Here is a 57,671-nt window from a genome sequence, read left to right as displayed (position 1 = left end):
CCGGCTGGCTTTTTTCTGTTGGAATCAGGTATTGGAAGCTGAGTGCGGTCAATACTGCATAAACAAATACTGCGGCAATCTGCGACCAGTACTCCATTCGCATCCGGACGGTCGGTCGCGGCTTTATCCGGGAAAAAATCGCCGCCGCATTTTTTGCAGGCTCAGCATGCTGCCCTGCCAGGTCCCATTCTTCCTTAGGCAGCAACTGATCCAGGAGTTCCGGATGTTGCTGAAGGGATTGGTATACCGCTGCTGCTTCTGCAGGAGTACATTGGTTTTGAAGGTATTTTTTTAGCAGCTGCTGATCCATGTTTGTCGTATTGTATAGGGAATACGAAGCAAAACGGACTTACACGGGCTGTTTACAGAAACTTAATCTCCTTAACAATAGGCTAACATGGCCGTTTAGAGGTTACAGGAATAACAGGATGCTGTCGCGAAGTTTCCTGCGTAAAAGTTTAAGCGCTTTTCCAATATGATCCTCCACCGTACGGATAGAGATGGACATGGTTTCTGCAATCTCTTTATGACTATATCCCTCCAGTCTGCTCAGCTCAAATATCTTTTTTCTGGCAGGAGGGAGTTCCGAAAGGGCAGTATGGATGTCCTTGCTGAGCTGGGAGGTTAAGGCTTCGTTACTGCTGCTCCTTTCCTGAAATTGTTCGAAATAAAAGGTCTCCGTTTTTTTAATAGTGGATTGCCGCCTGATTTCATCAATCATTACCGTTCTGCAAATACGGAATAGCTGGACATTTAAGGGGAGTCCGGGATTTAAATTGCCGGCATTTTTCCAAAGCTTGATGAAGCTGAGCTGGAGTAATTCTTCTGCCATCATTACCGATGAAGTACGGCGCAGCAAATAAGTATAGACCTGGGCATGGTAATTACGGTAAACCTCAGCGAAAGCTTTGTCGCTGCCTGAAATTAAATCCTGAATGATCAAGTCATTTTCCCCGCACATATTTGTGTTAATTGAAGCTGCAAAAAGAAGCAAATGATGTTGTGTCAGGGAACGGATTGTATTAATTTTTTATTAACTATCGCCCTGCTTTATGGTTAATCTGGCTGTTTCAGGCCTGTTTAACTTAATGATTCGCTTTTTCAGTATTAAAATTCTGATATTTAGGAATCCCAAATGAAAAGCTTATGTTCAAGAGAGTTGTCTGTTGCTTATCGTTTTTATGTTACTTGTATTGCGCCAATTGCAATACGGTAACTGCTCAAACGAAAGCAAAAGATGGCGGCCGACCGAAAATAGGATTGGCATTGAGTGGGGGTGGCGCCAAAGGAATGGCGCACATTGGTTTGTTAAGGCTGATCGACTCTCTGGGGATCAAAATAGACTACATTTCCGGAACCAGTGCCGGAGGTATCTTCGGCGGTTTATACGCAATGGGTTATCACCCTGATACCCTGAAAAAGATTGCGCTAAGGATCAACTGGCGCAGGGTACTGAGCAATAAAGTCCCTTTAAGGCAAATCAATATTGAGGAAAAAGACGAGTATGATAACTACATGATCGAATTTCCGGTGTTGGGCGGCAGACCCAGGCTACCCAGTGCCATGATAGAAGGGCAGTACATGTCAGAAATCCTGAATACGTTAACCTATTCCGCCAAACACATCAACGATTTTAATAAACTCCCGATACCCATCACGATCACCTCTTCGGATATTGTAAATGGTGGATTGGTTTTACAGCATAAAGGCTCTTTGCCACTGGCGATCAGGGCTACACTGGCCATTCCGGCAGCTTTTGCACCCGTTTACATCGACGGACGTCTATTGGTAGACGGAGGTTTAGAACGCAATTTTCCGGTGCAGGAAGTGAAGGATGTGGGGGCTGATATCGTGATTGGCGGCTATACCGGCTTCCGCCTCTTCAGCGAAAAAGAAATTGAAAACCCAATGAAACTCATCTATCAGACCCATGCGTTCAGGTCGGTAGAAGACTCCAGAAAGCAAGAGGCACTGGCAGATGTGGTGGTCGACTTTACCCAGGCGCTGAGTGATTTCTCTGCTGCGGATTTCTACAGAAACAAGCGCATCATCGAAATCGGCGAGCAGGAAGCAAGGAGATACCTGCCTCAGCTGATCAAAATCGCAGAAGATCAAAAGAAATACCATCTCGACAGCGTTTCCAGAGTCGTAAAAGACCCCAATTTACCCGTTACAAAAATCGTCTATCAGAATGATAAAGGCCAGCCTTTGGACCTGCCGGTGATGGAGCAATTCGCCAATTCCCGCCTCGGATTAAAAACAGGAAGACCCATCAAAGCGAAAGCCCTGAACGAAGGGGTGGCCGATCTTTTCGGAACCCAGTTTTTTGATAAGGTATATTACACTTTTGAAAACAATGCAGATACCGGTCTGACGCTCAATATGAGGCTCAAACAAGGTAAGCCAGGGGTGTTTAAAGCTGCCGTACATTACGATACGGAACAGAGCGCCGGCCTGATCATCAATTATACTTACCGGAATATCTTCTTAAGGAAATCCAGGCTACTGGCCACCGTAGACCTTTCTGAGCGCTTCAAAGCTCGTTTTGACTACTATAAATTCCTCGACGGTAACCGACTGTGGTTTAAAACAGCTTTCAACTACCAGGCACTGCAGAACAATTCCATCCTCTACCGGTTGATTTCTGATGAAAACTACTTCAACAACACCCTGAATACTGAAGTCGCGCTTGGCTATAGTTTCGGGCGTTCCAGTGCAATCTCTCTGAGCCTGAGCAATGAGAATGAAGCCATCAAAAGAGGGCCAAATATTTTCAAACGCTTCTTTGGAGAAGGAAATGATATTCGTACCCTCTATCGCCATAGCAATGAGGCCATCGCGTTGTTGTTCAGGCAAAATACTTTAGATCACCTCTATTTTCCAAAACGGGGGAATATGCTGACTGTTCAGGGAAAATACCTGATCAACAACCGGATCAGTACCAAATTGCCGGATTCAACAGATGAAAAAGGGCAATTGATCTATGATTTCCTCAATCCACCGGAAGGTGGTTTGCCGGGAAATGTGTTCCGGTTTTTCCTGAATGAAAACTATGTAGCAAGGCTGAGCAGGCGGATTTCACTGAATGCCAGCGCCACCTGGGGCTTTAATTATTCGGATAGATATGGCTTTAACTCGAATTACATGTATGAAAACGCGAATTTTTCAATGGGTGGGATAGATCCGCGTCAGGACATCGGGCAAAGTAATTTTATCGGGTTAAAAAGAGGGGAGTTCGGTGTTTCCAATGTGACCAGCTTTGGGCTGGCCCTGCAATACAACCTGCGAGCCAACTTTTATCTGACTCCACAGGTCAATCTGGCCTGGGAAAATCAAGGCCTGAATCCGTTTAAAGTTGCATTCGACAATGATTATCTCTTTGGTTACGGCGCAAAACTAGGCTATATGTCGTTTATTGGGCCGATTAATTTTGCAGTCGCCAAAACCAATGGTTTCGAGCGCAATCCATGGCGAATGTACCTCTCTATCGGATTTAAGTTTTAACGTCAACAGTCATTTCTATAGCCTCTAAAGGCAGATCTTCATGGTATTCTAATAAAGCCAGGACGGAATAACGGCCCTTTTTAAGGTTCGCCGGTAGTTGAAGTGGAATCGTTCTTTTCGCATCCGGAAAGATCGGGAATTCGGTAGCTTCCAGCTTAATTTCCTCACCGGTTTCCATATTGGTGAGTTCCAGGTGGGCATGGCATTGCAGGTTGATGTTGCCGGTATTTTCCATGGTAAAGTTGTACAGGCCTTTCACCAGCTTGTCTTCCCGCAAAGAAATGGCTTTCGCGGCATAATTATGGACCCCCGGAGGAACCTGATAGATGTGAATCCCGAACCTGAAAATCTCATTGATCACGGCATTCACTTTTCCCTTTTTCTTTTTGCCGGGAAGCTGCTCTTTCACACTTTGAATAAACAGCATGGCCCATTTCATCTCGTTCATTTGAGCAGTATCGGCAGGTGCCACCAGGGTAATGCGGATATCTTTTGCGCTGCGGGCTTCCAGTTCAATAAAAGGATTCTCGAGGCTGATCCATGGGGAGCAAGAGCGCTTTAAGGTCCCTGAAGGCATGTATTTATGGTTACCGAGGCTGTCGCGCAGCCAATCACCAATAGAAAGCTGGAACACCTGTTTCTCGTCTGAAACATTGGAAATAGTGAGGGTCTGACTGGCGGTTTCCCCTGCCGCGGCATTGAAATTCAATTGCGTTGGGTTGATGTTGACCCGTTGCGCCTGGCTGATGCCGGCAAAGCTAAACAGGCAAACGATTAAAATAAGCAAGCATCGCATCTGCTTCATAAAGGAGATTTTTGTAGGGTATATATTTCCCGGACTTCTTGCAATAATGATGCTAAAGGATACTGGAAAAAACCGTTGCTGACTTTGGGTCGATTTTTGCAATCCTGCCGCCATATTCTGAGATGGCATTATGAAATGGTATTGTGTTTTTGTCTTTTTTACCGGCCTGGGCTTTTCGACTGTGGCCCGGGCGCAACCAGCTGATCCGGGGACCTGTCTGGAGAAAGGCACTGTCGCCCAAAATAAGGTGGTTATGGTCTCTCAAATAGCTACTGCATTTACGCTGAATGCATTAAATCAATTCGAAACTGCACAGGTTTATAGCAACAATATGCGGGTGAATGTACGGTCACAGGGCGGGAAATACCGCCTTTATGTAGCCGGAGAGCTGACTTTGCCTTCCGGTGTAACCACGCCGATTCCTTTGAATAATTTCACGGTCACGCCAACTGTCATTAGCAGCAACACGCCTAATAATATCACGCTGAGCACACCGGCGCTTTCCGGGGCATATCAGCTATTGACGCAGCGATCGAATGCAACAAATGCCGCCGGCGATGAGTATTTCTTTACGATTGGCCTTTCCGGGATGAACACTTATGCGCAGGCCCCGGGCAACTATACCCTTAAATTTCACTTCAGATTATGCCATTATTGACATGAAACTTTCCAGAATAATCATATATTTTCTATCGATTAGCGTCTTCCTTTCTACGGAAGTAAAGTCGCAACGTTACCTCAGTACCAGCCGTACAATCACGCTTTATAAAGTATTGGATGTCTCCCTGACAAATACCAGTGCTGTTTTTGATTTTTCCGCTTTAACTAATTATGACAATGGGATTTATAAAGCAGGGATGATCACCGCAACAGTTAAGGCAAACGTACCCTGGAAATTAACGTTAACCGTGTCAAATAATACCCTGTCGCCGCAAATTACGCCTACGCCCATGCCGGCAAGTGTAATCGGTATCAAAGCATCCAGCGCCGGAACCTATACCAATGTGCAGAACAATACGCCTTTTTATGTGCAGAATAACCGTGGTTTATACACGGTTCCTTTCGACCTGAGGGCCTTGCCGGGCTTTCAATACGAAACTCAGGAATATGTCGGGGATTTTTATTTCACAATTGCAGAGCAGTAGATTTTAACTCAGAGCTACAATTTTATACTGAGCATTATATTCCCCAAAAATACCCAATATGGGGTGTTCTGATAAGGGAGGTTCCCCGTCTATCGGTTGATTCGTAGGTGTATATACCTGTTTTTGGTGGCATGCCATTTGTCTAGTCCCGGTACAATAAATGTATAACAAACTTATTACATGAAAAGAATTTTACTAAGCATTGCGGTAATTTGCGCAACAGTTGTGACAGTTAATGCTCAGGTAGCGACAGGAACCAACGCAACCCGCACACAAAACATGAAGATCATCATTAAAGAAGTGTTTGACCTGGCGTTAACCCCGGGAACCTTGCAAACCTTCAGTTTCGACGCCTTGTCGAACTATGATGCAGCAGGTGGTATTGAGCTGGCAGCAGCCAACACCATGAGCTATAAATCCAACCATTTATGGAAAGTAACCGCCATTGCAAATGCACCGGAATTCGTTTACGCTGCTACAGCAAACAGTAAAGTGGCTGATCTTTCTCCAATGGCAACTTCTGTATTGCAACTCCGTAAAACCGGCGGTACTTATCAGGCCTTACCTGCAAGTACCGGATCGGCCATTACAGTAGCTTCAGGAACACGTGGTACCGGAAACTTCACCCTGGATTATAAAGCAGTTCCAGGCTATACGTATCAAACCGGTGAATACACAATTGGCGTAGTTTACACCATGACTAACCAATAAGAATTCGTAGGTGACCATCATTTTGTTGATAAAGAAAGCCCTGACTAACAGGGCTTTCTTTATTTTCCTCGTTTTGCACTGCACTGGCTTTGTTACAACAGCCAGTGGCCAATCTGTGAACCTTACTTTCGGGAAAGATACCGTAACACAAAACGGCAATACCTATAGTTTTAACACGGTAGTACTGAGAAATAGCACTGCCAGCACGCGCAAACTTACTATAGCCACGGAAGTCCCGGAAGGATGGCAATTGCTGTTCGACAATAGAAGGGTGTTCGAGCTGGCACCAAATCAAACGCTTAGTTTACCATTAAGACTGGCAGCAGGGATACAATCCGCTTCCGGTGTTTATCCGGTCAGGTTGTTTCTCCAGGTGTCCGGGGATCCGGAAAGGACCACATATCCTTTTATGGCCATTGTGGGCGCTAATTCCAGGTGGCGGGCCTCCCTGCTCAAGCCCAATCTTGTCCTGTCAAAAGCACATAAAGCGCATAGTTTCCAGCTCCTGCTGAGTAATAAAGGCAATTCAGCAGAAGAATTGAATATACTGGTTAATACCTCCCTCAGCCTGGATCAGGGAAAAAACAGGACCGTTAAACTGGCGGCCGGAAAGGATACCTTGCTGACCTACAGCTTTGCCCTTGCCGCGAAAATGCTGGACGATTTCAAGAATCAGGAACTTACCCTGCAGATTACCGATAAAAAGAAAGAAAACCAGCTGCTCCTGCAAAAGGTCTCAACTTTCGGAACCGTATTTAGTGAAAACCCTTCCGGATGGTATAATTTTCCGATGAGCCTGGAGTTTGTGGCGCAAAACGTTACCAATGAACAGAAAAGCCTGTATGTAAACAGCAACGGGAAGCTGGATCTGGGTAAAGGCCGCGATATCAGCTTTAATTACAGAACAGATAACTTCAATTCCCAGGTGGATGGCTCTTCCAGGTACGCCTTTTTAAGCTACCGCAGTAAGCAATGGCTGATTTCAGCAGGCGATCAATCTGATTTTGGTGAATTCCTCATCGACGGGCTCGGCGCACGTCTGGCTTATGATAATGGTAGGGGCTATCGTGCGGAAGTATTAGGCATCAATAGCCGTATCGGCGATGCAAAGATATTAAGTGGCACACAGGCCTTTAATTTCGGAGGAAATCAGCAGCTCGAAAACCAGACCATTGCCAGTTTCGACAAAGAAAACCAGATCAACAGCTTCCTGAATAAGAGTACTTATGAGCTGAACTGGAATAAATACCATCACCTGATATTACGCGCAGGATTAAGTACGGAAGAATTTTATAGTCGGGCGCAGCAATCAGCCCTGCAACAATCCTTTGCACAACAATTCAGAAAAAACGGCAGTAGCTTCGGGGTAAACTATCAGTATTATAGTCCGCGGATTACAGCCAGATTCGGTTTAACGGCTACAGATGTCAATTACCCCGGCATCAACCGCGGTTTACTCCAATCCAATAACGAATTTACCCTTCAATTTAAACAAAGCTCGATCGGAGTTTTGTTCGATTATAACGAGCGCCAATTGAATCCGGCATTAGATACCGGCAGCTTAAAATACCGTATGCTGGGTGGAAGAATTGCCGAATACGGCTTAAAAACAGGCTGGAAATACAAGAGGGGTTATGTTACGCTGATTACCTCAATGGTCAGCCAGATGCATTCTTCTTCTGAACTCCTTCCCATCAACTCTTTTAAGCTGAACTTTAACACCGGAATGGAGATTGGAAAAGGAATCTCTGCCAGCTTTTCCGGTAATATGCTGAGGAACTATGTGTCAAAAACGGACTGGAATGCTTTAAATGAAGGGAATATAGCCTTCAACCAAAGAAATCCGGGCGTTAACCAGGGGAATCCGGTGGTTAGATCCGGGAAATATAGCCTGAATGCTTACGGTACGCTCAGTACTAAAAACTATGGCCTCTTTGCCCGTCTGGACGATGGCCCTTCTTATTATTTCGACTTCATCAACTACCTGAATAACGGATATTCGACGCGGCGACTACAAATCGCCCCTTACTATGAACGCTCTTTTTTTAAAGAACTCTTCCATTTTCGCCTGCAAATGGACTATACCAGCGACAATTCCCTGCCTGCTGCGGAGTTTATGGCCAGGGGAGATCTTAGTCTGAACCTCAACGATCAAGGTCTTTCCTTTCGCGTGTTTGGCGCTAAAAATGTAAGGGCCACCCCTGGGAACCGGTCCGACTACATGAGTCTCAGCATCCGCAAAAGCTTCCGTGTGCCACTACCTGGTATCAGGCGTTTTGTAACCATGAAGGTGCAGCTTTTCAAAGATGGGAATGCCAATGGAATCTATGATACCGGTGATGAGCTGATTCCCGATGCCAGCCTGATGATTGCCTCACAACAGTTGCTGACGAATAAAAAGGGAGAAATCGCCTATAAAAACATCCCTCCGGGCGCTTATACCATAGACCTCAGTCAGGTCAATAATATAAAAGGATGGAGACCTGCAAATGGCTTTCAGCAGACTTTTGAAGTGCGTCAGAACAGCAGTTTCTACCTGCCTTTCCGCCAGAGCCAATACCTTTCCGGAAAGCTGAATGTGCAGAAAGATCCCCATTCTAACCGTGTTTTTCGCCCCGGCAACATCAGGATTATGATCAGTAATTCCAAAGGAGAAAGCTTTAGCACACTAACCACCGAAAATGGCGGGTTCTTCATGAACCTCCCTCAGGATACTTATAAAGTGAGGATCAATACTGACCTGTTTGAAGAGGACTTCCGCCTGCTGGAAGACACTTTTAATGCTGATCTGCTCCATAAAAACTCGGAACATATTGTTTTCGAGCTGCGCGAACGCAAGCGCCAGATCAATATCCGCAAACAAAACTAAGGCTTCCCTGCTCCGGCAAATTACAATCGTTTTATTTTGCTAAAACTATTTATATCTTCGTTTAAGGGCTATAGCCAAGGATTGTGGTTTAGAATCTTTGTAGTATATTGCCTTTTTAAAATAGCATCATTACAACCAAATATTTTCGAAATGAGAAGAAGATCATTTATTCAAAAAGCAGGGCTCCTTGGAGCAGGGTTAATGGCCAGCGACCTGGTTTCTTTTGCAACACCTGCTTCCTCAGGTTTGGCAGCGGATTTTCCGACGGTAAGGGTACCCCTTGCTTCCCGTCATTTCAGCAGTAAAGCCGTAGAAAGCGCGATTACTGAGTTTTCTGCTAAGGTGAAAAACAAAGAAATGGCCTGGTTATTCAATAACTGTTTCCCGAATACTTTAGATACCACCGTAACCTATACAGAAAAAGGAGGTAAGCCTGATACTTATGTGATTACCGGTGATATTGACGCCATGTGGCTTCGCGATAGTACCGCACAGGTATGGCCTTACCTGCCATTCCTTAAAAAAGATAAACCTTTAAAAAACCTGGTCAACGGCGTGATCAACCATCAGGTGAAATGTATCCTGAAAGATCCTTATGCCAATGCGTTTTACAATGACCCGAATAAACAAGGGGAGTGGAAAAACGACGTAACGGACATGAAACCGGGTTTACATGAGCGTAAATGGGAGATCGATTCCCTGTGTTACCCCATCCGTCTGGCCTACCGTTACTGGACAGAAACAAAGGATACCACTCCATTTGATACCGACTGGCAGAATTCAGTAAAACTGACCTTACAGACCTTTAAAGAGCAACAACGTAAAGAAAACGACGGACCTTACTCTTTTCAGCGCCATACTTCATGGGCAACCGATGGAGTTCCGATGATGGGATATGGCTATCCGGTAAAACCGGTAGGACTGATCTGCTCTACCTTCCGTCCGAGTGATGATGCTACTGTTTTCTCTTTCCTTGTCCCTTCTAACTTTTTCGCCGTAGTGAGTTTAAAACAGGCTGCGGAAATCTTTAGAGCAATAAAAGCAGATGAACAAACGGCTAAAGACCTGGATGCACTGGCCAAAGAAGTACAGGACGCACTTCAGAAATATGCCGTATTTAACCATGAAAAATATGGTAAAGTATATGCTTTCGAAGTAAATGGAATGGGCAGTTACAACATGATGGATGATGCCAATATCCCAAGCTTACTGGCATTGCCATACCTGGGGGCTGTTTCTGCAGATGATCCGATCTACCAGAATACCCGCAAAATGATCCATTCGCTGGATGATAACCCATTCTTCTTTAAAGGAACGGCTGCGGAAGGAATCGGTGGCCCGCATATCGGTAAAGACATGATCTGGCCAATGAGTATCATTGCCAGAGGACTAACCAGTTCCGACGACAAAGAAATTAAGTTATGTCTGGATATGTTGCAGAAATGCCATGGTGACACCGGTTTTATGCATGAATCCTTCCATAAAAATGACCCTAAGAAATTTACCAGAGCATGGTTTGCCTGGACAAATACCATATTCGGAGAATTCCTTTGGAAAACGTACAAAGAAAGACCTCATTTATTGGCTTAGGCCTATGATTTCAAACAAAACCGCCTCCGGATTCATATTCCGGAGGCGTTTTTGTTTTAGCCGGAACAGGATTCTAATGGCTGAAAATGAAAATATTTTGATTAAACAATCATCTTTCCGGACCTTTTTCCCGTATCGATTGTTTATTGTAAATGTTATATTTGTTTTAGGGCCTTAGTTCTGGTCCTTATAGATTGCTCATCTCTATGAAAATACCCAGTGTACCAATTGAGGAAAAGGAACGTTTGCTAGCCTTAAAACGCTATCAGATTCTGGACTCTCCTGCCGAATTTGAATTCGACAGGATTACAGAAATGGCGGCTCTGATCTGTGAAGCCCCGGTTTCACTCATCGCCTTACTGGATGAAGACCGACAGTGGTTCAAGTCTAAAAAAGGTATCGACGTAACGGAAACTGCCAAAGAAATCGCCTTTTGCCAATACACCATTCTAAATGAAGCCATCTTTGAAGTAGAAGATGCAAGAAAAGACGACCGTTTTAGCAATAGTATATTGGTGACCGGCTGGCCCCACATCAGGTTTTATGCAGGGCATCCGCTGGTGGATCCTTCCGGATATGCAATCGGTTCCCTCTGCGTATTTGGGCCGGAGCCGAAAGTGCTGACTGAGGTGCAGAAAAAGGCACTTGTTCTGCTGTCAAAGCAAGCCATGACCTTGATTATCAACCGTAGGGAAAAGGCTGAACATCGGTATTTCGACCAGCTTTATGAGTTGTCAAACGACCTGATCTGTATTGCCGGACTAGATGGCTACTTTAAGAAAATCAATCCTGCATTTGAAAAGATGCTGGGTTGGAAACCTGAGCAAATGATGGGCCATAGCTTTCTAAGCCTGGTTCACCCGGATGATCTGGTCAGTAGCTTCGATCAATTGGAAAGTCTTGGTAACGGAAAAAACATAGGCAACTTTGTAAACCGTTTTTTAACTGCCGGAGGAGATTATAAAGTGCTCCAGTGGACCGCCACACCGGAACCCGGAACGGAACACGTATTTGCCATCGCCAGAGACATTAGTGTCGAATCAGAACGTGATGAAAAGATCCGGCTGAGTGAAAATAATATGCGCTCTTTCTTTCAGAATTCTCAGGGATTGATGTGTACACATGATATGAAGGGCGCTTTTATCGCAGTGAACATCGCGGGAGCCTTACTGCTGGGCCATACTGCCAGCGAACTTTCAGGCATGACTTTGTTCGATCTCACCTTTCCGAAACAGCAGCCTTTTGTAGCGGAGTACCTCAGAGAGATTAAGCGTAACGGGAAAGCATCAGGCTTGATGACCATCATGCATAAAGATGGTTCCCCAAAGGTATTGTTCTATAATAACGTGGTCGAACACGACCTTTCCGGGAAAAAGTATGTGATCGTGAATGCGATAGATGTGACCGAAAAACACCGCCTGGAAAGAGAATTGGAAAGGACCACCAAAATGCTGGAACAAACCAATGAACTCGCGCAGATCGGAGGTTGGGATCTTGACCTGATCCACCAAACGTTAAGCTGGACGGAAATCACCAAACAAATCCATGAAGTATCCCCCGCTTATGAACCTGCAATGGATACTACCCTGATGTTTTATAAAGAAGGGGAACACCGCGATAAAATAGCCGCCACGGTAAAGAGGGCCATTGAAACCGGGGAAGCCTGGGATCTGGAGCTCCTCATTCAGACCGGCAAAGGAAAGGAAATCTGGGTAAGGGTGCTGGGGCAGTCCGACTTTGAAAGAGGGGTCTGCAAACGCATTTACGGTACCTGCCAGAATATAGATGAGAAAAAACGGGCGGAAATTGCATTGTCTGAAGAAAAAGCAAGATTGTCTGCTTTTGTGAGTCATGCGCCCGCCGCAGTAGCGATGCTGGACAGCAAGCTCAATTATATTGCGGTCAGTAACCGATGGCTGGAAGAGCATCAGTTGCAGGGAACAGACCTTTACGGGAAAGCACATTTTGATGTGCTGCCAGACCTGAGCCAGCATTGGAGGGATATTCACGACCGCTGCCTTGAAGGAGAAGTGATTAAAAATGAAATTGACATCTGGAGGCCGGAAGGCTGGGATCATGACCAGTACCTGCGTTGGGAATTGCGGCCATGGTATCAGTTTGATGGTAAGATTGGTGGCATCATGATCTTTAGTCAGGACATCACTGAGAGCAGCAGGCAAGGCTTAGAGCTCAACAAGGCTAAGGAACAGGCAGAACATGCCAGTCTGGCGAAATCGGAGTTCCTGGCCAATATGAGCCATGAAATACGCACACCACTCAATGGCGTGATTGGGTTTACAGATCTGGTGTTAAAAACCAAGCTCAACCCGACTCAGGAGCAATACCTGACCATCGTCAATGAATCGGCAAATGCACTGTTGGGAATCATCAGCGATATCCTCGATTTTTCTAAAATTGAATCCGGAAAACTGGAACTGGAAATCGAGAAATGCGACCTCTATGAGATGGGTAACCAGGCCATTGATATCAACATGTATCAGGCGCAGCGGAAAGCTTTGGATATTAAATTGAACATCGACGAAAAGGTACCACGGTTCATCTGGACGGACTGGGTTCGACTCAGACAGGTTTTTATCAACCTCCTCAGTAATGCGGTGAAGTTTACCGATACAGGGGAGATCGCGCTTAAAATCGCCCCGCTATCACCAATAGAAGAAGGTATGATGGCCATTCGCTTCCAGGTTGTCGATACCGGAATCGGGATTAAATCGGATAAACATCATAAAGTGTTCGAAGCCTTCTCCCAGGAAGATGGTTCTACCACTAAAAGATACGGAGGAACAGGCCTGGGGCTAAGCATTTCTAATCAGCTGCTGGGTTTAATGGGTAGCAAACTGGAACTGGTCAGTTGTCCCGGAAAGGGCAGCACCTTTTTCTTCGACATCCTGCTGAAGGTAGAAGAGGCGCAGGAAGAAGAATGGGGCGTGGATCCGGCCATGAATAAACACTTGTTCAGCACAGGAACGGAAAATTCAAGAACAACTATGGAGAGAAGTCAGCAACAGGTTCATGTCCTCATTGCAGAAGATAACCTGATCAATATGTTGCTCGCCAGAACCATCGTGAGAAGGATCGTACCAATGGCGCAGATTCATGAAGCGGCCAATGGACTGGAGTGCCTGGCGCATTGTAAAAAACAACTACCCGACCTCATCCTGATGGATGTTCAGATGCCCGAAATGAATGGTTACGAGGCCACGCAATACATCAGAAACGAACTGGATATGTTAGATGTGCCAATCATTGCGTTAACCGCGGGAAATGTGAAAGGGGAGCGGGAAAAGTGTATCCTTTCCGGAATGAACGACTTCCTGTCGAAACCCGTGCTCGAAGAAGAGATTGCTCAGGTATTCAGAAAATGGCTGAAATAAGGTGCTTGTAAATTTTAAACAGAACGAAGTACAGGCCTCGGAATGAGGAGCCTGTAAGGCAGAGCCGGTAGCACAAAATAAGCCTGAAAATAGAGAAGGCGGTTTAAACCAGATGAATATCACCTTGTTTAAACCGCCTTCAAGCCTTTAAACTGATCAGATCAGCTTTTTATTTAGAATGCGAAACCGATACGAACACCAGTGATAATACTTGGGTTGATCGAAGTGTTGCTTCCTGCTGATTTATGTTTATCAGTAACAGTTACACCACCGGTTGTAGTTGAAATTTCTGATTTACCATCTTTTTCATAAGCGAAACCGAAACCAGCTTCAGCACCTAAGAATAAGCGTTTTGCGATGTAGTAATCAGCACCAATAACGCCACGAAGACCGAAAGAAGTAGTGCTTGCTAATTTGTTAGTAGAGAAGAAATCATTTGCATAAGTTCCTTTTCCAGGGCCAGTTGAAATTGCATTTTCAGTTTCAATTTTTCCAGAAGTTGTACCGAAAATTAAGTCAGCACCAACATATGGAGATAAACGGGCAGTTCCTGCGAAATGCTTCTCAACACCTAAGTTGATCATTACTTCAGTACCTGATTCAGTGATGGTACCTTTGTTACCTAAAAACGGTGCAGTTGTACCATAAACGTTAGTTTTATCATTGTTTGAGCTTACGTTGAAACCTAAACGGAAAGCAAGGTTTTCTTTTTGGAAGTAACGGAAACGTAACATGCCTGCGTTATCATTCAAATTGAAGTTAGTAGCATTGATACCACCAGTTAAACCAAACTCAGTAGTCACGTCACCTGCAACAGGCTTAAGATCTTGTGCTTGTGCTGCCGCTCCGAAAAGCGCAAGTCCTGCGATAAGTAATCCTTTTTTCATAATTGTGTTTTTCTTAAATAGATGTTAATTAACTAAATAATTAGGAGCGCAAAAGTAGTCTTAATAGAATTATTTATGTCAAAAGATTGTCATTACCTCTGTTTTTGAAGCTAACTACTTGAATATCTGTTTTGTATTTTTACACTAAGTAGGGAATAATAACATTGAATACCTGACTAATTGGTTTAATCCGTCAGCTAACACGAATGATTAAGACGCAGAGGGCTGGTAATTTATTTGCCCCAAATTATATGTTTAAACGCTGTTTTTAATTACGGAGGCTCCACAATAATTTCAGATTTGTCACGTTGTCGCTGATGTTTTCTTAAGAAAACAAAAAGAGAATCCCGCGCTTCAAAAAGACCGGTTAAGACACCATGAAGGATTATACAACCGTTTGCGCAAAAGGAGCTTGACGTTAATATCTGATTATCGTTTAGATTAAATGTTTATAAAAGTGTTTTTGATGTCGTTGCATTCTTAGCGCATGCTAAGTGCTCATCGTTAAATAGTTAGCGTATTGTTCTGGAAACAGGGTTTTCATGAAAAAACAAGTATTTGCCGCTAATTTCTTTAGACGGCAATGATCTGCACAACCGTTTGCGTAAACCAAACGCCTTTAAAGTACTTTAAATAGTGATTACTATACGTAACATTGATTCAAATTACTTCTAAACAACCAAATTTTATAATGAAAAAACACCAACTAATTAAAACCACAGGGATCTGGGTTTTAATGGCAGTGATGCTTCTGTTCGTGCAGGATGCTATTGCTGCGGTTAAGCCCCGGGCTCAAAAAAACAACGTGAGGACTAACCGTGCCGATATCGTTGTTAAAGGAACTGTTAAAGACAGTCAAGGCCCATTACCAGGCGTAACAGTAACTTTAAAATCAGCACCTGGACGTGGTACCAGTACAGATGCAAACGGAAACTTCTCCATCAGCGTACCGGAAGACGGTGTGTTGGTATTCAAAATGCTAAGCTACGCGCCGCAGGAAGTTCCGGTAAACAATCAAAAACTAATCAACGTAACTTTAGTAACTGAGTCAAATAACCTGGACGAAGTTGTAGTAGTAGCCTATGGTACACAGAAAAAATCTAGCTTAACTGGTGCTGTGGCCACTATCAGCCCAAAAACATTGGCAAACAGACCGGTAACTTCGGTTCAGAATGCCCTACAAGGTGTAACTCCCGGATTAACAATTTTACAACGCCCTGGCGATGTAGGCCGTTCTGCTGATGGAACCGCAAATGGTACAGGTACAGTTTCTATTCGTGGTAGAAGCAGTTTAAGTGGAGCAAATAATCCTTTGTATATCATTGATGGTATTCCTGCCACTTCACAGGAGTTTGCTACTTTGAATCCTAATGACATTTCTAATATGTCTGTGTTGAAAGATGCAGCTTCTGCTTCTCTTTATGGTTCAAGAGCTGCCAATGGTGTAATCCTGGTGACCACCAAAAGAGGTTCAGGAGAAAAAACAGTGGTGCAGCTGAATGCAAATTACGGATGGCAGTCGGCCGCTTATCTTCCTGAGTTTGTAAACTCTGCAACTTATGCAACCATGTATAATGAAGCCCTGGTGAACGGTGGTGGAAAACCACAGTTTACAGATAGCCAGATTGAATTGTATAAAAATGGCAGTCAGCCTGACCTTTATCCAAATACAGACTGGTTTGATCAGGTGGTTAGAAAAAGTGCACCGCAAAGAGACCTGAGTTTGAATATCAATTCTCCGGGAAAAACTACCAGCTCTTATTTAGGGGCAACTTACATGGATCAGGAATCGTTGGTTCCGGGTAAAAAACAAGATCGTTTTGTAGCCAAATTAAATACAGACAGTAAAATTATCCCTGATTTATTAACCGTTGGAACCAATATCTCCTTAATCAGTCAGAACTATTCCCGCCAGGGAGGAGATTTGTCATGGACAGAGTTGAGTCGTGCGCTACCAATTTCAGTAGCACGCCAGTCTGATGGACAATGGGGATCAATTAGCAATGGAGTGGCTGTTCCAAACATTGCCGGAAATAACCAATTACGTAAATTGGCAGAAGGTGGTCGTTCATGGGATAAAGACAATTACCTGCAAACTGCAGTGAATGCAACTTTAACCCCACTGGAAGGTCTTACGGTTAATGGATTGGCTTCCTTAAAATACTTCAATTCTAATTCATCGTCCTTTACTAATACCATGACACCAGTGAACAATTTTCTAACTGGTGCGCCAATGGCAACGACAGAAGTAAAGATCAATGAAATGAAGGAATACTGGCGCAAGCGTCAGGAGGTATTGCTTCAGGGAACAGTAGATTATCAACGTACTTTTGGAGATCATTTTGGTAAAATTACTGCTGGTGCAAGTCAGGAAAGTAACGTAAGTAGAAATGCTTTTCTGGGTAGAAAAAACTTCCCTAACAATGACATGACTACTGTTGGCAGTGGTTCAACCAATCCGGAAGATATAAGTTCTGATGATGACGGACAAGCAAACCGTAGTTTACAAACAGAATGGGCATTGCGCTCAGTTTTTGGTCGTTTCAACTATGCTTACAAAGATAAATACCTTTTGGAGGCAAACATCAGATTCGATTATTCTTCGAGATTCCGTGAAGACAAGCGTAAGGCTGTTTTTCCTTCCTTCTCAGCGGGTTGGAATGTGAATAAAGAAGATTTCATGAAAGACATCAGCTGGATCAATAATCTTAAACTTCGTGGTTCTTATGGTTCATTAGGAAATCAGGAAGTGGTAGGAGTTGGTAACTACTACAATTTATTGGCAACCGGCTATGCCTATAGTTTTGAAGGGAACCCTCAAACGGGTGTTTATCAAAATAAACTACCTGATCCAAACACAACATGGGAAAGAGTATACATGACCGATTTTGGAATTGATGCAACTTTCTTTGGTGGAAAGCTAGACCTGGTAACAGACTACTACATTAAAGATACCAAAGATCTGTTAATCAGGATTCCCCGTCTTGCCACAATTGGTGTAGAACTTGTCGGTGGGACTACAGGTTTACCATTGTCGAATGGTGCCTCTACCAGAAACAAAGGTTTTGAGATTGGCCTGACTTATAATGATAAGATTGGTGATGACTTCAGGTTCAGTATCGGTGGTAACTTTTCTGTAATTAAAAACACAATTACTTCATTGGGAACCGGGGAAGACTTCCTGGAAGGTAGATTTATTCAAAGAGTAGGCAATTCGATAGGCTCATTCTATGGTTATGAAGCTGATGGTTTATTTGTTGATCAGGCAGATATTGATAGCCATCCTTTCCAAACTGTTAATACTAAACCTGGTGACATCAAGTACAAAGACCTGAATGGCAATGGTGCATGGGATCCGGGCGACCGTACCATTATTGGTAACGATGTGCCATGGTTGAACTATGGCTTTAACTTAAGTGCAAACTATAAAAGCTTCGACTTTAGTGTAATGACCTATGGTGTAGGTAATGTACAAACCTATTTCTCTGAAGAAGCGGCTTATCCTTTCTTCAATGGTGCAGGTGTGAAGACTGCCTGGGAAAATAGATGGACAGCAGAAAATCCTGATGCAAATGCAGATTTCCCACGCATCCTGAATTCTGGTGATGGTAAACATAACTATAATGAAACTTCTTCATTCTGGTTATTTAATGCCTCTTATTTCAGAATCAGAGCGATCACATTGGGTTATACTTTCCCTCAGCTCATGGTGAAAAAATTAGGAATGACTAACCTAAGGGTTTATGGTAGTGCAAACAATCCATTCACTTTTATGGCGGATAAACGCCTGAAGGATTTTGATCCTGAATCGGCTTCACAGAGAGCAACCTATCCTGGTGTTAAAACCTGGTCAATTGGTTTAAGTGCAGCTTTTTAACAGATATATTAAAATTAAAAAAATGAAGAAAAGATCATCAATATATTTACTAACAGGCTTGTTGACGTTAACATCAATCACCGCTTGTCAAAAAGATTTTTTGGAGAGACCTCCATTGAACGAACTCTCTGAAGATACCTTCTGGAAGAGAGAGAATGATGTTTATCAGGCAGTAATGGGTATTTATGCCAAAATGCCAGGTGATGGAATCGTTTACGATGATGGTGCCACAGATAATGCGCATGTGCAAAATGCATGGGAAAGTACTGCAAGTAGTGTTTCTGCGGGAACGATGTCTTCTACCGAAGATGCAGGATGGGATTTCAAAGACATTCGCCGTGTGAACTATTTTCTTGAAAATGCAGACAAAGTAACCGTTATCTCTGCTGATCTGCTGGAAAGATATAAAGCGGAAGTACGTTTCCTGCGTGCTTATTCTTATTTCAGAATGATGAACTCTTTTGGAGATGTACCTCTTGTGACCAAAGTTTTGGCTTTAGGAGAAGAAAATCTTCCAAGAACACCAAAGAAGGAGGTATTGGCTTTTGTATTGTCTGAACTGGAAGCAGTCTCAAAAATACTTCCGGCACAATATGCAGGAGGCAGACCAAATGAAAAAGGTAGGATAACTAAAGGAGCTGCTTTAGCACTGAAAGCCCGTGCTCTTTTATTTGAAGGAGATTACCAACAGGCAGCAGCAACTGCGGCTGAGGTAATGGGCCTGGGGTATGACCTGTTCACAACCACTGAGGTAGAGAAAAATGATCAACTGGATGACTATACCAAATGGGTAGATTTTGCAGATGCAGATGATAAAACGAATTTCCTTAGAGGATTGCGTAATTATGAGCGTCTTTTCTATCAGAAAAGTGAAGGTAATAAGGAGGTGATTTTAGATCGTCAGCACATTCCTCAGATTGATGCCAATTACTTAAACACGTATTTACCTCCTGCAACATTAGGTGGATGGAGTTCTGTAACGCCAACTCAATCCATGGTTGATGCTTATGGCGACTATAAAACAGGTGAAGCGATTGTTCCTGTAGGTCCTGCGCAACGTGCAGACTGGTATGCTAATGATAAAGTTTCCTTTGCTAAGGAATATAAAAACCGTGACCCACGCTTTTATGCAAGTATCTTATTTGATGGTGCAGAATGGAATGGGATAGAAGCTAAGTATGTCTTTAAATGGACCGCTGGAAATAACTTCTCCAGAACAGGCTATAACTTCCGTAAAATGGTAGATCCTGCTTTTTATGATTTGCAGATCGATAACCACGCAAATGTGATCTTAATCCGTTACGCAGAGATTCTGTTGACTTATGCTGAGGCTAAGAATGAGGTTTCTGGTCCGGATAACACGATTTATGAAGCTTTAGATAAAATCAGAACACGTGCAGGAATGCCAGTGGTAAACAGAACAAAATATGCTTCGAAAGAAGCGTTAAGAGAGTTTATCAGAGCAGAACGTAGAGTAGAGCTGGCTTTAGAAGGTCAGCGTTATATGGACATCAGAAGGTGGAAAATTGCACCAACTGTCATGAAAAGTATAGTTGATGTTAAAAACAGCCAGATTCAGCAACGTGTATGGTCAGATAAATTATACCTGATGCCGGTCCCACAGATCGAAATCGATAAGTCAAAAGGGGTACTGGTTCAAACCCCTGGATACTAATCCAAACTTTGTTCCGCAAAAATAAATCAGCTGAAGGCCGTTTCCCCGTAAGGGGTAAACGGCCTTCTAAATTAAGGGCGAAAAATTATTATTACCTTAGCAGCCTACCAAAATGACATACTAAACCATGGGGATTTCAGCAGATTTAACTAAAGCCGAAGCGCTTATAGAAAAAGAAAATAAATATGGTGCGCACAATTACCACCCATTGCCGGTGGTATTGGAAAAAGGAGAAGGGGTTTTCCTTTGGGACGTAGCAGGAAAAAAATATTACGACTTCCTTTCGGCATATTCGGCTGTTAATCAAGGTCATTGTCACCCAAGGATTATTGCCGCTTTAAAAAACCAGGCCGAAAAACTAACCTTAACCTCCCGTGCTTTTTACAACGATAAATTAGGTTCTTTCGAAGAATTCCTTTGCAAGCTGTTCGGTTTCGATAAAGCTTTGATCATGAATTCTGGTGTTGAAGCCGTAGAAACTGCCATGAAACTCTGTAGAAAGTGGGCGTATCAGGTAAAAGGTATCCCTGCCGATCAGGCAACGATAGTTTTTGCCAATGGTAACTTCCACGGCAGAACAATTTCTGTGATTTCTGCCTCTGATGACGATAGCGCCAGAAACAACTTCGGACCATTTGTAGGCGGGATTGCCCGTGTTCCTTATAACGATGTGGATGCTTTTGAAGCGCTGTTAAAGGAAAACAAGAACATTGCAGGATTCATCGTAGAGCCGATTCAGGGGGAAGCTGGTGTGGTGGTACCGGATGCTGATTACCTGTCACGCATCAAAGCTTTGTGTAAGCAGTACAACGTTTTGTTTATTGTGGATGAAATCCAGACAGGGATTGCCCGTACCGGAAGTATGCTAGCCTCTTATGAAGTGAATTCGGAGGATAAAATTAACCAGCCGGACATGATCATCTTAGGTAAAGCAATTTCAGGCGGTGTATTGCCGGTTTCAGCGGTTTTGGCCAATGATGAAATCATGCTGACCATCAAACCGGGTGAACATGGTTCAACATATGGTGGAAATCCACTGGCTTGTGCAGTAGCCCGCGAAGCAATGCAGGTTGTGCTGGACGAGAAGCTGGCTGAAAATGCCGCTAAATTAGGAGAAGTCTTAAGAGCTGGTCTGGAAGATATTGCCAAAAGAATAGGCATCATTGAACTGGTTAGAGGAAAAGGACTGCTGAATGCCATCGTAATCTATTGTCCGGAAGAATCTAATATGGCCTGGGATATCTGTGTTAAATTCCAGGAGCATGGATTATTGGCAAAACCTACCCAGGGCAATAAGATCCGTTTGGCACCTCCATTGGTGATCACCGAAGCACAGATTAAAGAATGTCTGGTCATCATTGAAAAATCACTGCTTGAATTTGCTCAAAAAGCCAGTTAAGCAATGAGAAACGAATATTAACAAAAGTAATTTTGATCAGAAAAAAAGATCAGAAAAAAGCGATTGTCATGTCCTGAAAATAGTCAACCTGGTTTAGGACGCGCCAGCTAAAGAAAAAGGCCTGCTCATTTTAAAATGAGCAGGCCTTTCTGGTATATTGTTGATCGGGAGACCCGAAAATTATTCAGTTAAGAAGCGATTGTTGCTGTTGTTCTCCTCACGGCGTTTTTTTTTACCACAGAAATGATGCCGGCAGTGTCATAACCACACAGTGCCCATAATTCCTGTTGCTCACCATGGTCAATAAACTCATCAGGGATGCCCAAACGTGTTACATTAGCATTGTACTGATGATCGGCCATAAACTCTAACACAGCGCTTCCAAGGCCGCCCTGCAGGCAACCATCTTCTACAGTGATTACATTTTTATAGCGTTTAAATACATCATGCAATAAAGCTTCATCTAAAGGTTTCACAAAACGCATGTCGTAGTGTGCCGGGTGAATGCCTTCGCTGTTTAGCTCTTTACAAGCTTCAACGGCAAAATTACCCACATGACCGATGGTCAGTATCGCCACATCTTCTCCATCACATATTTTGCGGCCTTTACCGATTTCTAAGGCTTTGAAAGGACGTTTCCAGTCGGTTAACACCCCGTTTCCTCTCGGATAACGGATAGAAAACGGACCTTGATTCTCCAATTGTGCAGTATACATCAGATTTCTGAGCTCTTCTTCATTCATTGGCGCAGCAACAGTCATATTTGGAATACAACGCATGTACGCTAAATCGTAAGCACCATGGTGGGTTGCCCCGTCAGAACCTGCAAAACCTGCACGGTCTAAACAGAACACTACATTCAGGTTTTGAATGGCCACATCGTGGATCACCTGATCATAGGCCCTTTGCATAAAGCTGGAATAGATGTTACAGAAAGGCACAAGCCCCTGTGTAGCCAGTCCGGCAGAGAAAGTAACCGCATGTTGTTCTGCAATACCCACATCAAAAGCGCGGTTAGGCATGGCTTTCATCATGATGTTCATCGAAGACCCTGATGGCATTGCAGGCGTAATGCCGACAATCTTTTTATTCTCTTCCGCAAGTTCTACCAGGGTATGTCCGAAAACATCCTGATATTTTGGCGGCTGAGGTTTATCTACCACAGATTTCTTGATTTCACCGGTAATCTTATCGAACAAACCTGGTGCATGCCATTTGGTCTGGTCTTTTTCCGCTAAGGCGAAACCTTTTCCTTTGACCGTTACACAGTGCAACAGTTTAGGGCCCGGAATGTCTTTTAAATCGCGGATCACCTGTGCCAGACGCACCACATCATGGCCGTCTACCGGACCAAAATACCTGAAATTTAAGGATTCAAATAGATTGCTCTGGTTCAATAAAGTGCCTTTAATGCTTTTCTCAATTTTCTTCACAAACTTGTGGGCATTTGGCCCCAGTTCAGAAAGTTTAATTAAAACATTGGAAATGTCATCGCGGAAGCGATTGTATGATTTGGAAGTGGTAATACTCGTTAAATATTCCTTTAGCGCGCCCACATTGGGATCGATCGACATACAGTTGTCGTTCAGGATCACCAACAGGTTAGAGCTCTCAATGCCCGCATGGTTTAAGCCTTCAAAAGCCAGACCGGCGGTCATCGCGCCATCGCCGATAACGGCAACGTGCTGACGGTCGGTTTCTCCTTTATAATGAGAAGCGACAGCCATCCCTAATGCTGCGGAAATAGAAGTGGAAGAGTGGCCAACACCAAAGGTATCGTACTCACTTTCACTGATTTTAGGGAATCCGCTGATCCCGTTAAGGAGGCGGTTGGTATGAAATTTTGATTTTCTTCCGGTCAGGATTTTATGTCCGTAAGCCTGGTGGCCAACGTCCCAGACCAGCTTGTCATAAGGCGTATTTAAAACGTAATGTAAGGCTACAGTGAGTTCCACTACACCCAGACTTGCGCCAAAATGCCCCCCGTTTACACTCACTACATCAATGATGTACTGACGCAATTCCTGACAAATTTGTTCGAGATCTTCTTCTTTATACTGCTTTAAATCAGCAGGATAATTTATGTTTGGTAATAATGGACGGGTGATATCTTCCATGCAGTGTTTTATAGAATACAACTACAAAGTAAGGTATTTTGTTACCAAACTAAGAAGGAAAATCGTTAATTTTACAAATTAATACTTCAATAAATGACTAGAGATACTTTAATTTTTGATTTGATTGACAGGGAATTGGACCGTCAGGAAAATGGGCTGGAGCTGATTGCTTCTGAAAACTTTGTGAGCAAACAAGTAATGGAAGCCGCAGGATCATGTTTAACAAATAAATATGCTGAAGGCCTTCCGGGAAAGAGATACTATGGCGGTTGCCAGGTAGTAGATGAAGTTGAAACCATCGCTATTGAGCGCGCAAAGCAACTTTTTGGAGCAGAATGGGTGAATGTACAACCTCACTCAGGTGCACAGGCAAACGCAGCAGTAATGCTTGCAGTGATCCAGCCGGGAGATAAAATCTTAGGATTTGATCTTTCTCATGGCGGGCACTTAACACACGGTTCTCCGGTTAACTTTTCAGGAAAATTGTATCAGCCATTGTTTTATGGAGTAAAGAAAGAAGATGGTTTAATCGACTATGCTAAACTGGAAGAAATCGCGTTAGCGGAACGTCCTAAGTTGATCATTTGCGGTGCTTCTGCTTACTCAAGAGAGTGGGATTATGCTTTTATCCGTAATGTTGCTGATAAAATCGGTGCATTGGTATTGGCAGATATTTCTCACCCTGCAGGTATGATTGCACGTGGTTTATTAGCTAATCCACTTCCTCATTGCCATATTGTAACGACTACAACCCACAAAACCCTTCGTGGTCCCCGTGGTGGTATGATCATGATGGGAAAAGATTTCGAAAACCCATTCGGATTGAAAACTCCTAAAGGTGAAATCAGAATGATGTCTTCTGTTTTAGATATGGCAGTATTCCCTGGAACTCAGGGTGGACCATTAGAGCACATTATCGCTGCAAAAGCAATCGCTTTCGGTGAAGCTTTAAGCGATGAGTATTTAACTTACATCACACAAGTGAAAGCCAATGCACAGGCAATGGCTAAAGCTTTCGTAGCAAGAGGTTACGGTATTATTTCTGGTGGTACAGACAACCATTTAATGCTGATCGACCTTCGCAATAAAAATATTACTGGTAAAGCCGCGGAGAATGCGCTTGAAAAAGCAGATATTACCGTAAACAAAAACATGGTTCCTTTCGATGATAAGTCGCCTTTTGTAACTTCAGGTATTCGTGTTGGTACAGCTGCCATCACTTCCAGAGGTTTCAAAGAGCAAGAAATGGATATCATTGTTGATCTGATTGATCAGGTAATTACGAATTCTGAGGATGAGAATAATTTAAGCGCGGTAAAAGAAAAAGTAATCAGCCTGGTAAGTCAGTTCCCTTTGTACAAATAATCGGGAATAACTTACTCCATGCTAACGAATAACCAGACTTCATCAACTTATGAAATGGAACGCTTGAAGGCGTTGCAGGATTATGATATATTGGACACTCCTCCGGAAGAGGAATTCGATAATATTACCAAGCTGGCCAGCTTGATCTGCAATACGTCTGTAGCTGTCATTGCCTTAGTTGATGAAGATCGGTTATGGTTTAAATCGGTGTTAGGATTCGATTTTAAGGAGCTGCCCAGAGAGGTATCCTTTGCCGAGCAGGTGATGCAATCGGATGAAGTGTTTGAAGTCTGTGATGCAATGGAGGATGAACGCTTCAGCAATCACCCCTTCGTTACCGGCCAGACTCATTTACGGTATTATGCCGGCGCCCCTTTAATCGATGAAAATGGCTTCCGTTTAGGTACCCTCTGTGTATTCGACCGGATGCCTCAAAAATTGACAGCAGCGCAGAAAGAAGGACTACAGATCCTTGCCAAAGAAGTCATTACCCACATCTCCCTCCGTAAAAAAGCCAGAGAGCTGAACCTTAAAAACCAGCGCTTTGAAGAACTCCTCAATATTTCTACGGTATCCCCCGAAATTCATTGCATCCTGGACGATAAAGGCGAATTGATCTTTGTGAACAATGCTGTTACTACCGTGCTGGAATATGAAGTGGAAGAAGCCATTGGTTTAACTGCCTGGGTTTTCTGCTACCGTGATGACATCGACAGGGTGGTTAATGCGATAGAAGCAGGGCTTGCTGCGGGTACAAAGCAGTTTAATATCGATTGCAGGATTGTCACCAAAAGCGGGTTAATCCGCTGGCTGAGCTGGAATATGGTGTGTAAAAACAGACGCTGGTATGCATATGGAAGAGACATTACGGAGAATAAAAGAGTAGAAAATGAACTGATGAAACTCTCCTTCGTGGCGAGTAAAGTGAACAATGCAGTCGTAATCAATGATTCCGATAACCATGTGACCTGGGTAAATGCCGCATTTGAGAAGATTACCGGATTTACACTGGAAGACATCAAAGGGCAACGCCTCGGCGATATGATCCAGGGACCGGGAACGGATCTGGAGCTGATAGAACAGGCCAGAGAGCTCACCAACAGACACCAGTCTTTCACTGTAGATCTATTGGCCTACCGTAAAGACAAACAGCCCATCTGGCTGTCCATCTACAATACCGTCGTCTTCAATGACGAAGGAAAAGTGGAAATAGAAGTGGAGATCATCCTCGACATTACCGAAAAGAAAAAAGCAGAAGAAGAATTACAACTGCTGTCCTTAGTGGCCAGCAAAACAGATACCGGTGTCAATATTGCCGATGGGGATGGGTATACCACCTGGATTAACCATTCTATGGAGAAACTGACCGGTTATACACTGAACGAGTTGCAAGGCCTCAGGCTGGGAGATATCCTTTCCAAAGATGAAGCACAAAGAGAACTGATTGTGGCTTCCAGACAGAAGGCTAACAACAGGGAGTCTTATTCGATAGAAGTGCAGGCGAAAAAGAAATCAGGAGAACCCATCTGGTTATCCGTTTCCAATACGCCCATCGTAAATGAGAAAGGAAAAGTAGAACGCCAGATTGACCTGATCACCGATATTTCCCAACGGAAACAGGTAGAAAAGGAAATGGTAGAAGCTAAAGAACAGGCCTTACAGCTGAGTGCTGCAAAGGAGATGTTCCTTTCCGTGATGAGCCATGAAATCAGAACACCACTAAATGCGGTGATCGGAATGGCGCACCTGTTGCTCGATAATGACCCTAAAGAATCACAGTTACCGGATTTAAATCTCTTGCGTTTCTCTGCCGAAAACCTGTTGAACATCATCAATGACATCCTGGACCTTACCAAAATGGAAACCGGGAATGTACAGCTGGAAACGCTTCCTTTTAGTATCAAGGCCCTGGCTTCTGATGTGATCAATTCTTTACAGATGAATGTGATGGCCAGAAATAATAAGCTGGAGCTGAGCTGTGAGGAAAGTATCCCTGAATTTGTTAAAGGAGATAAAACCCGCCTGTACCAGGTGATGATGAACCTTCTGGGGAATGCGATTAAGTTTACACAGGACGGTAAGATTACCCTGGAAATCAAAATGCTTTCCGAAGAGAAAGACCGTGTATTGCTTTATTTTGAGGTAAGAGATACCGGAATCGGAATCGCACAGGAAAAACTGGCTTATATTTTCCAACCCTTTATTCAGGCCAGAACAGATATTTCCAGAAAATATGGAGGTACCGGACTGGGACTAACGATCACCAAAAAGATGCTGGAACTGTATGGTGCAGACATCCAGGTGGAAAGTGAAGAAGGGAAAGGAACCGTTTTCCATTTCAGTATATCTTTTGAAAAGGCAAGCAATTATGTGCCTCAGGTAAAACCATTCACAGAACCGGATATGTTTAGTGATAAACGCATTCTTTTAGTGGACGACAATGAGATCAATGCTTTAATTGCCAAACGTATCTTCGGTAAATGGGGACTCAGTCTTGATTTTGCCGCCAGCGGAGAAGAAGCCCTGGAAAAAGTACGCGATAATGTGTACGACCTGATCTTTATGGACATTAAAATGCCGGGAATAGATGGTTTTGAAGCCACTACCCTGATCAGGGCCATGGAAGGCGATTATTATAAAAATGTGCCTATCCTTGCTTTAACCGCCTCTACCTTACACGATGAACACAATAAGTTTGCGGAGTCCGGTATGAACGGACATATCTTAAAGCCCTTTAAACCGGAAGACATGAGAAATGTACTTTCCGACTACCTGAGCTCAACAGGTTAGCCGCATTCGGTTAAAACCACGTTTCCATACGTAATCAACGATTTTCTTAAAATTAAGGGGCTGTAAAAGCGGAATTATTAGAAATGATAAAGGGCCGATATTCCACAGAAGTGAAGGTATCGACCCTTAAATTAACGCTCTCAGGGTCAAAGTAAAGGAATATATTTGAGTAATCAAAATGTTTTTAGATTTATTTGTGAATTTACTTGAGTTAACCGGAAAAAAATTAGAAATGAGCTTTAATGACGTTCCGGGGGCAGAAACCTTGCTTTTGATTTAGACAGTAAGAGGCCGGCAACCTATACCAGGTATGCCGGCCTTTACCATCTTAAATTAACGCTCTCACCTATATAAACGAGCGGAGTAAAGGATTGTTTCATGAACGCTGATTTTTTATTTTACAAAAGCCAGAGCGGCAATGCTGATCTTCTCCGGCATGGCCTGGAGCAGGGTTAGCGCACAGGCTTCCATCGTTGCTCCTGTAGTGAGCACATCGTCTATCAGTAAGATATGGGTGTTTTCGAGTTCTTCTGCATTTTGCAGTTCAAAGGCGGTGGCCATATTTTCAAAGCGAAGGAACCTGCCTTTTCGGGTCTGACTATCGGTTGCAGATTTGCGGAAAAGGTGGCGGTTGCTCAGGGGAACCTCCAATACCTGCGAAATGCCACGGGCAATATAGTCGCTCTGGTTATAGCCACGTTGTGCTGCTCTTTTAAGGTGCAGGGGTACTGGAATCAGGAAATCTATAGCTTGATACTGTGGAGCGCTCAGTAATCGTTCTCCGAGCAGGATACCCAGCTTTAGCCCAAGCTCCGGGTGGTTGCCGTATTTTAAATGGTGGATGAGTTGTCTTGTCGCATTTCCTCTTTTAAAGAAAAGCATAGCCATGGCTGCATTCAGGGGGATTCGTCCCCAGAACTGTTTGGCCACCAGATTTTCCTGGTGAAGGTGGTGGTCGGTAAAGGGCAGGCTTTCCAGGCAGGTGTTGCAAATTTCCGATTCGCCGTTCATTAAAGGCAGCGCACAACCATAACAGGCCATTGGAAACAGCAGCTGTATCAGGTCATGAATTTTCTTAATGGAGAAGGGCATGGGCTAATCTATGTTGATTAGCCATTGCCTGGTTGAAATACGGGATTTAGTTTTGCTCTTTTACGGCAAGCTGTCCGCAGGCAGCATCAATATCCTTACCTCTGCTTCTTCTGATGTTGGTATTTACACCCTGATTTTTCAGGTAGGTAGAGAAAGCATCAATTTTATCACCTTCTGCATTCAGGAAGTCAGCAAACTGAATCGGGTTGTACTCAATTAAGTTTACTTTACAAGGTACGTGTTTACAGAATTTTGCCAGTTCCATCGCATCTTCAATCTCATCATTGAAATTGTTGAATACAATGTATTCGTAAGTAACCGGGTTCTTTGTTTTAGAGAAATAGTATTTTAAAGCTTCTTCCAGCGCTTTCAAGGAGTTTTGCTCATTGATCGGCATGATTTCATTTCTTTTCTTATCATTTGCCGCATGCAGAGAAATGGCCAGGTTAAATTTAACCCCGTCATCGCCTAGTTTCTTGATCATCTTGGCAATACCGGCAGTAGAGACTGTAATGCGTTTGTACGACATGTTCAATCCGTCTGGTGCGGTAATACGATCAATAGACTTTAATACATTGGCGTAGTTTAGCAATGGCTCACCCATGCCCATATAAACGATATTCGTTAAAGGGGCATTGTAGTTTTTCTTCGCCTGCTGATCAATCAAAACCACCTGGTCATAGATCTCATCAGCATTCAGGTTACGTTTGCGGTCCATATATCCTGTAGCACAGAATTTACAGGTTAAACTGCAACCTACCTGTGAACTCACACAGGCGGTCATACGCTCTTCCATAGGAATCAGTACGCCTTCTACAATATTACCATCATAGAGTCTGAACGAACTTTTGATGGTCTGGTCATTACTAAATTGGGAGTTATTTACTTCAACTACATTGATCGCATAGTTTTCATCCAGTTTCTTTCTAAGGTCTTTAGAAAGGTTACTCATTTCCTCAAATGAGCGCGCAGATTTCTCCCATAGCCATTGGTAGACCTGTTTGGCACGGTAAGAAGGTTCCTGCATGTTAATAAAGTGTTGTTGCAGCTGAGGAAGGTCCAGTGAACGTATGTCGGTTTTTTTTGTAGTAAGCATTTGATGCAAAGTTACCTAAAAAAAGAATAAGCCAGCAAAAATTGATTTTGCTGGCTTAAAAAGTATGGATTTACTGCCGGATTATGACAGTCAAATTATGTTTAACGCTTTGGTCCTCTGCTTTTTCCAGGTGCACCCGAGTTTCCTCTTGAAGGTCTTACTGGTCTTTTGCTTGGTCCGTTGCTCTTGTTCCAATCGGTAGTTGAGGAAGCACCACGGTAAGGACTGCCTGATTTTTTATCCGCTCTTGGTTTACCCGAAGCCGATCTTGGTCCGTCAGATTCTGATCTTGGTCCGGCTGATCTTGCTCCGCCAGCTCTTGCTGAGCCTGGTCTTGGTGGGCCACCAGGTCTGCCTGAAGAAAACTTTCTCGGAGCAGGTGCTGCTTCGAATTCTTCTGTTACTGGTTTCTTTGCTTTTTTCGCTGCTGATGCTGCTTCTAAAGAGCTTGATTTCGCCACAAGGTTGAAAATCTCTGTTTGCTCTGCCGGAGTAAGTTCTCTCCATTCGCCAACAGGAATACCTTTTAGCGTTACATTCATGATTCTGGTACGTTCCAGTTTCGTCACCTCAAATCCGAAATGCTCACACATTCTTCTGATCTGACGGTTCAGGCCTTGAACAAGCACAATCTTGAAAGTAAAAGTACTTTCTTTAGTTACTTTACACTTTTTGGTCATCATGCCCAATACAGGAACACCTTTGCCCATGCCAGTGATGAATAACTCTGTAATCGGTTTGTTAACGGTTACAACGTATTCTTTTTCGTGGTTGTTTCCTGCGCGAAGGATCTTGTTTACAATATCTCCGTTATTAGTCAGGAAAATCAAGCCTTGTGAATCTTTGTCCAGACGGCCGATAGGGAAAACCCTTTCGCTGTGGTTTACATGATCCACCATATTGCTTTTTACCCCGGCTTCAGTAGTACTGGTAATGCCGACAGGTTTGTTATAAGCGATTAAGATAGAATTTTCAACTTCTTTTGGCTCAATGGTCTGGCCATTCACCGTAACGATATCCCCGAATAATACCTGGTCGCCTACTTTGGCTTTCCGGCCATTGATAAATACATTTCCTTGTTCTATGTATCTGTCTGCAGCTCTTCTGGAGCACAGACCGCTCTCACTAATGTATTTATTTAATCGGGTGGTAGAATCAGACATGGGTATGGGTATAAATTGTTTCAGTTTACAAAGAAATCAAAATATACCCACATAAACTATCAAAATATTGTAAAGCTATGATATTCTAAAATTTAGGATCGTCAGCACTAGGCCCGTAACTGCCCGGAATCGGGATGTCTAATAACCTCATAAAGACCCCTAGCTGTGCTCTGTGGTGGATAATCTGGGATAAAGTGTGTCGGATCAGACTACCCTTTGTGAACGTAGAATAAATTTGTTCTCCATTTCGTAAAATCCAGGGTTCCGACAGGATTTCTTCTTTTGCTGCGGATAAGTGCGAACGGCCATCTTCCAGAGATTCTTCAAAAAGAGTCATCAGATCAGCATTGGTTTGTAAGTCTTTTGGCTCATAAGGCATGGTCGCAAAGTCCAGCTCATCAGTAGTTACCGCATAGGTAATCCAGGTGGGTAACTCGGCAATATGGCTGGCAAGTGCTTTTACCTTCATGCTTTTTGGGTGTGGCTGCCAGTCGAATTTTTCAGCAGGTATGATGGCCAGCATTTTACGCGTAGTCTGTGCTTCCTGAGCGAGTTCCTCCAGGAACATTTTAATCATTTCCATTTCGTTATGTTTTAAATTGTAGAACAGTTGAGTTTTAGAACTTGTGTGTTGAATGGTAGAACAGTTAAGTTATAAAGCTTGTGTTTGAATTGTAGCACAAAGAAAAGAGGAGCGACTGACAACCCTATGTCAGCCGGTTTTATTTTTTAGCCTGTTTTATAGTTAATTTTGGAGGATCAGCAAGGTGCTGCCGGTAAAATAGTCAGTAAAGGAGGATATATGTTGTGGTTTTTTCTGTCGGAGAATTGAAATAGGTTTGTCGGCTGGGTAATCCGGGCGCAAAAACTGCTGCTGTAAAGTGGTTTGCCTGTTGTTTTATCAATGGCTGATGCTTTAAGGAGTTGATGCGCTGTTGTTGCTGCGCTGGATTTTTTACTTCCTGCAGGTCCCGCGTTATCATGAGTTGTGTTTTCCTTTTCGGTTTTTACCTTTTCAATCAATTCTGTATTATTAACCTCCTTAACGGGGTTTTTGGCGATGGAACCAGCATAAACACTGTCTGAAATCTCTTCGCCGTCAGGCGAAATGAAAGTAATATAGGCTTCCATCTGCTCATCGTAAAGGTTGGGATCGATATAAAGCGTGTCTTTTCCTTCATGCCTTCTTGCGCCACTAAAGATGGAATAAGAAGTTTTTGATTCGGGGAAGTGTATGAGCAACATGGCCCTGTCGTGAATATGTCCGTTTTGCAGATGGGCAGGTACTTCCCATTGAAATACGATGCCTTCAGCGGTAGCTGGCTTTGAAATGATTGGATGGTCTGCCGGACGCAGGCTGCCTTTACTCAGCATCACTTTAGGATAATCGATGCTGATGTTTGGATATTCACCCTTTAAAGCGTGTTTTTTATTATAGGAAAGCGCCTCATTATAGGTGTTTCTATCTGTCCCCAATACTTCATGCTGGAAACCTATTTTGAGGAAACCCTGCATTTTCCGCAGGAACTCATTCACAACGGTCATCTTTTGAAAATTGGCCAGCTTGGGTAAGGTTGGCGGTTTTGTGGTATGTCCGATTACCCTGATCACGTTTTTTCCATTGAGCGTATAGCCTACCAGATTGCCTACGCGGCCATTAAAAGCGCCAAATAAACCATTGTTTAAACTTCCCATAGTTTGATGATTAATGAATTAGCAATCAGTGTATTACTAATATACAGATTGCGTTCGGGATGTGTCCGGTATGGGTTCAGTCTGAGGCTACATTAGCATAATCGTTACATAGGGGGTACATAACCCTTACTCAACCTTTGGAAGGTCCTGAGGATCAAGGAAGGATCATCCAACCATCTTGTAACCATTGTATAATGGTCATCAGGATAGGGGCGCAGCTGGAACGGAGGTAGAACGGATCCCGAAGGAAGGAAGAGATTGGAAAAAATATCTTTCCTTTGTACCTATGATTTCCTATATCTCTGCATCGTATGTTTATCCGGTAAGTTCCGGGCCTTTGAAAGAAGGAGTAATTGCTTTGGATTCCAATGGTTTAATTCTGGAAATCCTGACGGCCGCCGAAGCGCAGTCGAAAGGGATCAGCGATGTTAAATTTTATGAAGGTATCCTGGTTCCCGGATTTGTGAATACCCATTGCCATCTGGAGCTCTCTCACCTGGAGGGAAAAATTGCAAAGCATACCGGACTTCCGGGATTTGTGGAGCAGGTGATCCGACAAAGACAGGCTGATGATGCAGCAGTAATTGATGCCATGGAAACCGCAGATAGAAAGATGTATGCGCAGGGGATTGTGGCGGTTGGGGATATTTCCAATAAACTGATCTCGAAAGAAGTCAAAGAAATCAGCGGAATCTATTACCATACCTTTATAGAAGCAATGGGTTTCAACCCGGAGAAAGCTTCCGATATTATCGAAGCAGCGAAAATCATGAAAAAAGCTTTTCGACCTTTAAATGCTTCGATCGTTCCACATGCGCCTTACTCGGTCTCCGATAATCTTTTTAAGGAAATCAGCAGGGAAGCGGAAGAACATCAGGACCTGGTCAGTATTCATAATCAGGAAACCCCGGAAGAGAACGAGTTCTTCGAACATAAATCCGGAAGTTTTTTGAAACTGTATGAATTCCTCGGTTTAAATATTGACTTTTTCAAAGCAACAGGAGAAACCTCGCTACGCTCTTATTTACCCAAACTCTCTCCCGCACTAAAAACATTATTAGTACACAATACATTTACCAGCAAGTCCGACCTGAACTTTGCAAAAGAAAACCACCGGGGGGTATATTGGTGTTTATGTCCGAATGCAAATTTATACATAGAGAATAAATTGCCGGAGCTTCCCTTGTTTTTAGCAGCCGGTGTAAAGCTCACACTGGGGACGGACAGTCTGGCCAGCAACGATCAGCTGAGTATTGTAGCAGAAATGAAAACATTGCAGGAACATTTCAAAATCTCTTTAGCGGACTTGCTGAACTGGGCAACAATTAACGGTGCTGAGTTTTTAGGGATTGAGGATCGTTTCGGAAGTTTTAGCCCCGGAAAAACTCCTGGTATCAATCTGCTCGAATTTGTGGATAAAGATGGGGAAATGTGGATTACAGGTAAGATTAAAAGATTAGCATAAATGAAAAACAGGATTACGACCTTATTTCAAATCAAATATCCGGTGATTCAGGCCGGAATGGTCTGGTGTAGCGGCTGGCGATTGGCTTCGGCCGTATCCAATGCCGGCGGACTGGGCATCATCGGTGGCGGATCAATGTACCCTGAAGTATTAAAAGAACATATTGTAAAATGTAAACAGGCAACGGATTTGCCTTTCGCAGTCAATGTGCCCTTACTTTATCCCAATGTGGAAGAGGTCATGAGGATCATTGTTGAAGAAGGCGTGAAGATTGTGTTTACCTCTGCCGGAAATCCGGCCATCTGGACGGGCTTCCTGAAAGAAAAAGGAATTACCGTGGTCCATGTGATTGCCAATACCAAATTCGCTTTAAAAGCAGAAGCCTGTGGGGTGGATGCCATCGTGGCGGAAGGTTTTGAGGCCGGCGGACATAACGGGAGAGAAGAGACCACTACGATGTGTTTAATTCCGATGGTCGCAAAGGCAGTGGAAATTCCGGTCATTGCTGCCGGTGGTATCAGTAGCGGAAGCGCGATGCTTGCTGCTTTTGCATTGGGTGCAGAGGCGGTTCAGATTGGATCGGCTTTTGCCGTAGCGGAAGAGTCTTCTGCGCACCCGAATTTTAAATCAGAAATCATTGCCGCTAAAGAAGGAGATACACGGTTGAGTCTGAAAAAAATAGTTCCCGTGAGGTTGCTGAAAAATAGTTTTGCCGAAGCCGTTGCGCAAGCTGAAGCTGAGGGTGCCGATGCGGATGAACTGCGACAACTTTTAGGTCGCGCAAGAGCCAAATCAGGAATGTTTGAAGGTAATATAGCAGAAGGGGAACTGGAAATCGGACAGGTGTCTGCAATGTTAGAAGAAATAAAGCCTGCTGCGGAAATACTGGATGCCATCTGGCAGGAGTTTCTATTGGAAAAGGATAGAATTTCTCAGCTAAAGTTCTGGTAAATTAGATGACAGACTTCTGTGTAGTATTATGGAAGAATTTTTAGCTTTGGAGACGATGATAAAGTAGCGTATGGAGCTGAAAAATATCCTCAGTAATTAGCTGCTTAACCAGCATTGAAAATATACAAAATAATTAAGAATGAAACACATCAATATAAGAGTTACCGGAAAGGTGCAGGGGGTGTCCTTTAGGGAAACCACAAAAGCAATCGCAGATCAAATGGGTGTCCGCGGAATAGTGAAGAATGAGAAAGACGGTACCTTATACCTGGAAGCAGAAGGCGATGATGCCTCTTTAGAAGTTTTTGAAGAATGGTGTAATGAAGGTCCGGATAGAGCAAAGATTGAAACTGTAGAAGTAACTCCCGGAGAATTGAAGGGCTACCGTAATTTCGAAATCATCAAAAAATAACGCGTGTCTGTCATTAAGAAATTCCTCGGTCAGACTGCAATCTATGGTTTAAGTACTGTATTTTCCAGACTGTTTAATTTTATCCTGACCCCGATCTATACCAGCAAGTTTGCTGCGGGGACATATGGTATTTTCACGACAATGTATGCCTATGCTTCGATGATCAATGCAATATTGGCATTTGGGATGGAGAGTACCTATTTCAGGTATCTCAATAAACATGAGGATAGAAAGCAGGAGGTGTACAACAACTCCTTCCTGGTGATCGCTTTCATTTCTACCCTGTTTTTAATTACAGGACTGGTGCTGGCAAATCCGATTGCGGCCTATTTAACAGATGACCCGAAACAACTCACAGATTATAAACATTATGTGCAGTTCTTTATAGGGATCCTGTTTATCGATGCGATTTGTGTGATTCCATTCGCCAAATTAAGGGCAGATGAACGTCCATTAAAGTATAGTCTGATTAAATTTCTGAACATTGGCTGTTTTGTAGGTTTCAACCTGCTGTTTATCTATGTGATTCCATGGATCATTAAACACGACTGGCCAATGGCCGAATGGTTGTCGTCCTGGTACCGTGGCGTTTGGGTGGGTTATGTATTTGTAGCCAATCTAATTGCCAGTGTGGTGACATTTATCTTGTTGCTGCCAGAGTTTTTAAAGCTTCAACTGAAGTTTGACAAGGAGCTTTTCGGGAAAATGTTCTCTTATTCATGGCCGGTATTGATCGCCAACCTTTCGTTTATCGTGAACGAGAATCTGGACAAGATTGTATTGAGCAGGTTATTGCCGGATGAAATCGCAGATTATGAGGTAGGGGTTTACGGAGCAGTCTGTAAGATTGCCATTTTCATCAGTATTTTCGTTACCGCCTTCCGTTTAGGTGCAGAACCTTTCTTTTTTAGTCATGCGAAGAAGGAGAATGCCAGGCAGACTTACGCCATCATTCTGCAGTATTTTGTCATCGCATTGGTGATTTTATTTGTGGGCTTAATTGCCAATATCGAACTTTTGAAACACTTTATCAGCAAACCGGAATATTGGGTGGGACTGCCGGCAGTCCCTTTTTTGCTGTTCGGCTATGTTTGTCTGGGGGTGTATTCGAACCTGTCTATCTGGTATCGTTTGTCAGATCAAACCCGTTTCGGTTTGTACATTTCCCTGATCGGTGCATTCATTACCATTGTATTTAACTTCGTACTGATTCCGAAATTCAGTTATATGGGCTCTGCATGGGTTTCTATGCTGGCGTATTTTGTGATGATGGTGATCTCTTATATATTAGGCCAGAAATATTATCCGATACCGTATGACCTGAAAAGAATTCTGATCTATTTAATCATTTCAGTGGTGCTGGTCGTTTTATCTTTCTGGGTGTTCAACAGGAATATTTATATTGGAAATGTATTGCTGCTTGCTTTTGTCGGCGGAATCGCCTATTTCGAGAAAGACCAGTTGAAACGCATCCTGTTTAAGAAGTAGCAAGGTTGAATAAGATCAGCAGGTTAAATTTAAACCGGTTAAAAGCCGGGAAGCGCTAAAAGGAAAAGTTAACAGGATTAAAAACCTAAGCGGTTAAAAAATTAGAATAAACGGAAGTACTGATCAGTAGACATTTCATTTTCAATACTGAAAATGTAGGTTGATCGCTTCCAGAACAATAAATAAAAACAATTATTACAATGAAGATCAATATCATTAACAACTCCGGACACGCCTTACCTCAATATGAAACTGCTCATGCGGCAGGAATGGACATGCGTGCGTTTGTGGAAACTGAAATCACCATTAAACCTTTGCAACGCATATTGATCCCAACAGGGTTGCACATTGAGTTGCCTGTAGGTTTTGAAGCACAGATTCGTCCTCGTAGCGGATTGGCTTATAAACATGGCATCAGTATTGTAAATTCTCCGGGAACAATCGATGCAGATTACCGCGGAGAGATCAAAGTATTGTTGGTGAACTTATCTGATACAGATTTTGTAGTGAACAATGGTGATCGCATCGCACAAATGGTGATTGCAAAACATGAAACCATTTCATGGGAAGCAGTAGAAGAATTGTCGGATACAGCACGTGGTGCTGGTGGTTACGGCCATACTGGTAAATAAATAAAATAACGATGAAGCAAAGGATTCTTTTACTGTCATTACTTTTTGCAGGCTTGTCGGCTGCGGCACAACAACCTGTAAATCCAAAATTGGATAGTACTGAAGTGAAGACCCTTTTCTTCGCCGGATTGCGGGAGAAGCTGAATGAAAATTACAGCAAGGCGGGAGAGAGTTTCCAGAAGATCCTGGCCATAGATCCGAAAAATGCTGCCGTTTATTATGAAATCGCGAGTCTCAACTACCGCCAGAATAAATTAGCGGAAGCAGAAACGGCCATTAAACGAGCTGTGACGCTGGATGCAAACAACCTTTGGTATTGGAAGATGATGGCCGAGCTGTATAAACGCAAGGGAGATATGGAAGGGCTGGTTGGTGTATTTAATGAACTGATCCGCCTGGCGCCCGACAATGATGCGTTTTATTTTGACAGGGGCAATGCCTATCTGTTAATGGGTAAAACCACGGAAGCGCTAAAAGCTTACGATGACCTGGAAAGGAAATTCGGGGTCTCCAAAGCGCTGCTTCAGGCCAGACAACGGATCGACCTGGGCAACAAAAAAGAGGCTGGTAAAGCTGCTATGGAAGACATGCTTTCCGCAGGAGCGGATGATGTACCGGGTATGCTGGACCTCAGTCAGTCTATGTTAGAAAAAGGGCAACTGGAAAATGCATTAGCATTGCTTAAGAAAGCGAAAAGCATTACTCCGGAAGATTATGAAATTGATCTGGCATTAGCCGATTATTATCAGAATATCAAGAAAAATATGGAAGCCGGACAGGCATTGAGGGAGGCTTTTGCCAACCCGGAAATGCCGACGCAAAGGAAGGGTAAAATCATCCTGATGATTGCCGGAAGTGCTAAAAACTCCCTGCGCTTAGAAGAAGCTTTAGCATTGACCAGGCTGACTTTGCAAGCCTCAGAAAAGGATCCCAATATGCTCGCTTTATATGGCGATTTACTATATCAAAAAGGAGATTTATCCGCTGCTTTACAGCAATATCAGGAGGTATTGAAAATCAGCGGTCAGCTGTATCCGGTATGGGAACGGGTATTAACCATTCAAAATAACTTAGGGAAATATAAAGCTGCCGCGAAAACCGGAGAAGAGGCCCTGGCCATTTTTCCGAATCAGGGGATTCTTTACTATTACCTGGCTTTTGCCTTGCATCGCGATCAGCAGAATGCGGCGGCGATGACCAATATTAAATCAGCAATGCAGCTGGACGGAGATAATCCGGATCTTCAGGCCCTTGTTTTTGCTTTGCAGGGAGAAATCTTTCTGGATGAACAGAAATTTAAGGAAGCAAATACGGCCTTTGATAAGGCTGTGACGCTGGCACCGAATAATTACCTGCTCTTAAACAATTATGCCTTTTATCTCGCGTTGAGTAATCAGGACCTGGAGAAAGCAGAAGCCCTGGTGGCGAAAGCAGCAGCGGCCTTGCCCGGGAATACCTCGGTTGCGGATACGTATGCACTGGTGTTGTTTAAACGTGGCAAGTACGATAAAGCGAAAACCTGGGCAGAACTGGCCATCCAGCATGATGGCGCCGGAAATGGTCTTTATCTGGAACATTATGCTGATATCCTGTTTTTAAACGGAGAACAGGAAGCCGCGTTGATCCAATGGCAGAAAGCAAAGGATGCAGGAAATGATGCTGCCAATTTAAAACGAAAGATCAATGAGAAGAAATATATTAAATAGCCTGCTTTTTGTGGCACTGGTTTCTTTAACCATGGCTTGTAAAACAAAGAAAAAGTTAGTAGTGGTTCCTCCCGTAACGGGTGTTGCTCCGGTAGATGCCAAAAAAATGGAGACGATAAAGATGTTGGAGGAAAAGGATATTTCCTATAGCACTTTGTCATTGAGGGGAAAAGCCCGTATGGACATCAACGGGAACGTCAATAATGTGAGCATGAACATCCGCATTCGTAAGGATGAAGGGATTTGGGTGTCCATTGGCGGTCCGATGGGGATTGAAGTGGGTAGGGCAATACTTACTCCGGATAGCATCAGGGTCCTGAATAAATGGCAGGGGGTGTATCTGGGCAAGCCTTTCAGCTATGTGCATCGTTTTACAAACCCGCAGGTCACCTATAAATTATTGCAGGCCATTTTGTCTGGAAATACCATTCCGGAGTTCATGAATACGGACGCGGATGTATTGGTTAAAAACGGCGTTTGGGAAATCAGTGGCGAGCAGGCAGATCTTGCTTACCTCGCCTTATTCAATACCTTGTTTAAGGTGTCGGAGTACCAGTTAAACGATCTGAAATCTGCGAAAGCACTGAAGGTAGTTTACGGTGATTACCAAAATATGAATGGGACCTTGTTTCCTACCACAATCCAGATCAACTCTATGGCAGGAACGCAAAAAATAGCGCTGAATATTGATTTTTCAAAGGTAGAAAGTAATCTTCCGGTAGACTTCCCCTTTAATGTTCCGGGGAAGTATGAAGTAATAAACTGATTTTTTTTATACTTTTGACGCAATGAAGCTAAATAAAATATTATTCCTCTTCTTATTTTTATTATCAGCCAACTTCGCCGTTGCGCAGAGCAGTTCAGAGCTTAAAAGAAAAAAAGACGCCATACAACGGGAGATAGAACTGCTTCAGAGAAATCTGACGAAGACGGCTAAAAACAAGAAACTTACGCAGAGCCAGATCAATGCCTTAAACACGAAAATCAGTTTAATGCAGGACAAGATTTCGGTGATCAATTCTGAGATTAAGAACCTGGACAACCAGATTCATGAAAATACCAACACAGTAGTCAATTTAAAAGGACAATTGTCGCAGCTTAAAAAAGAGTATGCGGGGATGATTCGTTTTGCACAACGCAACCAGAATGCGTACGACAAGATGATGTTTGTCTTTGCGGCCAGCGATTTCAACCAGGCTTATAAAAGGATAAAATACCTGCAACAGTTCGGTCAGTACCGGAAAAAGCAGGCAGGATATATCCAGGGGACGCAAAAGGACCTGAACTATAAGATTGTGGTGCTGGATAAAAACCTGAAACAAAAAAGCAGTTTGCTGCATGAGCAGGAAAGTGAAAAAGATAAACTGGGTAAAAACAAGAATGAGCAGGCTCAGGTATTGAGCAAATTCAACACCCAGGAAAAGAAATACAAACAGGATATTGTAGCCCGTAAAAAACAACAGGCACAGATTGACAGAAGCATCCGTTCGGCGATTGCCCGCGAGATTGCGATTGCGAAAAAGAAAGCGGAAGCTGAGGCGAGAGCTGCAGCAGAACGTGCCCGACTTGCGGCTGTACGTGCCAAAGCCGAAGCCGATCGCCTTAGAGCGGCTGCGGTTGCTAAAGCAAAAGCCGAAAACAAACCGGTTCCCGCTGCCCCGGCCGCTGCTCCTGTAGCGAAGGAAAAAGCAGCCACCGCAAACAGCAGTAACAATTACCTGACTGCAACTCCGGAAGCGGCAAAACTATCCGCTGCTTTTGAAAGCAACAGAGGTTCTCTACCATGGCCGGTTGCTGCCGGAACAACCACGGAGACTTTCGGTAAACACAAAGAAGGACAAGCCAGCTATGACAATGCCGGTATTACCATACAAACCAACGAAGGCGCTGCGGTAAGGGCCGTATTTAACGGAAAAGTTACTAAAGTAGGAAACGCACTCGGCAGGTATTATGTGCTGATCAAACACGGACAGTTTTTTACCGTGTATCAGAACCTTAAATCTGTTAGCGTAGGGCAGGGAGACGATGTAAGCACCAAGCAAACCATCGGAACTGTCGCTTCCTCAGGCGATATGCCGGAACTTCAATTCCAGATCTACAGAGGTACCGTTGCACAAAATCCTGCGGGTTGGCTGTCTGCAAAATAGAGGATTGCGCGAGAAATGTTTATATTTGTATATTGACTTAAAAAATAGAGCTTAAAATGTATTCAGGAACAGTATTGGAATTCTTAAATATGGGCGGTGGTGAGATTATGCTGATCCTGGCCGTTGTTCTTTTGTTATTTGGAGGTAAAAAACTTCCGGAACTGGCAAGAGGATTAGGAAAAGGAATCCGCGATTTTAAAGATGCCTCAGATGGCGTGAAAAGAGAAATCCATCGCAATATTAATTCCGTAGGTATCGTAGATGATCTTAACGATGTAATCAACGACAATAGCCGTCATCATCCGAAAGAAACTAGTCTGGAGGAACAAATGTACCCTGGTAGCACAAATACGACTACCACTGCTGCGGAAACTACTGCGGAAGGAATTGACTTAGAAAAAAAGGATGTAGTTGCTGCAACAAGTAATGAAAATCCAAAAATTGAAACAGATAAAACACAACTTTAACTAAAATATCATGTTAAACACATTCTTAATAGCTGGCTTAGGTGGCGCGGAAATCGCCATTATCTTGGTAATTGTTTTATTGCTTTTTGGTGGTAAAAAAATTCCGGAACTTATGCGTGGCTTAGGTAAAGGCATTAAAGAATTTAAAGACGGAAAAGACGGGATGGATGATGCTGCTGACAAAGTAGAACAAAACCGCACTAACAAACCACTATAGGTTTTAATCCGATTTTTAAATTTAACCTATTCTTGAAATTTGAAGAAGTATAACTCCTTATCAGAGATACAAACTCTTATTGCTCAAAAAAAACTTAGTTTAACTGAGCTGTTGGATCACTATTTTAAGCAAATAGAAACTCATGAACACCTCAATGCTTTTAATGAGGTGTTTTTTTATTCTGCGGCCGCTCAGGCTAAAGTAGTACAAGAGAAAATAGACAATGGAACTGCCGGCAAGCTGGCAGGAATGGTGATTGGTATTAAAGACAATATTTGTTATAAAGACCACATCGTTACCGCATCTTCCAAAATGCTGGAAGGTTTTGTCTCCCCTTATTCTGCTACCGTAGTAGAGCGTCTGTTGGCCGAAGATGCCATCATCATCGGAAGACTCAATTGTGATGAGTTTGCTATGGGTGGTTCCAATGAAACTTCTTATTATGGCGTAGTAAAAAACGCTGCAGATAAAGCACGTGTTGCCGGAGGCTCTTCAGGAGGTTCGGCAGTAGCGGTACAGGCAGACCTATGCTTATCAGCATTGGGAACCGATACCGGTGGTTCTGTCAGACAGCCCGCTGCTTTTTGCGGTTGTATTGGTATGAAGCCTACTTATGGCCGCATTTCCAGATATGGCGTAATCGCTTATGCCTCTTCTTTTGATCAGGTAGGTACCATCACTTCTTCTGTCTCTGATGCTGCGCTATTGCTGGAAATTCTGGCGGGTGCAGACGATTATGATAGCACCGTTTCTAAACGGGAAGTGCCGGATTATACCACTGGTTTATCAGCAGGAGGTCCGAAAAAGATTGCCGTACTAAAAGAAACACTGGAAAGTGAAGCTTTAGATCCGGAAATTAAAGCATCTATTCTCAGCGCAATCGAGCGTTTTAAAAGTCAGGGGCATACGGTAGAGTATGTATCATTTGATTTGCTGGATTACCTGGTTCCTGCTTATTATGTCTTAACAACTGCCGAAGCTTCGGCTAATTTATCCCGTTATGATGGGGTTCATTATGGCCACCGCAATATGGACGCCGTTACTTTGAACGACTTATACAAGACTTCCAGAGCGGAAGGTTTTGGAGCCGAAGTGAAAAAACGCATCCTGATTGGTACGTTTGTTTTGAGTGCCGGATACTACGATGCGTACTATCAGAAAGCACAACAGGTGAGAAGACTGATCCGCGAAAAGATGGAAGAAATGTTGGTGGATTTTGATGTGATCTTAAGTCCGGTTGCACCAACTCCTGCTTTCAAAATCGGCGAAAATATGGACGATCCACTGGTCATGTACATGGCAGATATTTTTACTGTACTGGCATCGCTGACAGGAATTCCGGCAATCGCAATTCCTTTGGGCAATAATAAAGAAGGATTACCGTTAAGTTTACAGCTTATGGCAAAGCACTTTAAGGAACAGGAACTGTTATCTCTGTCCCATACATTTTTAACCTAGACCCATGTCACCAAACATTGCCTATGAAAATAAATGTACTATTTGCATCCTGTATTTTAGCATTAACCAGCTTTTCAGCAGCAGCTCAGCAACAACGGCAACAACTACAAGCTTTACAAAATGTTGATACGATTGCCGTACCGATTTTAGCAGAAACACCCACCTTTTACAACCATAATTACGTGTTTAAGGCCAGACTGGATTCTATTCAGAAAATGGTTCCACTCAGCTATAATGAACATGTACAGAAGTACATCGACATTTATAGCGGCCGCAAAGACATGATGGGAAAAATGCTCGGCTTGTCCGAATATTATTTCCCCGTTTTTGAAAAAGCACTGAAATACTATAATATTCCCGAAGAAATTAAATACCTGCCCGTTATCGAATCTGCGATGAATGCCCATGCGGTTTCCAGGGTAGGGGCCACAGGTTTATGGCAGTTCATGTTTGCTACGGCAAAAGATTATGGACTGAACATGGACAATTTTGTGGACGAGCGAAAAGATCCGGTTCAGGCCAGTTACGCTGCAGCAGCTTATTTTAAAGATGCTTATCAGGAACTTGGCGACTGGCTCCTGGCCATTGCCGCCTATAACTGCGGAATGGGCAATGTGAAAAGAGCCATCATTAAAGCTGATTCCCACGATTTCTGGGAAATCAGACCTTACCTCCCTTTGGAAACACGTAATTATGTGCCTGCATTTATTGCAGCCCTCTACGTGATGAAGTGCTCAGGACAACACCAGATTACAGCACAACAATCCCCCTTCGTTAAAAATACCGATACGATTCATGTGAACCGCTTCGTGTCACTGGCACAATTGTCGGCTGCTTTAAACATCGAAGAAAATGCCCTGTGCAGCCTCAATCCGGCTTATAAAAAGAAGATTGTGAATGGCACAGAAGATGAGCCTAAACGCATTGTGATTCCTAAAGTGAACATGGCGCAGTTTGCAGAGATCTATGAAGTGCTGAACAATACCGAATTGGAAGTAAACCAGAATGTGTATCTGGCTTCTAATGACGACCGCAGGCGGATGAAGAAGAAAATTGTGGCAAAACCAGCAGCTGCCATCAGCTACCATAAGGTTGCGCCCGGACAAACACTCAGCGCTATTGCCAATAAATACAACGTAGAAGTACAGGACATAAAAGTGTGGAATAGTCTTAAAAGCTCTTCTATTGTACCTGGCCAAAAATTGAAAATCCATAATCCCGAATCCGAAAAACGTAAACTATCCGCCCATAAAGGCTAATCTCTGCTTCCTGATACTGATTCCTTTTTTATTTCAGGGCTAATTAAAAGATTGTAACTTTGGCCCTTTATAAATGACTGATTTATGAGTAAAATTAACAGGAAGCAAGATGCTTTGGATTACCACTCGCAAGGGCGACCGGGAAAAATACAAGTTATACCCACGAAACCAACGAACTCTCAAAGAGATCTGGCGCTGGCGTATTCTCCAGGGGTAGCTGAGCCTTGTTTAAAAATAGCAGAAAACATTGAAGATGTATATAAATATACCGCCAAAGGTAACCTTGTCGCTGTAATCAGTAATGGTACAGCTGTTTTAGGTCTTGGTGATATTGGTCCGGAAGCGGGTAAACCGGTGATGGAAGGTAAAGGTCTTCTTTTTAAGATCTTTGCTGATATCGATGTTTTTGATCTGGAACTGGATACTAAAAACGTTGACGACTTTGTGAAAATCGTAAAAGCCCTTGAGCCAACTTTCGGCGGGGTGAATTTAGAAGATATTAAAGCACCGGAGTGCTTTGAAATTGAGCGTCGTTTGAAAGAGGAAATGAACATCCCTGTCATGCACGACGATCAGCATGGTACCGCCATTATCTCTGCAGCAGCATTAATCAATGCCTGTGAATTGCAGAAAAAGAAAATGGATAAGGTAAAGATTGTGGTTAATGGTGCCGGTGCCGCCGCGATTTCCTGTACCCGTCTTTATGTTACTTTAGGTGCTAAAAAAGAAAACATCGTGATGTGCGACCGTACCGGCGTCATCAGAGCAGACAGAGCAGTTCTTGACAGCATTAAAGCTGAATTTGCAACCACCAGAGATTTGAATACGCTGGAAGAAGCAATGAAAGATTGTGATGTGTTTATCGGTCTTTCTTCTGCGGATTGCGTAACAGTGGATATGTTGAAATCTATGGCTAAGAATCCTATTGTTTTTGCAATGGCGAATCCTAACCCGGAGATTGCTTATGAACTGGCGATCAGCTCCCGTAAAGATTTAATTATGGCTACAGGACGTTCTGATTATCCTAATCAGGTGAATAACGTACTGGGCTTCCCATACATTTTTAGAGGTGCATTAGATGTCAGGGCAACCAGCATCAATGAGGAAATGAAAATTGCCGCTGTGAAAGCTATTGCTGAGCTGGCTAAAAAATCTGTTCCTGAGGCTGTAAACATGGCCTACAACGAGAAAAACATCAAATTTGGTAAGGATTATATCATTCCTAAGCCGGTAGATTTGCGATTGATGACCAATGTTTCTTCGGCAGTAGCCAAAGCAGCAATCGAGTCTGGTGTTGCCCGTAAAATCATCACCGACTGGGATGCTTATACTGAAGAATTGAAAACCAGATTGGGTATGGATGATGCGATTATGCGTGCCATCACCAACAAAGCTAAATCTGATCCGAAACGCGTGGTATTCACCGAGGCGGATAACTATAAAATCCTGAAAGCGGCTCAGATCGTGAAGGATGAAAATATTGCGATTCCGGTTTTATTAGGAAACAGAGCGATTATCGAGCAGATCATTGAAGAAAATGCACTGGAATTAGAAGGTGTAGAGATCATTGATCCAATGTTGGAGCCGGAACGCATGAAGAAATATGCAGAATCTTTGTATCAAAAGAGACAAAGAAGAGGGGTAACCTTGTTCGAAGCCAATAAATTCTTACGCGATAGAAATTACTTCGGTGCTTCTATGGTAGAATTCGGTGAAGCAGATGCCATGATCTCTGGTCTGACTAAAAACTATGTGTCTACCATTAAGCCTGCATTACACGTTATCGGTACGGAGCCAGGTGTAAACCGCGTGGCCGGAATGTACATGATGATGACTAAAAAAGGTCCGGTATTCTTTGGCGATACTACCGTAAATGTTGACCCTACAGTAGAAGAACTGGTAGATATTACGCTATTATTAGACTCTGCTGTACGTAAATTCAACATTCAGCCGCGTATTGCCCTGCTTTCGTACTCTAATTTTGGGTCAAACGAAGGTGTTGTTCCTGAAAAAGTGAGAAAAGCGGTGAAAATTCTTCACGAAAAACACCCTGAAATTATCGTAGACGGCGAAATGCAAGGAAATTTTGCAATTAACAACGCTTTATTGAAAGATAACTTTCCTTTTAGTAGCTTAGTAGATGCACCTGCTAACACCCTGGTATTCCCTAATCTGGAGTCTGGAAACATTGCTTACAAACTGTTGCAGGAACTTGGTGGTGCAGAGGCGGTTGGTCCGATTTTATTAGGATTGAACAAACCTGTTCACATTGTACAGTTAGGTAGTTCAGTTCGTGAGATTGTAAACATGGTAACTTTAGCTGTGTTAGATGTACAGTCAAAAGAACAGGAAGCCCTGGCTAAAAAAGGTGGTCTATTAAAAAGAATAATTAAGAAATAAGATATGTTCGAATATATTGATGGTAAACTGACCTTTAAGTGCCCCGCTTATATTGTTGTGGAGGCCGGAGGGATTGGTTACCATATCAATATTTCGCTAAATACTTATAGCAGTCTGGCAGATGTGGAAAGATGTAAGGTTTACCTCTGGACACATATTAAAGAAGATGCACATACCTTATATGGATTTGCAGAGGAGGGAGAGCGCAGGCTCTTCCTTCATCTGATTTCCGTTTCCGGAATCGGCCCGAATACGGGTAGAATGATGCTCTCTTCGATCACTCCTGTGGAAATCCAAACAGCTATTGTAAATGGTGATTTACCTTTAATTCAACGGATTAAAGGAATTGGTGCAAAAACCGCGCAGCGCCTGGTATTGGAGCTGCAAGACAAGTTGAAAAAAGAAGGTACAGGATCATTGATCGCTGCACCATTAAATAATACTGCGAGAGAAGAAGCCCTATCTGCCTTGATGATGCTCGGGTTTGCAAAACAACCGGCTGAGAAATCAATTGACAGTGCAGTAAAAAATGGAGGTACAGATTTAACAGTAGAACAAATGATAAAAATCGCTTTGAAGAACTTATAGAATTACCTTGAAAACCTTATTAACGCTCCTCTTTACCTTTCTGCTCTGCCTTGGCGGACAAGCTGCTTTTTCACAAACAGTGAGGCCTCAGGTAAGAAATTCAGATACCACAAGAAATTCCTTCAGTTTGAAGGAAAAACAACGCTTAGGCCTTAGAAACCTCAACAATTCCTTCAAACCACTTCCCGACAATGTAAAACGGGAGGTCGAGTATGATGCGAAGCATAAACGATACATCATCCGCCAGCTCATTGGCAACCAGTTGTTCGCCGCCCCACAATACCTGACGATTGAAGAGTATCAACGTCTGGTAAATTCGGAGATGAAACGCGACAATTGGCGCATGTATTCCAACGAAGAAATTAATGAAGTCAGAAAAAACGGAGTTCTTCCTAGTTTAAAGATCAATAGCAAAGCTTTTGAACGGATTTTTGGCGGTACTACCATAGATATACAGCCTCGTGGTGAGGCGGAACTTACTTTCCTCGGAAGGGTCAATAAGAATGAAAATCCGCTGTTTAACGAGCGTCAGCGCGTACAGGGGAATTTTGATTTTAACCAGCGCATTCAGATGGATTTGATCGGTAGTATTGGTACCCGGATGAAGGTGAACATGAACTACAATACCGAAGCACAGTTTGATTTTGAGAATCAGGTGAAACTGGATTATGTGGGTGGTAAGGATGATATCATCCAGAAGATTGAAGCCGGTAACGTGAGTTTGCCACTGAGCACTTCCTTGATTAACGGTACACAGGCCCTTTTCGGGGTGAAGACACAATTACAATTCGGGAAGCTGAATGTGAGTACGGTGTTCTCTCAACAGAAATCGCAATCGCGGGAAATCCGCATCAATAATGGCGCACAACAGAACGAATTCAGATTGAGTGCCGATAATTATGAGGCCAATAAACACTATTTCTTAGCGCAGTATTTTAGACAGAACTATAATAAAACATTGTCGACGCCCCCTACAATTACTTCAGGAGTGTTGATTACCAGGGTGGAAGTCTGGATTACCAATAAAACCGGAAATACGCAGGGTTCCAGAGACGTGATGGCCTTAATGGATCTGGCAGAAAATGCGCCTTATAATCCGACCATTACCGGTGGGCTTTCCGGCCTTCCTTCTGGTTTTGACAATCCTCAGTTCCCAGGACAATCCAATAATTTATTGTCGCAATTGCCGGCTGATGCCAGATTTACCAATTCCAATGCGATTATTCCGTTTTTTGCACCCAGTGGTGGCACAGACAACTATGCCAAGCTAACCTATGCTAGAAAACTGGCCGACAGAGAGTTTACTTTCCACCCGCAACTGGGTTATATTTCCCTGAACAATGCCCTGAATACCGATGAGGTTCTGGCAGTTTCTTACCGGTATACTTACCGTGGGGTGGAATATCAGGTAGGGGAGTTCTCCACAGATATTTCTTTTGATGCGGCGGCGCCAAAGGTGTTGTTCGCGAAGATGCTGAAAAATGAAACCCTGAAAACCAGGTTGCCTATCTGGGACCTGATGATGAAAAACATCTATTCTATCGGGGGGTATCAGATCAGTCCGATGAACTTTAAGCTGGACATTTTCCGCATTGACGATAAAACAGGGGTGGAGAAACCTTATATCGAGGTGGGGGAGAAGCTGGATGCAGACCGGAGGCCTTTGAAGAACAAACAATGGATTCAGGTGACGGGCTTAGACCGTTTAAATCAACAGAAAGAACGTAGTCCGGATGGGGTGTTTGACTTTGAAGCGGAAAACAGACCTTTTGGTACCAATGATAATATCGCGTTTAATACGCCGATAAACAGCAACAACAACCCGGGAAATACCAATGCCTCGAATACCAATCTGACCAATTTCTCTACCAATACCAGTAGTGGTTATATTACCATCGATCCTTTGAACGGTCGGGTAATCTTCCCTTTAATCGAACCTTTTGGTAAGGATTTAGCAGACCAGTTTGACGCTTCTGAAGGTCAATTCATAGATCAGTATACTTATCCGGCTTTATACGATTCCACAAAAGTAGTGGCGCAACAGTTGTTCAGCAACCAGAACCGCTATTTCATTAAGGGAGCGTACCAGAGTCAGGTAGCTTCGGAATTCAGCTTAAATTCCATCAATGTTCCGGAAGGTTCTGTAAAGGTGTTTGCCGGTACGATTCCTTTGCAGGAAGGGGTGGATTATACCGTGGATTATCAAGGTGGAAGGGTGAGAATCCTGAATACTGCGATCCTGATTTCCGGTCAGCCGATCAGAATATCGACAGAAAATAATGAGCTTTTTGGTTTGCAGCAACGTTCGTTGTTCGGAACCAGATTTGATTATAAGGTTAACAATAAACTGAATTTAGGGGCTACCCTGATGAACCTGACGGAAAAGCCGCTGACGCCAAAGGTGAATGTGGGTGAAGAGCCGATTTCCAACACAATGTGGGGACTGGATTTAAATTACAGCACACCTTCCAGATTCTTAACGAAACTGATCGATAAGCTGCCCTTTATTTCTACAAAAGTTCCTTCCAGCCTGACTTTCTCCGGAGAGTTTGCGCAGTTGGTTCCGGGGCATCCGAAAGCGCTGAATGTTGGCGGCCAGAAAGGTGGCGTGAGTTACCTGGATGATTTTGAAGCTTCGCGTTCCGTAATTGATTTGAAAAGTGCCATGGCCTGGCAGTTGTCTGGTACGCCACAGCTGTTTTCTGAATCCAACAGGATGGACGACCTGAGCTATGGTTTCAACAGGGCTTTAATCGCTTTCTACAACATCGATCCGGTTTTTTACAATAGAAATGATGCGACACTTCCTTCCGGTTTAAGAAATAACAAACAGGAACTTTCTAACCATTTTGTTCGTCAGATTATCGAGCAGGAGGTATTTCCTTTTAAAGAAACAGGTTCAGGACAACCTTTCGCATTGCCGACTTTAGATGTTGCTTTTTATCCGACCGTTCGTGGTCCTTACAATTATACGCCTACAGGATTTACACCTAATGGCTTGCTGAATAATCCACGTAGTCGTTGGGGCGGTTTGTTCAGAAGAATCGAAACCAATGATTTTGAAGCCCTGAATATTGAGTTCATCGAGCTTTGGGTAATGGACCCGAATATTTATAAACCGACTGGTTTAGGAGGTGATTTGTATTTCAACATCGGTAACCTTTCTGAAGACATTTTGAAAGACGGAAGAAAGTCGCTGGAGAATGGTCTTCCTGCCGATGGCGATCCTTCGAAGTTTGATGAAACAAACTGGGGTAGGGTGCCGAAATTACAACCGGTTGTTCAGGCTTTCGACAATGATCCGAATGCCAGAAAAGCGCAGGATGTGGGATTAGACGGTATGGCCAATAAAGATGAGCAGGCGAAATTCTCGGCTTTAGTGAACCAGATCAAAGGTCAGCTGAATCCAGACGCGGCCAATTCTATTGAAACTGACCCTTCTTCTGATGATTATGTGTATTTCAGAGGTCCGGAGTTAGACCGTGAAAACGCAGGGATTTTAAAACGTTACCAGCACTTTAACGGTACTGAAGGAAACTCTAAAACCGCAGCGCAATCGCGTGCTGAACTTGGCGTGGAGAACTCGGCCTCGACTTCTTTACCTGACGGGGAAGACATCAACAGAGATAACAATATGACACAATCTGATGAGTACTTCCAGTACAAAGTTTCTATGCGTCCGGCCGATCTGATGGTGGGGCAAAACTTTGTAACGGATAAGGTAACTTCTCAGGTGAAACTGGCTAACGGTAGTACGCAGCCGGTTACCTGGTATCAGATTCGTATTCCTTTGGCACAATACCAGGACCGTGTGGGTGGGATTCAGGATTTCAAATCCATCCGTTTCATCCGTATGTTCATGACCAACTTTGCCGATACCACAGTATTGAGGTTTGGAAAAATCCAGTTGGTTAGAGGCGAATGGAGACAATATAATGCAAACAATGATCCTTCACAAACGATTGTAGACCCGGCTTTAGCGACGATCGCTCCGGATGGTTCTACGATTGAGGTGGCTACGGTGAATATTGAAGAAAATGGTAAGCGTACGCCGATTCCTTATGTGATTCCTCCGGGCATTGAAAGAGAACGTGATTTTAGCAATTACCGTGGTGATACGCGTCAGAATGAGCAGTCGCTCTCGGTAACGATCAAAAACCTGAGAGATGGCTATGGCAGGGCGGCTTTTAAAACCGGTTTCAACGATTTTAGATCTTATAAACGCCTGGAAATGTATATCCATGCAGAGGCTTTAGGTTCAAGTACATTGAAAGACAATGACCTGAGTGCTTTCCTGAGAATTGGTACCGACAATCAGGACAATTATTACGAGTATACACAGCCTTTAAAGGTGACGCTTCCAGGAACGAGTGACCCTTACGCCATCTGGCCGGAACAGAACAAAATGGACATTACCCTGGAGTTTTTCCAGAAAGCGAAACTCGCCAGAAATAATGCGAAAACAAGTACTGGTGCGCCATGGCCGATCAATATACCTTATAACTATACCGTAGATGGCAAAACAATTACCATCAAAGGGCAACCGGATATGAGTAAGGTCAGGGTGTATATGCTGGGGATTAAAAACCCTTACAGAGGAAATGGTGATGATTTGATGGATAAGAATGGAATTTTCTGGTTCAATGAACTTCGTTTAACAGAGTTTGATGAGCGTGGTGGATGGGCTGCTACCGCCAGAATGAATGCAAAACTGGCCGATTTTGCCGATGTAAATGTGTCGGGTAGTAAATCGACGATTGGTTTCGGTTCTCTGGAAGCGAGAGTGAGCGAAAGAAACAGAGCGGATAACGTGTTTTTTGACATCTCTTCGAGTCTGGAGCTGGGCAAGTTTTTCCCTAAGAAAACAGGGATTAAAGTGCCGGTATTTGTGAGTTATTCGAGCCAGGTGGCTACGCCTCAGTACAACCCGAGCATGCCGGATATTGAGTTGAAAAATGCACTGGATGCCGCTTCGAAAACACAACGCGATTCTATCCTGAACTTTGCACAGGATTATACGACAAGGAGCAGTATCAATTTCACGAATGTGAGAAAAGAAAGAACAGATCTGGAAGCTAAACCTAAGGTTTGGGACATTGAAAACTTTAATGTCAGCTATGCATATACCAAGTATTCGCACCGCGATTTTATCATAGAAAGTAATTTCCAGAAGACTTACAGGGCTTCCCTGGGTTATAATTATGCCGGACTGCCGAAGAATTATGAGCCTTTTAAAAAGATCATCAAAGCGAATACCCTGGCTTTACTGAAGGATTTCAATTTTAGCCTGATGCCTTCTTCGATTAATTTCAGAATCGATGTGGACCGTTTCTATGCTGAAAACAGTTTGAGAAACAATGACCCGAACAATTACATTCCGATCAATACGACCTTTAATAAAAACTTCCTGGTTTCGAGGGTTTATGGTATTTCCTGGAACCTGAGTAAGTCGCTGACCATGGACATTGATGCGACCAATTATTCGATCATTGATGAGCCTTATGGTAGGATTGAAGGTTTAAAAAGAGATACTTTATGGCAGAATATGATGCGGTTAGGGCGTACAACAGATTATAGTCACAACCTGAATTTTACGTATAACCTGCCGGTCAATAAGATTCCGGGATTGGATTGGGTGAGTGTGGCAACCCGTTACGGTACCAACTTTAACTGGCAAACAGAGCCGCTTTCTACCTTGAGAGATCCAAATATCAACCTTGGAAATACGGTGCAAAACTCAAGAACGGTTCAGATCAATCCTAATTTAAACCTGGCTTCACTTTACAATAAGTTCGGTTTTGTCCGCAAAGGAAGCGGCGCCGGGAAACAAAATGTCTGGATAGGCTTGTTAACAAGTGTGAAGAATGTGGTAGGTGCTTATACGCAGACCAAGGGTATATTCCTGCCGGGTTATCTGCCAAAAACAAATTACTTCGGTATCGACCAGGCGACTGGTGCTCCGGGATTAGGTTTCGTATTGGGTAGTCAGCGTGACATTAGAGATGAAGCTTTATTGAGAGGCTGGATCACCAGAGATACCTTGCAGGCGCAATTGTACATTAACACGATGCGTGAAGATTTAAGTTTAACGAGTTTGGTGGAGCCGATCAAAGATTTGTCGATTACACTAACTGCCAACAGAAATAAAACGATGAATTATTCTACCAATTTCAGGTATGATGAGGAGTTTGGTGGCTTTGAGAATTTCAGCCCTTTCACAACGGGTGATTACAGTATTTCTTATATCAGTTTAGGGACTGCTTTCGCGGAGAAATTGGGTAGCACGGTGTCTAAGTTGTTCAATGAATTTATGTCTAACAGGGTAGTGATCTCGCAACGCTTAGGCGCGATGAATCCAAACTCCGGTGGGGTAAGAAGTGGTTTATATGCCGATGGTTATGGCGGAGAGTCGCAGGATGTGTTGACCGCTGCTTTCCTTGCCGCTTATTCGGGTAAGGACGCCAGGTCGTCGAGCCTGAGTTCTATGCCTAAAATTCCATTGCCTAACTGGCGCTTAAACTACCGCGGTCTGATCGGAATTCAATTCCTGGCAGATCGTTTCAGCTCTATTGATCTGAGACATTCTTATCGCTCTGTGTACAGCATCAGCAGCTTTAATTCACTGTTGAAGTACCAGGAGAATGATGGTGCGGTAGTGAGCAGGGATTTGAATGACAACTTCCTGCCGGCCTTCCAATATGCACAGGTGACAATTGCAGAACAGTTCTCGCCGCTGATCGGTATTGATACCCGTTTGAAAAACAACCTGACGGCTAATTTTGAGATTGGCAGGTCGCGTTTACTAGGCTTAAGCATGGCGAATAGCCAGCTGGCACAGCTAACGGAGAACAATATGGTGTTCGGTCTGGGCTATCGTACTACGAAGTTCAGGTTCCCCTTCGGCTTGTTTAAAAGTTTAAAAATGGACAACAATATGGACTTTAAACTGGATGTTGCCGTTAGAGATAATAAGACGGTGATTTATCGTGCAGACATTCTGGAAGCAGAAGTTTCTTCCGGTGCAAAGAACATTACGTTAAGACCGAGTGTGGATTATATCCTGAATCAACGTTTTAATGTGCGCTTGTTCTACGACTCGAATGTGACTAAACCTTATACCTCGCAAACCTTTAATACGTCATTTAGTAATTTCGGATTTAGTTTGAGAGTTACCCTGAATTAGGCATTGTGATAAATGCTTATATTAATTACCTTTGAACCGGCAGAAGTTAATCGGAAGCCTGGTTTAAGCAACGACAATAAAAAATTATACACATGAATTTTCCATCAGAATTAAAGTACACTAAAGACCACGAATGGGTTAAAATTGAAGGTAACGAAGCCTATATTGGTATTACTGATTTTGCACAACGTGAGTTAGGTGATATTGTATACATCGATATTAATACAGTGGGTGATGAAGTAAGCAAAGACGATGTTTTCGGTACAGTGGAAGCTGTTAAGACTGTTTCTGATTTGTTTATGCCGGTTACTGCTACGGTAACTGAAACTAATCCTGAATTGAATGACAACCCTGAATTAGTAAATTCTGACCCTTATGGAAAAGGATGGATGGTTAAAGTAACGCTTTCTGATGCTGCTGAAGTTGCAGATTTATTAGATGCTGATGCTTATAAAGCTCTTGTAGGAGCTTAATCAATGAATTCTAAAGCATTAAAATATCAGATCTGGTCCATCCTGTGGGCTCTGGTCATTTTAGTCCTTTGTAATATGAAAATGCCTGCCTCTACTTCGGGGTCAGGCATTTTTTTTGAAGGATTTGATAAGCTGGTACACCTTGGTTTTTTCTTTGTATTGACCATTTTACTGTTTTACGGCAGGATCAATTATTCACATAGCTACAGCTTTGGCTCGTTAACGATCTTTAAGGTGATTCTGATTACTGCGTTTCTAGGTGCAGGAATTGAGTTCCTGCAATGGAAGGTGTTTACTTACAGATCGGCAGAGTGGTGGGATTTTGGTTGCGATATGATCGGTGTGTTTATGGGGGTGTTCAGTTTTGTATTGTTACATAAATCGGATTATCATAAGTCTCTGCAAAGGGATGCTAAATCTCTTGTTCAGGACCATAAACCTCTTCCTCATGAAAAAATTACAGGTTAAACTATTGCTGTTATTTGTCGCCGTTGCGGTAAGTGGATGCAGTATTTTCAGGCCGGGATGTCAATGTCCGCATGTGAGTTATAACAGCACTCCAAAAGCGATAAAACTGGCCAGTATCTAAATAGTTACCCTACTGTGACCTTAGGATTATGTAATAGCGCTTATTAGCCTGTTAAACTGGATTCTAAGGGGGCAGGTTCGTGTTCCGGTATTTGGAATTATTATAAATTAAGGCTAAATTGCGCCTGGTTCAGGAAAGGAAATCATATCCGCTCCGAACTTAAATAACCTATAGAAAGATGAAGCTATCACAATTGAATCCAGGGGAAAGAGGTACTATAGTTGAGTTTACGGATCTTGAAATGTCTGTAAAACTAATGGAAATGGGCTGTCTGCCCGGTGAGATTGTTGAGGTAGAAAGATTTGCTCCACTTGGTGATCCAATCGCGATCCGTGTGGCCGGCTATCAACTTTGTTTGCGTAAGAACGAAGCATCTGTCATCATAATTCAGTAATCATATTGGCTAAGGATTTGAAAATAGCGCTGGTTGGGAATCCCAATACAGGCAAGTCTACTCTTTTTAACCTGCTGACAGGTTTAAATCAAAGAATCGGTAATTTTCCGGGTATCACCGTCGACAAGAAAGTTGGTTATTGTAAGCTTGCCGATGGCAAGGTTGCAGAAATTATTGACCTTCCGGGAACGTATAGTCTATATCCGAAAAGTAAGGATGAAAGTATCGTGTTCCAGGTACTGGCCGATAAAACGAATTCAAGTTATCCGGATGTGATCGTTTTGGTGGCTGATGCGACCAATCTGAGAAGGAATTTATTGCTTTATTCGCAGGTTGCGGATCTGGAAGTGCCGATGGTATTGGCGCTAAACATGACCGATATGGCGCAGAAGGAAGGGATTGACGTCAATGTGAATATGCTGGCCGAAAGGTTGGGTATTCAGGTGGTGGCGATTTCGGCAAGAAGCAAAACCGGATTAAAGGAATTAAAACAAGCGGTAGAAAATACCACCAAAATCGCCACTCAGGCGAAAGGTGCAGATATATTGGCGCTGGCTCCCGAAGCAATTCAGGAGGTGAAAGCGCGTTTAAAAACAGATAACGATTATTATGCTTTGCAGGTTTTACACCAGCATCAGCATTTAGACCTCTTTTCTGAGGAAGATCATGC

42 protein-coding genes (2 of these 42 cut by a window edge) are annotated in these 57,671 nt (G+C 43.3%); 32 read left to right on the top strand and 10 right to left on the bottom strand.

The genetic code is table 11. The annotated features are described in order from the left end of the window. Together OQX61_RS18865 and OQX61_RS18860 are read right to left on the bottom strand one after the other, a co-directional pair. Positions 1–310: the 5' portion of a FecR domain-containing protein gene (locus OQX61_RS18865; protein ID WP_265843352.1), read on the bottom strand. It extends 755 nt beyond the left edge of the window; 310 of the gene's 1,065 nt are visible here — the first part of the coding sequence; it begins with the start codon at positions 308–310; its stop codon lies beyond the left edge, outside the window. 102 nt (positions 311–412) lie between these two features. Continuing rightward, complete coding sequence (locus OQX61_RS18860; protein ID WP_265843351.1) at positions 413–961, bottom strand: sigma-70 family RNA polymerase sigma factor; 549 nt, start codon at positions 959–961, stop codon at positions 413–415. Positions 962–1,146: 185 nt separating this feature from the next. Here OQX61_RS18860 and OQX61_RS18855 point away from each other — a divergent pair, with 185 nt between their 5' ends. After that, positions 1,147–3,504, top strand: coding sequence for a patatin-like phospholipase family protein (locus OQX61_RS18855; RefSeq protein ID WP_265843350.1), 2,358 nt, complete (start codon positions 1,147–1,149; stop codon positions 3,502–3,504). Here the strand turns inward: OQX61_RS18855 and OQX61_RS18850 are convergent. After that, positions 3,494–4,438 carry a hypothetical protein gene (locus OQX61_RS18850; protein WP_265843349.1) on the bottom strand — a complete coding sequence of 315 codons (945 nt, stop codon included), beginning with the start codon at positions 4,436–4,438 and terminating at the stop codon, positions 3,494–3,496. The two genes, OQX61_RS18855 and OQX61_RS18850, sit on opposite strands and share 11 nt — an antisense overlap. 1 nt (position 4,439) lies before the next feature. On the opposite strand from OQX61_RS18850, the gene OQX61_RS18845 reads away from it, so the two are divergent. The 6 genes from OQX61_RS18845 (at position 4,440) to OQX61_RS18820 (ending at position 14,016) form a co-directional block, all read left to right on the top strand. Continuing rightward, positions 4,440–4,967 carry a hypothetical protein gene (locus OQX61_RS18845; protein ID WP_265843348.1) on the top strand — a complete coding sequence of 176 codons (528 nt, stop codon included), beginning with the start codon at positions 4,440–4,442 and terminating at the stop codon, positions 4,965–4,967. 1 nt (position 4,968) lies between these two features. Continuing rightward, the gene (locus OQX61_RS18840; protein WP_265843347.1) at positions 4,969–5,454 is read left to right on the top strand and encodes a hypothetical protein; all 486 of its coding nucleotides are present in this window, start codon (positions 4,969–4,971) and stop codon (positions 5,452–5,454) included. A gap of 180 nt (positions 5,455–5,634) precedes the next feature. Beyond that, positions 5,635–6,165 carry a hypothetical protein gene (locus OQX61_RS18835; RefSeq protein WP_265843346.1) on the top strand — a complete coding sequence of 177 codons (531 nt, stop codon included), beginning with the start codon at positions 5,635–5,637 and terminating at the stop codon, positions 6,163–6,165. Between the two features lie 115 nt (positions 6,166–6,280). Beyond that, complete coding sequence (locus OQX61_RS18830) at positions 6,281–9,034, top strand: NEW3 domain-containing protein (protein WP_265843345.1); 2,754 nt, start codon at positions 6,281–6,283, stop codon at positions 9,032–9,034. A gap of 150 nt (positions 9,035–9,184) precedes the next feature. Next, positions 9,185–10,624, top strand: a complete 1,440-nt coding sequence (locus OQX61_RS18825; protein WP_265843344.1) for a glycoside hydrolase family 125 protein — start codon at positions 9,185–9,187, stop codon at positions 10,622–10,624. Between the two features lie 206 nt (positions 10,625–10,830). Then, positions 10,831–14,016, top strand: a complete 3,186-nt coding sequence (locus OQX61_RS18820; protein ID WP_265843343.1) for a PAS domain S-box protein — start codon at positions 10,831–10,833, stop codon at positions 14,014–14,016. Positions 14,017–14,189: 173 nt separating this feature from the next. Here OQX61_RS18820 and OQX61_RS18815 read toward each other — a convergent pair whose 3' ends face one another. After that, entirely contained in the window at positions 14,190–14,903 is a 714-nt protein-coding gene (locus tag OQX61_RS18815) for an outer membrane beta-barrel protein (protein ID WP_265843342.1), read from the bottom strand. Between the two features lie 691 nt (positions 14,904–15,594). Between OQX61_RS18815 and OQX61_RS18810 the strand changes: the two genes are divergently transcribed. The 3 genes from OQX61_RS18810 to rocD all read left to right on the top strand — a co-directional run bounded on the left by OQX61_RS18810 (position 15,595) and on the right by rocD (position 21,854). Further along, on the top strand, positions 15,595–18,780 hold the full coding sequence (locus OQX61_RS18810) for a TonB-dependent receptor (RefSeq protein ID WP_265843341.1): 3,186 nt from the start codon (positions 15,595–15,597) through the stop codon (positions 18,778–18,780). Between the two features lie 22 nt (positions 18,781–18,802). After that, on the top strand, positions 18,803–20,455 hold the full coding sequence (locus OQX61_RS18805) for a RagB/SusD family nutrient uptake outer membrane protein (RefSeq protein WP_265843340.1): 1,653 nt from the start codon (positions 18,803–18,805) through the stop codon (positions 20,453–20,455). 127 nt (positions 20,456–20,582) lie between these two features. After that, positions 20,583–21,854 (top strand): ornithine--oxo-acid transaminase, encoded by a 1,272-nt coding sequence (gene rocD, locus OQX61_RS18800; protein WP_265843339.1) that lies wholly within the window; start codon positions 20,583–20,585, stop codon positions 21,852–21,854. Between the two features lie 188 nt (positions 21,855–22,042). Here rocD and dxs read toward each other — a convergent pair whose 3' ends face one another. Further along, on the bottom strand, positions 22,043–23,971 hold the full coding sequence (gene dxs / locus OQX61_RS18795; protein WP_265843338.1) for a 1-deoxy-D-xylulose-5-phosphate synthase: 1,929 nt from the start codon (positions 23,969–23,971) through the stop codon (positions 22,043–22,045). A gap of 93 nt (positions 23,972–24,064) precedes the next feature. Here dxs and glyA point away from each other — a divergent pair, with 93 nt between their 5' ends. Together glyA and OQX61_RS18785 are read left to right on the top strand one after the other, a co-directional pair. Further along, positions 24,065–25,336 carry a serine hydroxymethyltransferase gene (gene glyA / locus OQX61_RS18790; protein WP_265843337.1) on the top strand — a complete coding sequence of 424 codons (1,272 nt, stop codon included), beginning with the start codon at positions 24,065–24,067 and terminating at the stop codon, positions 25,334–25,336. 18 nt (positions 25,337–25,354) lie between these two features. Next, the gene (locus OQX61_RS18785; RefSeq protein WP_265843336.1) at positions 25,355–28,126 is read left to right on the top strand and encodes a PAS domain S-box protein; all 2,772 of its coding nucleotides are present in this window, start codon (positions 25,355–25,357) and stop codon (positions 28,124–28,126) included. A 393-nt stretch (positions 28,127–28,519) separates the two neighbouring features. On the opposite strand, the gene OQX61_RS18780 is transcribed toward OQX61_RS18785, so the two are convergent. The 5 genes from OQX61_RS18780 to OQX61_RS18760 form a co-directional block, all read right to left on the bottom strand. Beyond that, positions 28,520–29,218 (bottom strand): phosphoribosyltransferase family protein, encoded by a 699-nt coding sequence (locus OQX61_RS18780; protein ID WP_265843335.1) that lies wholly within the window; start codon positions 29,216–29,218, stop codon positions 28,520–28,522. A 46-nt stretch (positions 29,219–29,264) separates the two neighbouring features. Beyond that, complete coding sequence (gene rlmN / locus OQX61_RS18775) at positions 29,265–30,314, bottom strand: 23S rRNA (adenine(2503)-C(2))-methyltransferase RlmN (RefSeq protein ID WP_265843334.1); 1,050 nt, start codon at positions 30,312–30,314, stop codon at positions 29,265–29,267. A gap of 101 nt (positions 30,315–30,415) precedes the next feature. Next, entirely contained in the window at positions 30,416–31,477 is a 1,062-nt protein-coding gene (gene rluF, locus OQX61_RS18770) for a 23S rRNA pseudouridine(2604) synthase RluF (RefSeq protein ID WP_265843333.1), read from the bottom strand. Between the two features lie 85 nt (positions 31,478–31,562). Beyond that, positions 31,563–32,060, bottom strand: coding sequence for a DinB family protein (locus OQX61_RS18765; RefSeq protein WP_265843332.1), 498 nt, complete (start codon positions 32,058–32,060; stop codon positions 31,563–31,565). Positions 32,061–32,236: 176 nt separating this feature from the next. Next, the gene (locus tag OQX61_RS18760) at positions 32,237–33,172 is read right to left on the bottom strand and encodes a DUF6266 family protein (RefSeq protein WP_265843331.1); all 936 of its coding nucleotides are present in this window, start codon (positions 33,170–33,172) and stop codon (positions 32,237–32,239) included. A gap of 286 nt (positions 33,173–33,458) precedes the next feature. Here OQX61_RS18760 and OQX61_RS18755 point away from each other — a divergent pair, with 286 nt between their 5' ends. The 20 genes from OQX61_RS18755 to feoB form a co-directional block, all read left to right on the top strand. Further along, entirely contained in the window at positions 33,459–34,637 is a 1,179-nt protein-coding gene (locus OQX61_RS18755; protein WP_265843330.1) for an amidohydrolase family protein, read from the top strand. Further along, the gene (locus OQX61_RS18750; protein ID WP_265843329.1) at positions 34,638–35,588 is read left to right on the top strand and encodes a nitronate monooxygenase; all 951 of its coding nucleotides are present in this window, start codon (positions 34,638–34,640) and stop codon (positions 35,586–35,588) included. Between the two features lie 139 nt (positions 35,589–35,727). Then, complete coding sequence (locus OQX61_RS18745; protein WP_062546696.1) at positions 35,728–36,000, top strand: acylphosphatase; 273 nt, start codon at positions 35,728–35,730, stop codon at positions 35,998–36,000. 3 nt (positions 36,001–36,003) lie between these two features. Further along, a complete protein-coding gene (locus tag OQX61_RS18740; protein WP_265843328.1) occupies positions 36,004–37,488 on the top strand; it encodes an oligosaccharide flippase family protein in 1,485 nt (494 codons plus the stop codon). A gap of 200 nt (positions 37,489–37,688) precedes the next feature. Further along, on the top strand, positions 37,689–38,120 hold the full coding sequence (gene dut, locus OQX61_RS18735; RefSeq protein WP_265843327.1) for a dUTP diphosphatase: 432 nt from the start codon (positions 37,689–37,691) through the stop codon (positions 38,118–38,120). 11 nt (positions 38,121–38,131) lie between these two features. Next, positions 38,132–39,826: a tetratricopeptide repeat protein gene (locus tag OQX61_RS18730; protein ID WP_265843326.1), complete on the top strand. Its 1,695-nt coding sequence runs from the start codon at positions 38,132–38,134 to the stop codon at positions 39,824–39,826. After that, a complete protein-coding gene (locus tag OQX61_RS18725) occupies positions 39,804–40,592 on the top strand; it encodes a DUF4292 domain-containing protein (RefSeq protein WP_265843325.1) in 789 nt (262 codons plus the stop codon). Before OQX61_RS18730 ends, OQX61_RS18725 begins: the two co-directional genes overlap by 23 nt. 22 nt (positions 40,593–40,614) lie before the next feature. Beyond that, positions 40,615–41,973, top strand: a complete 1,359-nt coding sequence (locus OQX61_RS18720; RefSeq protein ID WP_265843324.1) for a peptidoglycan DD-metalloendopeptidase family protein — start codon at positions 40,615–40,617, stop codon at positions 41,971–41,973. Positions 41,974–42,029: 56 nt separating this feature from the next. Continuing rightward, positions 42,030–42,440, top strand: a complete 411-nt coding sequence (locus OQX61_RS18715) for a twin-arginine translocase TatA/TatE family subunit (RefSeq protein ID WP_265843323.1) — start codon at positions 42,030–42,032, stop codon at positions 42,438–42,440. A gap of 10 nt (positions 42,441–42,450) precedes the next feature. Further along, on the top strand, positions 42,451–42,657 hold the full coding sequence (locus OQX61_RS18710) for a twin-arginine translocase TatA/TatE family subunit (protein WP_265843322.1): 207 nt from the start codon (positions 42,451–42,453) through the stop codon (positions 42,655–42,657). A 39-nt stretch (positions 42,658–42,696) separates the two neighbouring features. Next, positions 42,697–44,115 (top strand): Asp-tRNA(Asn)/Glu-tRNA(Gln) amidotransferase subunit GatA, encoded by a 1,419-nt coding sequence (gene gatA / locus OQX61_RS18705; RefSeq protein WP_265843321.1) that lies wholly within the window; start codon positions 42,697–42,699, stop codon positions 44,113–44,115. A gap of 23 nt (positions 44,116–44,138) precedes the next feature. Then, positions 44,139–45,374 (top strand): lytic transglycosylase domain-containing protein, encoded by a 1,236-nt coding sequence (locus OQX61_RS18700; RefSeq protein WP_265843320.1) that lies wholly within the window; start codon positions 44,139–44,141, stop codon positions 45,372–45,374. A gap of 84 nt (positions 45,375–45,458) precedes the next feature. After that, on the top strand, positions 45,459–47,774 hold the full coding sequence (locus tag OQX61_RS18695; protein ID WP_265843319.1) for an NADP-dependent malic enzyme: 2,316 nt from the start codon (positions 45,459–45,461) through the stop codon (positions 47,772–47,774). A gap of 3 nt (positions 47,775–47,777) precedes the next feature. Further along, positions 47,778–48,362, top strand: a complete 585-nt coding sequence (gene ruvA / locus OQX61_RS18690; RefSeq protein ID WP_265843318.1) for a Holliday junction branch migration protein RuvA — start codon at positions 47,778–47,780, stop codon at positions 48,360–48,362. A gap of 7 nt (positions 48,363–48,369) precedes the next feature. Next, the gene (gene sprA, locus OQX61_RS18685) at positions 48,370–55,545 is read left to right on the top strand and encodes a cell surface protein SprA (RefSeq protein ID WP_265843317.1); all 7,176 of its coding nucleotides are present in this window, start codon (positions 48,370–48,372) and stop codon (positions 55,543–55,545) included. Between the two features lie 92 nt (positions 55,546–55,637). Next, positions 55,638–56,018, top strand: a complete 381-nt coding sequence (gene gcvH / locus OQX61_RS18680; protein WP_265843316.1) for a glycine cleavage system protein GcvH — start codon at positions 55,638–55,640, stop codon at positions 56,016–56,018. Positions 56,019–56,021: 3 nt separating this feature from the next. After that, complete coding sequence (locus OQX61_RS18675; protein ID WP_265843315.1) at positions 56,022–56,486, top strand: VanZ family protein; 465 nt, start codon at positions 56,022–56,024, stop codon at positions 56,484–56,486. After that, on the top strand, positions 56,467–56,607 hold the full coding sequence (locus OQX61_RS18670) for a hypothetical protein (protein ID WP_265843314.1): 141 nt from the start codon (positions 56,467–56,469) through the stop codon (positions 56,605–56,607). The genes OQX61_RS18675 and OQX61_RS18670 overlap by 20 nt, the downstream gene beginning before the upstream one ends. 178 nt (positions 56,608–56,785) lie before the next feature. Further along, complete coding sequence (locus tag OQX61_RS18665) at positions 56,786–57,001, top strand: FeoA family protein (RefSeq protein ID WP_265843313.1); 216 nt, start codon at positions 56,786–56,788, stop codon at positions 56,999–57,001. Between the two features lie 17 nt (positions 57,002–57,018). Continuing rightward, a protein-coding gene (gene feoB / locus OQX61_RS18660) for a ferrous iron transport protein B (RefSeq protein ID WP_265843312.1) crosses the window boundary here: on the top strand, positions 57,019–57,671 show its 5' end (the start). 1,453 nt of this gene lie beyond the right edge of the window; only the first 653 of its 2,106 coding nucleotides appear in the window; it begins with the start codon at positions 57,019–57,021; its stop codon lies beyond the right edge, outside the window.

Source organism: Pedobacter sp. PLR (assembly GCF_026239675.1).
Lineage (GTDB): Bacteria > Bacteroidota > Bacteroidia > Sphingobacteriales > Sphingobacteriaceae > Pedobacter.
The sequence above is the reverse complement of the archived record's forward strand: the minus strand, read 5'-3'. Positions and strand labels throughout refer to the sequence as shown.

Excerpts from the sequence above, each read along its gene's own strand:
- OQX61_RS18860 (WP_265843351.1), bottom strand. The coding sequence starts at position 961 with ATGTGCGGGGAAAATGACTTGATCATTCAGGATTTAATTTCAGGCAGC.
- OQX61_RS18855 (WP_265843350.1), top strand. The coding sequence starts at position 1,147 with ATGTTCAAGAGAGTTGTCTGTTGCTTATCGTTTTTATGTTACTTGTAT.
- OQX61_RS18850 (WP_265843349.1), bottom strand. The coding sequence starts at position 4,438 with ATGCCATCTCAGAATATGGCGGCAGGATTGCAAAAATCGACCCAAAGT.
- OQX61_RS18845 (WP_265843348.1), top strand. The coding sequence starts at position 4,440 with ATGAAATGGTATTGTGTTTTTGTCTTTTTTACCGGCCTGGGCTTTTCG.
- OQX61_RS18840 (WP_265843347.1), top strand. The coding sequence starts at position 4,969 with ATGAAACTTTCCAGAATAATCATATATTTTCTATCGATTAGCGTCTTC.
- OQX61_RS18835 (WP_265843346.1), top strand. The coding sequence starts at position 5,635 with ATGAAAAGAATTTTACTAAGCATTGCGGTAATTTGCGCAACAGTTGTG.
- OQX61_RS18825 (WP_265843344.1), top strand. The coding sequence starts at position 9,185 with ATGAGAAGAAGATCATTTATTCAAAAAGCAGGGCTCCTTGGAGCAGGG.
- OQX61_RS18820 (WP_265843343.1), top strand. The coding sequence starts at position 10,831 with ATGAAAATACCCAGTGTACCAATTGAGGAAAAGGAACGTTTGCTAGCC.
- OQX61_RS18815 (WP_265843342.1), bottom strand. The coding sequence starts at position 14,903 with ATGAAAAAAGGATTACTTATCGCAGGACTTGCGCTTTTCGGAGCGGCA.
- OQX61_RS18810 (WP_265843341.1), top strand. The coding sequence starts at position 15,595 with ATGAAAAAACACCAACTAATTAAAACCACAGGGATCTGGGTTTTAATG.
- OQX61_RS18805 (WP_265843340.1), top strand. The coding sequence starts at position 18,803 with ATGAAGAAAAGATCATCAATATATTTACTAACAGGCTTGTTGACGTTA.
- rocD (WP_265843339.1), top strand. The coding sequence starts at position 20,583 with ATGGGGATTTCAGCAGATTTAACTAAAGCCGAAGCGCTTATAGAAAAA.
- dxs (WP_265843338.1), bottom strand. The coding sequence starts at position 23,971 with ATGGAAGATATCACCCGTCCATTATTACCAAACATAAATTATCCTGCT.
- glyA (WP_265843337.1), top strand. The coding sequence starts at position 24,065 with ATGACTAGAGATACTTTAATTTTTGATTTGATTGACAGGGAATTGGAC.
- OQX61_RS18785 (WP_265843336.1), top strand. The coding sequence starts at position 25,355 with ATGCTAACGAATAACCAGACTTCATCAACTTATGAAATGGAACGCTTG.
- OQX61_RS18780 (WP_265843335.1), bottom strand. The coding sequence starts at position 29,218 with ATGCCCTTCTCCATTAAGAAAATTCATGACCTGATACAGCTGCTGTTT.
- rlmN (WP_265843334.1), bottom strand. The coding sequence starts at position 30,314 with ATGCTTACTACAAAAAAAACCGACATACGTTCACTGGACCTTCCTCAG.
- rluF (WP_265843333.1), bottom strand. The coding sequence starts at position 31,477 with ATGTCTGATTCTACCACCCGATTAAATAAATACATTAGTGAGAGCGGT.
- OQX61_RS18765 (WP_265843332.1), bottom strand. The coding sequence starts at position 32,060 with ATGGAAATGATTAAAATGTTCCTGGAGGAACTCGCTCAGGAAGCACAG.
- OQX61_RS18760 (WP_265843331.1), bottom strand. The coding sequence starts at position 33,172 with ATGGGAAGTTTAAACAATGGTTTATTTGGCGCTTTTAATGGCCGCGTA.
- OQX61_RS18755 (WP_265843330.1), top strand. The coding sequence starts at position 33,459 with ATGATTTCCTATATCTCTGCATCGTATGTTTATCCGGTAAGTTCCGGG.
- OQX61_RS18750 (WP_265843329.1), top strand. The coding sequence starts at position 34,638 with ATGAAAAACAGGATTACGACCTTATTTCAAATCAAATATCCGGTGATT.
- OQX61_RS18745 (WP_062546696.1), top strand. The coding sequence starts at position 35,728 with ATGAAACACATCAATATAAGAGTTACCGGAAAGGTGCAGGGGGTGTCC.
- dut (WP_265843327.1), top strand. The coding sequence starts at position 37,689 with ATGAAGATCAATATCATTAACAACTCCGGACACGCCTTACCTCAATAT.
- OQX61_RS18730 (WP_265843326.1), top strand. The coding sequence starts at position 38,132 with ATGAAGCAAAGGATTCTTTTACTGTCATTACTTTTTGCAGGCTTGTCG.
- OQX61_RS18725 (WP_265843325.1), top strand. The coding sequence starts at position 39,804 with ATGAGAAGAAATATATTAAATAGCCTGCTTTTTGTGGCACTGGTTTCT.
- OQX61_RS18720 (WP_265843324.1), top strand. The coding sequence starts at position 40,615 with ATGAAGCTAAATAAAATATTATTCCTCTTCTTATTTTTATTATCAGCC.
- OQX61_RS18715 (WP_265843323.1), top strand. The coding sequence starts at position 42,030 with ATGTATTCAGGAACAGTATTGGAATTCTTAAATATGGGCGGTGGTGAG.
- OQX61_RS18710 (WP_265843322.1), top strand. The coding sequence starts at position 42,451 with ATGTTAAACACATTCTTAATAGCTGGCTTAGGTGGCGCGGAAATCGCC.
- OQX61_RS18700 (WP_265843320.1), top strand. The coding sequence starts at position 44,139 with ATGAAAATAAATGTACTATTTGCATCCTGTATTTTAGCATTAACCAGC.
- OQX61_RS18695 (WP_265843319.1), top strand. The coding sequence starts at position 45,459 with ATGAGTAAAATTAACAGGAAGCAAGATGCTTTGGATTACCACTCGCAA.
- ruvA (WP_265843318.1), top strand. The coding sequence starts at position 47,778 with ATGTTCGAATATATTGATGGTAAACTGACCTTTAAGTGCCCCGCTTAT.
- gcvH (WP_265843316.1), top strand. The coding sequence starts at position 55,638 with ATGAATTTTCCATCAGAATTAAAGTACACTAAAGACCACGAATGGGTT.
- OQX61_RS18675 (WP_265843315.1), top strand. The coding sequence starts at position 56,022 with ATGAATTCTAAAGCATTAAAATATCAGATCTGGTCCATCCTGTGGGCT.
- OQX61_RS18670 (WP_265843314.1), top strand. The coding sequence starts at position 56,467 with ATGAAAAAATTACAGGTTAAACTATTGCTGTTATTTGTCGCCGTTGCG.
- OQX61_RS18665 (WP_265843313.1), top strand. The coding sequence starts at position 56,786 with ATGAAGCTATCACAATTGAATCCAGGGGAAAGAGGTACTATAGTTGAG.